Origin of the sequence: Cupriavidus sp. CuC1, from assembly GCF_044627735.1 — a bacterium.
GTDB classification, from domain to species: domain Bacteria; phylum Pseudomonadota; class Gammaproteobacteria; order Burkholderiales; family Burkholderiaceae; genus Cupriavidus; species Cupriavidus ulmosensis.
The window spans coordinates 1-56,299 of the sequence record NZ_JBIUHC010000051.1; the positions used below are offsets into that span (position 1 = coordinate 1).

A 56,299-nucleotide genomic window follows, 5' to 3' on the forward strand; every position below is an offset into this window, starting at 1 on the left:
GTGGGCGCGGTTTCGGCATGGTGCACCTCCTGTTTACTCAAGATAGGCACTGTCCGAAAAAGCGGGTCATCTCCAGTCGAGCCGCAGCAAGAGGTCAGCAGCGGTCGTAGTGTGCGCTGAGCAGCGCGTTGCTCCGGAGGGTTCAAGTCCCTCTGGCGCCCGGATGGGGGCGCCATATCCGAAAGCGGGGGGTAACGCCTCGCTGGCCAGAGAAAGAGGGGCGAGCGAGGCCCCCTGCCATGACCATAATGCATCCACTATAGGGCAGGTACGTTTCTTCGACGTCGGCTGTGCGCCGGACTTCGGTCATTCGCTAGCGACTTTGGGCGATAATGCCGACCCGCGTCGCAATACGGGCTCAAGAAACAACCCATGAAAAAAATGACAACGCTCTTTCTGGCGTTTACAGTCGCCGGCTGCGCAAGCTCGGCGGCGCCGAACTTCGTGAACGGACGATATTACATGGCAGGCGATTCGACATGCGAGCGATACAGGGTCCTTTCGCCAAGTCGAATCATGTGCTTGAACTCGGACGGTCAGGCAATCGGATACAGAGATGCAATGACCGATCAGCAGTTGCAGATGTATCAGTTCAATCAGCAGATGACGGTCCTGCAAATGCAACAGCTCAATGCGCAATTGCAGCAGCAAAACCTGCAGCAGCAGCAACAGCAGAACGCATGGCGTCAAATGCCGCAATACGTGGCGCCGCAAGCTGCGCCTCTGACACCACAAGACGGCAATCAGATCCGCTGCATCAACACTGGGCCGGTTACCAGGTGCCAATACTAATGAAGGCGGCAAAGGCATAGCGAGCCGAAGAGCGTCACCGCAGGCGTGGCTCCGAGACTTGGTGATGCCGCGTGATTAAACCCATCAGCGCGATGACGAAGAAATTCAGTCGAGCCGGCTAGTCAATTTGGACTTTCGCATGCTGAATGACTTCTGTCCAACGCTTGGTGTCGTCGTTGATTAGCTTTTGGAGGTCGGCAGCCGTACCTGGCAATGGGCGTGCGCCCTGAGCAGCCAATTGCTGCATCGTGGACTTTTCGTTCGCAATCGAGATCACGGTATCCTGGAGCTTCTTGATCACCTGCGGACTTGTATTAGCCGGAGCCATCAAGGCAGACCACGATTCTGTGTTCGCATCCTTGATACCCAACTCATCAAAAGTTGGAATTTCAGGAATCGCTGGGCTTCGCTCTTTGCTCGCAATGCCTAACACGCGAACTTTGCCCGGCTTTATATAGGGTTGCACCGTTGGAAGATTGACAAAGAGAACCTGTACCTGACCAGCCAGAAGATCTGCAGTAGCAGGGCCAGCACCTTTGTACGGAACATGGGTGAACGCTGTGCCGGTTCTGAGCATGAACAGTTCTCCGAGCATGTGGTTTGCCGACCCCATCCCGGCCGATCCCATGTTCAACTTTCCTGGATTTGCCTTGGCATACCGTAGCAATTCGGCCATATTCTTGGCCGGGGTGGTTTCTGACACCGCCAACACATTCGGGACAGTAGCAAATAGCGCGACAGGCTTGAAATCTCTTGACGGCGAGTAGGGCAGGTTCCTGGATAGTAATGGCTGAATCACTTGATTTGCCGGCGTTGCGTACAAGAGCGTATAGCCGTCAGATTTCGCTCTCGCAACATAGGCGGCTCCGATGTTCCCTCCGGCTCCGGCTCTATTGTCGACAACAACCGCTTGACCCAACACTTCTGACATCCGTGTGGCAAGAAGGCGCGCCGTGAGATTGACAGTACCGCCGGGTGCGAACGGGACGACAAGATTAATTGGTTTGTTCGGGTAAGTTTCAGCGTTTGCGGCCGAAAAGATACCCGTGGCAAAGGCGAGAACTACGACGAACCTGGACATCGCTCGATTCCTCGGTTTAATAGGCATTGATTTACGCTCGTTGGTTGGACCCGGACGAAACGAGCGCGCGTGTACGCTGTTCCAACAACGTCTGAGCTTCGGCGAGTCGGTGACCAACTGCATCGATTGCGTCTGCTCTCTTTTTGAGCGAGAGTCTTTGCTCGCCAATGCGCTGGAGGACGCCATCCGGCGCCGGCGCGCCAAACGACTGACGCGCAGCAACGTTGCGAATCGGATCCAGGCATTCGCCGATATCGTCTTCCGACAACGAGGCCCGTCGCCCCACCTGTTCGAGCGCTGCAGCATCGATCATTTGGGCAGTAATACCCGTAGCAGGGACCCCTTGATCAAGCGCTTGCCGAACGACAGCGCCAATGATGTGATGCGCGTCGCGGAACGAAAGATTAGCATTTCGGACGAGCAAGTCGGCCAGATCGGTGACAGCCGAGAAATCTTGCGCAGCACGGTCTGCCATGCGCAGGCGATTGGGCTCAACACGTTCCACAAGCAGTTTCATCAGTTCGAGCCCCTTTACTGCTTCTTCGCAGCTGTCCCAGCACGTCCTTGTGCTTTCCCGGCTGCTGTCACCCGAGTGCGTGAAATGGGTGGCCTTTACTGTCGTAAGTGCGGCTGACGTTAGTCCGATCAGATGGGAAGTCTTCCCCCGCAAATACTCCAAAACGACCGGATTCTTCTTTTGCGGCATGATGCTGGATGTGCCGGCAATGCTGTCGGGGAAGGACAGGAATCCGAACTCCGGCGTTGACCAGATGTAAAAATCCTGCACCATCCGGCTGCAAGTGATCATCATGATTGAGAGCACTGCACTCAGTTCCAATGCGAAGTCGCGAGATGCAACCGCGTCTAGCGAGTTCGGCATGGGTCGGGAGAAGCCCAACAGCAAACTGGTCGACCTTCGATCGATGGGAAACGAGGTGCCGGCCAAGGCACAAGCACCAAGTGGGCAACTGTCTGTCGTTTCCAGGACACGCAGGAGGCGATCAATATCTCGGGACCAGGCATCGACCAGTCCCGACAGGTAATACCCATAGGTGATGGGCTGCGCAGCCTGCATGTGCGTATATCCAGGCATCACATAGGTAACGAATCTCTCTGCTTGCGCCACCGCGGCGGCAGCGACATCAGTCAATGCCCTGCTGATGCGTAGAATGAACGCACGAGCGCGAATACGATCGTTGGTGGCGCCCATATCGTTGCGACTGCGGGCTGTATGCAAGCGGCCACCGACGTCCTGACCTACCAGCTTAATCAGATGGGCTTCGTAGTTGAAGTAAGCATCTTCTCGTGCTGCGTCGAGTTGAACCGCTTCGGGACCGTCCTCTTGCATCTTTATCAAAGCTCTAGCCAGGCGAATCGACGTCTCCCGGTCGAGAATGCCTTGCTCGTGAAGCATCAACAGGTGCGCAAAATTGATTTGAGTCAGTATTTCAAAGTTCTTCGCGAAGAATTCTCTCGTCGTGCGGGGCTGGAAAATGTAATCGATAACCTCTTTCGCGGGAGGTTGTTTGAGTCGACGGCTAACTTTTGATTCCATGATGGCAACACTCTATTAATGGGTACGACCAGTTTGGAATGAAGCCGCTCATGCGTCAAATCAGCGTCTCGCTGCTATCCATACAAAAGTGATATGGTAAGATTTGGTGCACAGGGTCAGAGAGGATCTGCCAAAATGTGCGCTTTTGGAGCCTCATATGAACTTTAAGCAAGTCGAGGCGTTCAGGGCTGTGATGAAGACGCGTTCGATGACCACGGCAGCCGGACTCCTCCACACCTCCCAGCCGAATGTCAGTAGATGGATCTCGCTCCTGGAGCAGACGGTTGGGTTCGCACTATTCCAACGAATCGGGACACGGTTGATTCCTACGGCGGAAGCGGAGGCATTTTATGCTGATGTGGAGCGCGCATTTCTCGGGCTGGAATCCCTTGGCGAAAGTGCGGATTCAATTCGCCGCCGAGGGACCGGCTTACTCCGCGTGGGCGCAGTAGGTTCGATTGCGCATTGTGTGTTGCCAGACGCTATTCTGATTTTCAGGGGTATGTTTCCGGACATACCGATTGTGGTTAATATGGGGCGGTCTGAGGTCGTCGCAAAATGGACGGCGACTGGTTTTTGCGATGTCGGATTTTGCTCTATTATCACTGATCTGGCGAGCCTGGATTTTGAACTAATCAATACTGCTCGCGGTGTGGCAATCGTCAATAGTTCGCATAGGCTGGCCACGCATGATGTTGTATACCCAAGCGATTTTGAAAATGAGCACTTCATATCGCTGCCTATGGGTAGCCCCAACAGAAGCCAAATAGATCGTCACTTTCCCAATGACCTTAGGCATCTTTCAATCGAGACGCCATACGCCTCAACAATTTGCACGATGGTTAGCAAGGGCCTCGGCACGTCTATCGTAAGTCCGATAGATTCCCGAGCGCTTCGGATACAAAATGTTTCCGAGATACCTTTTTCTGAAGAGGTTCAGTTCAATAGCTACGCCGTGACATCGGACCATTTTCCAGTGGGATTCCTGGCTAATCGGCTGACAGACTGTGTGCGCCGTAGCTTCGAGGCCCTAAGGCATCCAAAAGGCTGATCTGGACCCTTGATTTTCCCAAAGACCCCAACTGCCAAGGGAAGGCGCTATGCAACGGCCCACGCGCCCGCGCGGCAGCCGCCGTTGCCACGCCCTTCCGCGTTGCCAGGTAGGCGTGAATCGGGTCCGACGATGGCCGCGCCGCCGCGGGCGCCTTACCTCCGGCACCCCCTAAGGGAACATCGCATTACCGTTGACGGCTTGCTGTGCCGGCACTTCCTCCTGCAGTACGTCCCAGTGCTCGACCAGCTTGCCATTCTCTAGCCGGAAGATATCGACGGCGACCATCGGCTTGGCCGTCCAGCGGACGTAGCGGCCGTGGATCATGACCAGCTCACCGTCGGCAACAAGCATGCCGGGCTGATAACTGAAGTCCTCGGGCAGACCCGCGATCATGGCCGGTATGGCCTCCCTGCCGTTGGGAATGAGGGGATTGTGCTGGACATAATGCTCCGAGAAGTAATGCATCACGCGAAGCGGTTCGCGCTCCACGAAAACAGCCTTCATCACCTCGGACACGATTTCCCTGTTGCGCGCCTGCACATCGGCTTCGATCATCGACAAACTCCGTTTCAAGATTCAGGAATGATCAACCAACGTTTCATAGTGATCGCTATGCAAGTAGAGTAGGGGATTGCCGTCAAGGTGTCAAATACTTTAGTATCGATCACTATGAAAGTTACTCCTGCAAGCCGCCCCCCCAAGACGGGGCGCCCTTTGTCCTTTGATCGTGATGCCGCCCTGGAGGCCGCGATGTTGCTGTTCTGGCGCAATGGCTATGAAGCGACGTCGATCAGCGATCTCACCGCCGCAATGGGGATCACCCCACCGAGCCTCTACACCGCCTTCGGCGACAAGAAGCGGCTGTTCCTGGAGGCGGTATCGCGTTACCTGACCCGGCCTGGGCTCGACGTGCAGCAGTTCCTGCCTGCCGCCCCATCGGCGCGGGAAGCGATTCGACGCCTGCTCGATAGCGCGACAGTCGAGCAGACCCGCAAGGGCCTGCCGCGCGGCTGCATGCTGATGAGCGCGGCGGTCGGCTCACCCGCCGAAGGCGAAGTGCAGGAAGCCGTGATCGCCTTGCGCGGCTTGGTGGAAAATACCCTGCGCGAGCGGATCGAGCGCGGCATCGGTGACGGCGAACTCCCTGTGCACACGGACGCCGCCGCGCTGGCGAGCTTTTATCTTGCCATCCTTCAGGGCATGTCCACCCAGGCACGCGACGGAGCCAGCCGCAAGAAGCTGGGCGCTCTCGCTGACGCCGCAATGGCGGCGTGGCCCGGGCGGGCGTAAGCGCTAACCGGTGCGAGGCCCAACTGCCAGAGACATTCCGGGGTTCCTTTTGTGGCTGCTTGATCGAGAAACGGACGCAAGCAGCCGCAAACACGTGAGCGTGCATCGGCATCAGCTGGCTGACTTCGGCCGACCAAGGGCAGGGGACGGTCGACGTTTGCCGACCCTAACCGGATGTCCAGAGGTACGAGCGAGTGAGCGTATGCGTCCGAAAGGTGCTTTCGCTTCGATGAGGTAGGCCTCGGAACCTCAAATCCCATTTTTCACCTACACTTTTTCCGCGCTGACGCTGTATTCTGTTACCGTTGCCAGGTGAAGCAGCCCGCACATTCGCGGGGGCACCTTTGATTGGTTTTCCGAGGCTGTGTACGTGGTCCTCCATGTCCAAGAACTTCAAACGCGCCTATCGGGCTGAGATTTTTTCACCCCTGCTGAAGATCGACTTTTTCAACAGTATCGTCGGCTTACTGGCGGCCGCTTGGGCGGTTCTCGCGAAGCCGTCAAGCTACGAAAATGCTGGCCGAATCTGGTCGTAATGGTTCCGAGGGCAGCGACCGAACCCTGCTGTATTTCGGTTGGCTGACCCTGTTCATCTATCTGGCAACGCCGGCCGGTTTCCTGATTGATATACAGACGTCGTACATACTCAAGAACCAGTTGCATGCGACGGCGACGCAGATCTCGACATTCCGGCTGGTGACGGGCATACCAGTTTACATTGCGTTCGCTTTTGGCCTCGCGCGCGACCAATGGAACCCGCTGGGAATGCGGGATCGCGGCTTCTTCCTGATTTTCGCTCCGGCGACCGCGGCGGCATACATCTGGATGGCATTTTCAGGTTTCTCATACGCGAGACTGGTCATCGGGATGCTGCTGGCAATGCTGTCGTCCCGATTTATCGCCGCAGCCTATCAGGGGTTGATCGCTCTGGTGGGCCAGGAGAAGCTCATGTCCGGGCGCCTGAGCGCTCTGTGGAACGTGGTCGGCTCCGTCCCGGTCGTTGCGGGAGCGTTCGCTTCCGGGTACATCTCCGATCATCTTGCCGCGAAAGAAGCCTTCTTCCTGGTGGCGATGGTCACTTTATTGATTGCCGTGTTCGGGCTCTGGAAGCCCATTTCCGTCTTCGGCGATGCCTACGAGAAGCCGCAAGCCAGGGGCGCAGATCTCGTTGGGAATGTCAGGCGGCTGGTCAAGCATAGGGCCGTTTATCCAGCGGTTCTCATCTGCTTTCTGTGGAACTTTGCGCCAGGATCGGCCACTCCGCTGCAGTTCTACCTGACCAATGAGCTGCATGCATCGGATTCCGTTTACTCGTACTACAACGGGATCTTTGCCGCCGCGTTCATCCCGACATTTTTGCTGTATGGCTTTCTGTGCAAGAAAGTATCGCTGAACAAGCTGCTGTGGTGGGGAACGATTGTCGCAGTGCCGCAGATGATTCCGCTGGCATTTATTCACTCAGCCAATCTCGCGCTTGTATTGGCGGCACCGATAGGGCTGATGGGCGGTGTAGCCACGGCAGCCTACTTCGATCTCGCGATGCGGTCCTGTCCGCCAGGCTTGCAAGGAACCTTGATGATGCTGGTGGATGGCGTCTTCGCGCTCTCGGCGCGTGCCGGCGATCTTTTGGGCTCATGGATCTATAACAGCAGCCCAACGCACGGATTCACATATTGTGTGATCGCGACGACCGTGGTGTACGCACTGATCCTGCCCTTGATCCCGCTGACGCCGAAGGAATTGATTGCTACCAAGGATGGCGAACCGAACCCGGAGGTCGAGGCCGAGGTGTTGAGAGATCCAGAAAACTGAGCGTATATAGACTCCCCGCGACTCCATTGGTAGCATTTAGTTGGGACTGGCAGCTCTTGGCTGCCGGACAAAGGAGACACATTGACGCTCACCAGCAAAATTTCCCGCTATGACAGCGAATGGCCTGCTCTTTTCGTCACCGAGAAGGAACGCATAGCGAAGGGCCTTGGCGCTGAACTTGTCGATATTTATCACGTCGGAAGCACCGCTGTTCCAGGACTCGCGGCCAAGCCAGAGATCGACCTCTTGGTTGAGGTCTCAGAGCATCGAAACGAGGCAGCCCGAAACAGTTTCATGGGCGTACTGGGTTACGTTCGGGGAAGCGATCTTTCAGCAGGGCACCATTTCTATCGTCGCGATGTTGATGGGGTGCGAACGCACAAGGTGCATGTATGTATTAGTCGCCACTGGCAAATTGATAGAATGCTCCGATTTCGCGATCTTCTTAGGAGCGATGCCGTTATTCGACAGCAGTATCAGGATTTGAAATTTGAGCTCGAAGCAAGCAACCGTGGCGGCATCGCTGAGTACCTTGCGCTGAAGGCCCCCTTTATTGACGCCTTGATGGGATCGCGTCCGAGTTCAGCAAAGCAATAAAAACAGAGGCGCCATTCTGCCGACTCGGACAGCAAGCCGAGTCAATCGGAACACGCGCGGAAGTGCATGACGCCAGCGCCATCGGCGAAGTGATCCAGGTAGAGGCACTCGGCCTCTGCGAACCCGGCGAGGGCGGTCTGGCAGCGGAGCGGGGCGATACGAGTATCGGCGGGCGCATCCCCGTCAACACCTCCGGCGGCCTGCACGGCGTGGAAGAGGCAGTGGCCTGCCTGACCATTCTGGGCAGGTAAACGGGCAGCCGGCGGGGAGGCGGTGGTATGGCATCCGCTCAAGCACCCGTCACCGCCGCCGCCTCGGCTCCCCCATCGCGCAAGTCGCCAAAGAACAAAAAAGTACCGCCAGTGGCGGTAGTGAAAGCACCGGGAGCTATCCGCCCCAAGAGCGCGCTTTACGTCTGCACAGCCGGCGCGATGTCCAGATGCAGCGTTTGCACTTCGAGGAACTCTTCGATGCCGTGATGGGAGCCCTCGCGCCCGAGCCCGGACTCCTTGACGCCGCCAAAGGGTGCGACGGCCGAGGATATGACTCCGGTATTGATGCCCACCATCCCATATTCGAGCGCCTCACCCACGCGGAACACGCGGCTCAGGTCATTCGAGAACAGATAGGCCGCCAGCCCGTAAGGGGTATCGTTGGCACGGCGAATGACCTCCTCCTCGGTCTCGAAGCGGAACAGCGCCGCGACCGGGCCGAATGTTTCCTCGGTCGAAACCCCCATCTCGTCGGTGGCCCCCGAGAGCACCGTGGGCTGGAAGAACTGCTCGCCACGCGCCGAGGACGCGCCGCCGAGCAACAGTGTCGCTCCCTTGGCGAGCGCGTCATCGACGTGCGCGGCGACCTTGACCAGCGCAGCGCGATTGATGAGCGGACCGATGGTGATGCCATCCTCGGTACCGACGCCAACGCGCAGCTTGCCGGCCTCTTCGGTCAGGCGCTCGGCAAAGCGGTCGTAGATGCCCGCCTGGACGTAGATGCGATTGGCGCAGACGCATGTCTGGCCGCTATTGCGGAACTTGCTCGCCATGACGCCGGCAATGGCCGTATCAAGGTTGGCATCGTCAAACACGATGACCGGCGCATTGCCGCCAAGCTCCATGCTGACCCGCTTGACCGTATCCGCGCATTGGCGGAGCAGCAGCTTGCCAACGTGGGTGGATCCGGTAAACGTCAGCTTGCGTACCGTCGGATTGGCGGTGAGTTCGCCGCCTATGCCCTGCGGCTGTCCGGTGACGATGTTGAGCACGCCATCGGGAAAGCCCGCGCGCTTGCCAAGCTCGGCCAGCGCCAGCGCGGAGAATGGGGTCAATTCGGAGGGTTTGACCACCACCGTGCAGCCCGCGGCCAGCGCTGGGGCCAGCTTGCGTGTGATCATCGCGTTGGGGAAATTCCAGGGCGTAATGGCTGCACAGACGCCCACCGGGGTCTTGCGCACGATGATGCGGCGATTGGACTGCATGCCCGGAATGGTCTCGCCGTAGGCGCGGATGCCTTCTTCGGCGAACCACTGGACGAAGGCGGCGCCATACAGAATCTCGCCTTTCGCCTCCGCCAGCGGCTTGCCCTGCTCGAGGGTCATGATGAGGGCGAGATCGTCGGCATGCGCCACCATCAGCGCGTGCCATTTGCGCAGCAGCTCCGCGCGCGCGTGCGCGGTAAGCGCGCTCCAGGCCGGCAACGCCTTGCTGGCGGCCTCGATCGCATCGCGCGTGTCTTCGGCCGCGCAATCGGGGATCGTACCCAGGGTCTCGCCTGATGCCGGGTTTAGTACGGGGAGCGTGCGACCGGAGTGCGCCGGTGTCCAATTGCCGCCGATAAATGCTTGTTGGCACAGCAGTGCCCGATCGTTCAGATTCATGTCGTGACATCCAGGTGGGTGCTCGGCTGCGCCGTTGCACAGCGCGCCCGGAACCTCCGGGCGCGGTCTGGTAATTCTGGTCAGAGCCCTGTCAGAGCCCGCTTTCAGCCTCGTGTGCCTTGGCCATGTCGATCATGCTGTCAAAACGGAAGTCGTACTTCGGCGTGCCGGGAGGCGGCATGGTCGCGCCCCAGCCCTTGTCCGCATGCCGGCGATCGATCCAGGCGGAGGCTAGGCCAAAGGCGTTGGCCTGGGCGTGATCATGGAACAGGCTTTGTGCCGTATGCAGGATGTCGCCTTTCTCCAGCCCCAGGTCTTGCTTCAGGTGCTCAAGCAGATACTCGAAGTTGCGCGGGCTCGGCTTGTAGGATCCGATATCCTGCGCGGTGTAGATGGCGTCGAACTCCACCTGCAGGCGGGCGTTGCTGGCCCGGAAGGAAATCCGGTCGATATTGGACAGGATCACCAGCTTGTAGTGCTGCTTCAGGTATTGCAGCGCCTCCACCGAATCGGGGAAGGCGGGCCAGTCGGGCACCGAGGCGCCGAAGGTATTGGCTTCCTCAATGGTGACCGCGACCTTCCATTGCTCCGCCAGGCGCTTGTAAACCACGGCGAGCAGCAGGGAGTAGGCCAGCGCGGGCGTCTGGATTTCCTGTTCCGCTTCGTGGCGCGCGTAGATCTCGAGGATTTCGTCGCGGCTCTTTGCGCCCAGGCCGGCTTTCTCGATCAGGGGCTTGAGGCCGTTGTAGATGCCGGTTTCCCAGTCGATCAGCGTGCCGTAGCAGTCAAAGGTCAGTACCTTGAAGTCTTTCAGTTTCATGATGGCTCCTGGTTAGAAGGACTCTGCGAACGCCCGTTTGAGGGAGGTTTGCAGGATCTGGATCAGTGTGTCGATATCCGATTCGGTGTAATTCAAGGACGGCGCGAAACCGAGAATGTCGTCGGGGAAGGCGCGCAAGACCAGGCCATCCTCCATGGCGTGCCGAAACACGCGCTGCCCGAGACGAAGCGCCTGTGGCGGTTTCTGCCTGGTGCGTTTGTCGGCGACCAGTTCCACTGCCGCCAGCAAGCCTCGGCCGCGTACTTCGCCAACATAGGGCAGGTCTTCCAGCGACTTCAGGCGGGCCTGGAAGTAACTGCCGACTTGCTTGCCGTTTTCTATCAGGCCCCCATCCAGGTAGAGGTCGAGTGCGGCGTTGGCAACGGCGGCGCTGACCGGGTGCCCCGCATAGGTCTGGCCGTGGCCCAGCGCGGTGCCGTCGGCGCCGGCGTCGGCTATGCCGGCATACAGTGCCTCGGTCATCATGGTGGCGCTCATCGGGGCATAGCCGGAGGTGAGTCCTTTCGCGAGCGTGAGGATGTCCGGGCTCACGCCTTCGGCTTCACAGGCGAACATCGGACCGGTGCGGCCGAAGCCGGTAATCACCTCGTCGACGATCAGCAGGATGCCCAGGCGGTCGCACGTGGCGCGCATCGCGCGCAGGAACCCAGGCGGCGGAACAATGACGCCGCCCGAGCCCTGGATGGGCTCGCAGATGAACGCTGCCACGCGATCCGCCCCGATTTCGTCCACCTTGGCCTCGAGGGCCCGGACCGTGCTCGCCAGCACCGCTTCGGGATCCGGGCCATCGGGATGGCGGTACGGGTAGGGCGACGGGATATGGTGCTGCCGCGCCGTCGGCACGTCGAAATGGCGGTGGAACAGCGGCAGGGCGGTGAGCCCGCTGCCGGTGCTTGAACTGCCGTGGTAGCCGCGCTGCAAGCCGATGAAGTGCTTCTTGTCCGGCCGGCCGGTAGCGTTGAAGTAATAGTTTGTCAGCCGGATCGCACTATCGACCGCGTCGGACCCGCCCTGGCCGAACACCACGCGCGTCAGGCCGGCAGGAGCCAGCGCCGCAAGCCGGGCGGCCAGGCGGATAGCTGGTTCGCTGGCGAAATGGAAGTAGCCGGTGGCATAGGGGAGTTGCTGCATTTGCTCCTGCGCTGCCTTCACGAGCGACTGCTGGCCATATCCGGCATTGACGCACCACAGGCCGGAGAAGCCGTCCTGGACCCGTCGCCCTTCGGTGTCGACCAGGTGAATGCCCTGCGCCGATTTCCAGATGGTGGCGCCGCGCGCTTCATGCCCGCGCAACGGCACCACCGGATGCACCCAGTGACGGCGGTCCAGTTGAAGAAGATGTTCTGTTTCCGACATGCTGAAGACTCCTGGTGCTTGCTTTGCTTGCTTGGTTCGGATCTGGCCGCCTTTAGCGCCCACTGGCATCACGCCTCTGTTGGGTTTTGCGGGCTCAGTGCCGGCTTAGTGCCGGCAGCACCTTGCCCGGATTGAGCAACTGCCTGGGATCGAGCGCGGACTTGATGCGCCACGCCGTTTCCAGCTCCACCCGGCTGCGCACCGTCAAGAGCTCGTCGCGCTTGGCCACACCGACGCCGTGCTCCGCGGAAATGGATCCGCCGAGCGCCATGGCCGCGTCGTCGACGATGCGCGTGATCGCGGGCCCGAATTCGGCCAGATAGTCGGTGGCGTCCGCTTCCTCGGGGCGCAGCGGATTGAAGTGCACGTTGCCATCGCCCATATGTCCATAGATGATCATCCGTGTCCCGGGAGCGGTTTGCAGGACTTTCTCCGTGGTACTGGCAATGAACCCCGGGATGGCGGACAAGGGCACGGAGATATCGCAGCGAACGCTGCCGCGTGCGCGGGTCTGCGCGTCGGAGATCTCCTCGCGGATCCGCCAGAACTGCCCGGCATGGGCTTCGGTTGCGGCGATGGCGGCGTCTTCGATCCAGCCCTCTTCAATGCCGGTAGCCAGCGTGGCGTGGAATCCGGCCTCAACCTCGCTCTGATCGCCAGTGGACGACACCTCGACAAGCACATGCCAGGCGTGCCTGCGCGCCAGCGGCGAGGGTCGATTGTCCAGGTGGCGAAGGACGAGATCCATCGCGTCCGACGAGATCAGCTCGAACGCCGTGATGTCGTTGCCCAGCCATTCACGCAAACTGCCAAACAGCGACAGCGCAGCGGCAGGGCTGTGCACGCCAAGGAACGCCGCGCACGTAGCACGCGGCTTCGGGAAGAGCTTGAGCACGGCTGCGGTGATGATGCCCAGCGTGCCTTCCGAGCCGATGAAGAGATGCTTCAGGTCGTATCCCGCATTGTCCTTGCGCAGGGCACGCAGCCCGTCCCAGACGTCGCCGTTTGCAAGCACCACTTCCAGGCCAAGCACCAGGTCCCGCATGTTTCCGTAGCGGAGCACAGCGGTGCCGCCCGCGTTGGTCGACAGGTTGCCGCCGATCTGGCAGGTGCCCTCGGAGCCGATGCGCAACGGAAAGAGACTTCCCGCATCTTCCGCCACGGCGCGCGCCTGGCTGAGCGTCACCCCCGCCTCGACCACCATGGTCGCGTTGAGGGGGTCGACACCGCGCACCCGGTTCAGGCGGGCGAGGCTCAGGATCAGGGCACTGCCCGTCGCATCCGGCACGCTGCCGCCCAGCAGCGAGGTGTTCCCGCCCTGGGGCACCACTGGAATGCCGTGGCGATCGCAGTACCGCATGATCGCGCTGACCTCCAGGGTAGTCGCGGGCCGGGCGACGCCAAGCGTGCTGCCGACAAAGACCTGTCGATAGTCCGTGGCGTAGGCCTGCGCGTCCTGGCCGACGAGGACGTTGGCCGTTCCGACGATGGATCTGAGGTGGTCGATGTGCGCTTCGGACATGATGTGAGCGTTCTAGCGTTCTAGCGTTCTAGCGTTCTAGGGTTCGGAAAGGGCTCAGCACTGCCGGACGCGCGGCCCGGAGCACTGGTGCCGGACGGCGTCGCTGGTCACGAGCCGCCCTGGATTGATGGAAAGCTTACGAGCGCAGCGCCTGGGACGGTATGTATGAAACATAGGAATTGGACCCGCCCCATTCCACCTTTCCTGATCAGAACACCTGTCAGAACACCTTGCTTCCATTCGACACCTTGCCGTCCACCGTCAAGACGTTCACGACCGACGGCTCGGACTCCACGCCTAGCACCAGTACCTGCGACAGGAAGCCGGCGATGCGCCGTTCCCCGAGGTTGACCGCGCATACCACCGTCTTGCCGATCAGTTCCTCGGCCTGGTAGCGGTTGACATACTGGCCGCTCGAGGTCCTGGTCCCCATTTCGCCAAAATCGATCCACATCTTGTAGGCGGGTTTTCGGGCTTGCTCGTTAAGCTCGACCCGGACCACCGTGCCCACGCGAAAGTCGACGGAAGAAAAGGCTTCGTATGCACCCATGATGCAGACTCCTTGGAAAATAGTCGAAAGGAAGCCGTACGCCCGGAAAAGCAGCGCGGGCGCACGAGAAAAAAGCAGGGCGGTGAACGCCGGCCGCTATCGGTCTTACTCGATCGTGAGCCGGTGCAACGCGACGGCGACCTGAAGCTGGAAGCGGTTCGATTGATCCTCGAGGGTCGTGCCGAGCATCGCCTCGATGCGCTCGACCCGATAGCGGAGCGTGCTGATATGGATGCCAAGGCGGCGGGCCGTGTTGGCCAGCTGAAAGCCTTCCTCGCACAGGGCTTCCAGTGTTTCCAGCAGGGCCTCGCTCTTTTTTTCGGTCAGCAGTGGTCCGATCTTGGTCTGGATGAACAGCATGCGCGCATCGGCGTCTCCCAACAGTGCGCGTGGAAACATCACCTCAGTGAAATGATGGATCTTTCCCGGCTTGAGGAGGCCGCATAAGGAGTTCACGTCACTGCCTCCCACCGCGATGCCGGCTGCACCCGTTTGCACGCGGCTTACCGCCAACGCCGCGCCGCGGCTGCCCAGTACGCGCCACAGCGGCTCTGGCGGGGTTCCGGAGGACAGCAGGAAGGTGATCTGGTTGAGCGACACGAAGATCAACGGGGCCTGGCCCACGCTCTCCAGATACTTGCGCAAGCGATCGACCCAGCGCTCCCGGCGCAGGAAGCCTTCGCGAGACAACGGCAACGGTTCGTCCAGCAGGACCAGGCATACCCGGTACTCTCCGGCCGGGTCCCAGCCGCTGAGCCGGGCGCGCTCCAGTGCCGATGGGGTTTCCTCGAAGCGCCCCTCAAGCAAGGTGCCCACCAGCGCGTAGCCGAGGCGCTCCTCCTGCAGGTGCAACGCCCGCATATGGGCCAGATGCAGGGCGCCGATGATGGAGGCATGCTCGGTTGCGCGTATGTCGAGTTCGCCCAGCGGCGTATCGCCTTCGTCGACGAATACGATGGCTACCATCTCGCCCCGGATGCGGATCGGGCATCCTAGCCGGCGCGGCATGCCGGCCTCGGGTTGCGGATCGATCAGGATCGGGGTGACGCTGTCCTGGATCTTGCGCAGGATGACCTTGCGGTCGAGCAGGCGCATGTACGCCCGCTCCCTGCCTTGGCGATCCGAGGCGTCGGCATCGGCGCCAAGAACCAGTCCGTCAGGGTCGACGAAGTTGACCGCGCGCACCAGCAGGCCGCCCAGTGCCTTGGCAAGATCATCCAGGCTATTGGCCATCACCGCGGTGTTGGTCAGCGCGCGGTGAATTTCCTCGGAGCGCTCGATCAGTTCGCTCTGGTTCCGGATGATGTTGGCGTGAATCTCCTCCGTAATCGCGCTGAAGGGCACGTCCCAGGGCAACTCAAGCAGCGGCAGACCGATTTCCTGCGCCGTGGCGAGGGCGCTCATCGGGAAATGTTCCAGGAAATTGGGCACCGCCAGCACGATGCCGGCGAGTCCGCGGTCCTTGAGTGCACGAATCAGGCTCGCGCAGGCATCGTCGTCGCGCGGCCAGTTGTAGCCCGTGGAAAGCAGCAGATAGCCCGGCTTGACCCATGCCGCGATATCCGGGTGGTCAACCATGTGGACCCACCGGATCTCATTGGTGAGCGCCTCGTGCCCAGCGACGACACGCGCATCGCGAAGCACCGTTGACTGTAGCGCCGTTGCAAGGTCCATGATGGCTATTTGATGGCTACTTGCAACCGATGGCGGTGGCAAACGACGCCATGTCGGGAAACTGGGCATCCGGCGTGGCCTTGGCGTTCGACGTGGCCCCTAGTCCGGGCCGGCGGTCGCGGCGGTTGATCCAGATGGACTCCAGGCCCAGGATGCTCGCCGGTACAAGGTCATAGAAGAGGCTCTGCGCCACGTGAAGGATCTCGTGGCGCGGCACGCCGATGCGGCCGAAGGCAACGTGAAAGTTGTTCAGCGACGGCTTGTAGCTCCTGGCTTGCTGGGCCGTGATCACATAGTCGAAGTCCACCCCGAGCTTCCGGTTCGACACGGCAAAAAGCTCGTCGTCGCAGTTGGTGATGACGGCCAGCCGGAAGCGCTGCTTCAGGCGCTGCAGCGTCGCGGCCGAGTCGGCAAATGCCGGCCAGTCGCCCACCGTATGCGAGAAGGCTTCAAGCTCTGCCGGGTTCGGCTCGAAACCGAGATCTGCGCCGATGCGCCGCAGCGTTTCGGCCAGCACTTCGCGGTAGGTCAGGTAGGGGCCGGCCTCGAGATCCGCTTCGTGCCTGACGTAGAGTTCGAGCGCCGCGTCGGCGCTCAGGCTGCAGCCGTATGCCAGCAAAATGGGAGAGAGGGCGGAGAAGAGCCCGGCCTCCCAGTCGATCAGCGTCCCATAAACGTCGAACGTCAGCACCGTCTTGTCGATGAACCTGTCCGCAAGATTCCTATCCATGGTCTGCCCTTCCTCACCCTTTGCGCTCAAGGCGTGCGTGCCTCGCGGATCGCCTTGTCCAGTATATCAAGGGCAATCCGCGCGTCGTCCAGCGACGTGTTGACAGGGGCCAGCAGCCGCACGCTGTTGCGATGCACGCCGCACTTGATCACCAGCAGGCCGCCGTCCCGGCAACGATCGATCACCCGCTGGGCAAATGCCGCGTCGGGCTGCAGCGGATCGCCATCGACAACGAATTCCATGGCAAGCATGGGTCCGACACCGCGAACAGCGCCGATCTCGGCGTAGCGGCTGGCCAGTTCGTCAATGCCGGCCCGCAGCACTTCACCCAGGGTACGGGCGCGCTCCAGCAGGTCGCTGTGCTCGAAGAGATCGAGCACGGCCAGGGCTGCCGCACAGGCAAGGGGGCTGCCGGCATAGGTGCCGCCTAGCCCGCCGGGAGCCGGTGCATCCATGATCTCCGCCCGGCCGACCACGCCGGAGAGCGGCAGGCCGCCCGCAAGGCTCTTTGCGACCGTCACGAGGTCCGGCTGGATGCCGGCCTCCTGGAACGCAAAGAGATGGCCGGTTCGGCCAAAGCCGGTCTGGATCTCGTCGGCGATCAGCACGATGCCATGCTTCGCGGTGAGCGCACGGAGCTTGTGCAGGAACTCCCTGCCGGCCGGAAGGAAACCGCCGTCTCCCTGTACAAGTTCAAGGATGATCGCCGCGACACGGTCCGGCGCGATCTGGGTAGCAAACAGATCATCCAGCGCCCGCAGGGCGTCGTCCCTGCTGATGCCGTGATAGGGGTCGGGGTAGGGCGTGTGGTAGACATCGCCCGCGAACGGCCCGAAATTCTGTTTGTAAGGCGTGCTCATGCCGGTCAGCGTCATGCCCAGCAGCGTGCGGCCATGGAAGCCGCCGCGGAACGCGATGACACCCGGCGCATTGCGATAGGCACGCGCAATCTTGACAGCGTTCTCCACCGCTTCGGCGCCCGTGGTCAGGAATACGGTCTTGTAGGCAGCGCCTGCGCCGCCGACGAGTTTGTTCAGGCGGGCAGCCAGTTCAACATAGACGTCATAGCCGGCCACCTGAAAGGCTACGTGGCTCACGCGCTCGAGTTGGGCCTTGACGGCGGCGATGACGGCGGGGTGATTGTGTCCTACGTTGAGGACACCGATGCCACCCACAAAGTCGAGGTAGCGGCGCCCCTCGCTATCCCAGACGTGCGAGCCACTGGCGCGATCGATGAAGAGCGGGTGCGCGGTCAGCACGCCACGTGCAATGTGTTGCGTACGTGCAGCGGCTAGCGCCGGGGCTGGTCTGGTGATTGCGTCCATCTGTTCTGTCCTTGCAGGGCTGTGGGTGTTCCGTGGGTTCCGTATGGTCGGTACGGTCCGTATGGTCCGGTCCTCCGCCTTGGTCCGGAGGGTCGATACGATCTTAGGACCGGGCTTGCACCGGCACTACCTACGTCGCGTAGGAAAACGCTGCACGCATTTCGTACGCAAGCGAGGGTGGGGTTTTCACCAGTGCGTTTTCCCTCTCCTATGGGCCACGCAATGGCTTGCGCCAGCCTTCCTGCAAAAGGTAGGTAGGAATGCGCCGCGCGCTCCTATTGAATGCCAGGCAGAGCGACCCGTTCGCTCCCAGCGCCGGCCGGGATACTCAGTGGCCGGCACGCACACATGGCCAAAGGAAGGAGCAGGAAATGGATATAGCGGCAAGCATGGCGGCCTCGCCAGACGAGGCCAGAAGCCGGCGAAAGGCGATTACGGCGACCATACTCGGCAATGGCTTTGAATGGTTCGACTTCATGGTGTATGGGTTCTTCGCCATCACCATCGGTCAGCTGTTTTTCCCGACCGGAAACGAGCTGACCTCTTTGTTGTTGTCGGTCGCCACGTTCGGCGTCGGATTCGTGGTGAGGCCGATCGGCGGCGTCTTGATCGGGATGTACTCCGACCGGGTCGGCAGGAAGGCAGCACTGTCGCTGACGATTCTGCTGATGGCAGGCGGCACGGCGTTGATCGGACTCGCACCGACCTATGAACAGGTCGGGATCGCAGCGCCTGTCCTGATCATCCTTGCCCGCCTGATGCAGGGCTTCTCCGCCGGCGGCGAAATGGGCAGCGCCACTGCATTCCTGACCGAGCATGCCCCTGCTGCCCGCAAGGGCTACTACGCGAGCTGGATCCAGAGCAGCATCGGCTTTGCCGTCGTGCTGGGCGCGCTTGCCGGCACCGTGCTGACGCTCGTGCTCACCCCCGAGGAGGTCAAGGCATGGGGTTGGCGGATTCCCTTCCTGTTCGGCATCCTGATCGGCCCCATCGGCTTCTATATCCGCAACGGCGTGGACGAGACGCCTGCCTTCCTGGCCAACAAGGAGAAGGTCAAGCGGCCGTTCTCCGAGGTCATGCTCAACTATCCGCGCGAAACCTTCACCACGTTTTCCATGGTGATCCTGTGGACGGTCTGCATCTATGTGCTGCTGTTCTACATGCCGACCTATGCCGTCAAGACCCTGAAGATGCCGCAATCGATGTCCTTTATCGCTGGCGTGGTCGGCGGGCTGATCATTACCGTGCTGTCTCCGCTGGTGGGTGCCTGGTCGGATCGTATCGGACGCAAGAAGATCCTCGCCGCGAGCTCCGGTGGCATCCTGCTGCTCGCCTATCCGATGTTCGCCCTCATCGTCAGCGCGCCCACGCAGTTCAACCTGATCCTGTTCCAGGCCGCCTTCGGGGTGCTGATCGCCGGATACACGGGCCCGATCCTGGCGGCGTTCTCGGAGATCTTCCCCTCCAAAATCCTGTCCACCGGGCTTTCGGTAGCGTACAACGTCGCCGTCATGACTTTCGGCGGCTTTGCCTCGCTGATCCTGACCTGGCTGATCGCGACCACCGGAAGCGCCATGGCGCCAGCGCTCTATGTGATTGCCGCGGCGGCCGTGAGTTTTCTTGGTGTGGTCTTCGGCTTTCGCGATCGCAGTCAGTGCACACAACAACAGTGAGGAGAATCCTATGAAACGTTATGCAATGCCGGCGGCATGCGCCGTCGCGGCGATCTGCCTGGCAAACCAGTCCGTGCAGGCGCAGGTGCAGGAGGTGAAGCTGGGGTTTGCCGCGCCGATGACCGGCGGGCAGGCCCAGTATGGCAAGGACATGCAGAACGGCGTCGTGCTGGCGCTCGAAGACATGAACGCCACGCGGCCGCGCATCGGCGGCAAGGAGGTGCACTTCTCGCTAGCCTCGGAGGATGACCAGGCGGACCCGAGGACTGGCTCCGTGGTGGCGCAGAAGCTGGTGGACGGTGGCATCAAGGGCATGCTCGGACACTTCAACTCCGGCACCAGCATTCCCGCGTCGGCGGTCTACAGCAGGGCGGGGATTGCCCAGGTCGCCATGGCGACCGCTCCCGAGTACACGCGCCAGGGCTTCAAGACGGCGTTCCGCATGATGACCTCCGACACGCAGCAGGGTAGCGTGGTGGGTGCCTACGTTGTCAGGCAGCTCGGCGCGAAGGCCATTGCCATCGTCGATGACCGTACCGCTTATGGACAGGGCCTGGCCGATGAGTTCGAGAAGGCCGCGCGTGCCGCCGGCGGCACGATCGTGCGGCGCGAGTACACGAACGACAAGGCGGTCGACTTCAAAGCCGTGCTGACCAACCTGAAACGGCTCGCGCCGGATGTCGTGTTCTATGGCGGGGCGGAGATGCAGTCGGCGCCCCTGGCAAAACAGATGCGTGAACTCGGCATGAAATCCGTGCTGGTTTCGGGGGAAATGTCGAAGACCGACAACTTCATCAAGCTCGCCGGAACAGCGGCGGAGGGCGCGCTTTGCTCGCTCGCAGGCTTGCCGCTTGAGCAGATGCCAGGTGGCAAAGCCTACAGCCAGCGCTACGAAAAGCGGTTCGGCTCGCCGGTGCAGACCTACTCGCCGTATGCGTACGATGGCGCCATGTCCCTGATGAAGGCCATGCAGGCTGCGGGCTCGGCGGAGCCGGACAAGTATCTGCCGGCGCTCGCCGCCACCTCTACGCCCGGCGTGACGTCAAAGCGCATAGCGTATGACAGCCGCGGCGACCTGCAGGAGGGCGGCATCACCATCTACAAGGTGGTTGGCGGGAAATGGCAAGCGCTCGAAAGCCTGGCCGGACGCTGACGCGGTAGTGGAGCGGGGCCGGGCCACCAGGCCTGGTCCCGCGGGACATCCGCAAGACCTGCATGCCGCACGCGAATGCAGGTGAGACTCGGTTTCTTGAACCGCCGCAGCCTGGTAAGCGCGCGTGCATCGTCGCTACAGCGAAGGGTGTGCGTGAATTTTGGTGGGCTGGCGTCCCTCTTTGTTCTCCCCGGGGACGCCAGTACTTTTGGGTGTCGGCGCCGTGCAAGCCGATAGGACTTGTCAGACCGGCCGTGCGAGCCGGGCAGCCTCGGGGGCCGCGCCGGGAGCACGCAGCATGGTGATTCGCACAGACGGCAACGGTGGCGTGATTGCCTCGACCTCCTCGCGGCTGGTATCCCTGGCGATGACGATCAGACGGGAGGTGCGGGACCCGGTCGCAATCCTGCACGGGGTGTCGAAGTGCTGGCCGACGCCCTGGATCAGCAATTGCTCGCCGCATCCGGCCACCGTCAGCAAGCCTTTGACCCGCAACAGGCGCGCTTCGAGATAGCCTGCCAGGTTTTCCAGCCATGCCGAGAATCCGGCCCATTCAAGCGGCTGCTCGCAACCCAGCGCAAACACGTTGACGCGGGGATGGCCCGCCGTGGCTGCCATGGGCGTGTCATCCATGCCATTGGGCAGGCACGATACCGCAGTGGGCGCGGAAGGGCCCAGCGACAGCGCCGCTCGCGTTACACGTTGAGGCTCGACGATGACCGTGGCCATTGGCCCCAGCGCTCTCGCGGTGGCCGCCGCGCGTTCGATGGCCGCCGCGCCGGCGAGATCCAGGCGAGTCAGCACGATCGTATGGGCGGCACAAAGCTGGGCCGCCGCGAGTTCGAAATCGTCGCCCGCGGCGGCGGGCCGGTCAGCGGCGCAGGTCGCTACCACCCTGACGCGCATGGCAAGCTGCGACAGCGCGCCAAGGCTGCGCAGCACCGCGCCGGGGTGCGAGAGGCCGCTGCATTCCAGGATGATGCGGGCGAAGGGTGGTTTGCCGGCCAGTCGTCCCGTCTCTATCAACGCCTCTACGGTGTACAGCAGGTCGTTGGTCAGGCTGCAGCACACGCAGCCATTGCTGAGGGTCGCCATCGGCACACCGGAGCGTACGGCGATGATGGCGCCGTCGATATTGACTTCGCCAACGTCATTGACGATCACGGCGGTTTGCGTGTCGTCTCCACCTGCAAGGAAATCGCTTAGCAGCGTGGTCTTGCCGCTGCCAAGGAATCCGGTGAGCACGATGAAGTCAGTCGGCGCGCTCATGATTGGTGCGCCCACGGGTTGCGCGTGGCCGGCTCGTCAGCAGCGACGCGTTGGGCCACCATCGCCTCGACGTCGTCGAGCAGTTCCTGCGTGTCGAAGGCGACGCCATCCTTGATGGTGGTACGCAGGCAGCGCGTCCATTCGCCGCGCTGGTGCTGCTCGTTCAGGCGCAAGGCGCCCGTGCCATACAACAGCTTGAAATCGTCAAGCGGATTGCTGTCATGTATCAGGAGATCGGCGCGTTTGCCTACCTCCACCGAGCCGGTATCGTCTTCGATGCCCAGCAACTCCGCGCCGTGATAAGTGGCAGCGCGCAGGACCTCATGCGGATTGAAGCCGGCTTCTTGCAGCAGTTCCAGTTCGCGGATGAAGCCAAAGCCATAGACCTGGTACATAAAGCCGGAATCGCTGCCCGCGCAGACCCGCCCGCCCCGGTTCTTGTAGTCCCGCAGCCAGTGCATCCAGATCTGGAAGGACTCGCGCCACTCCACCTCGTTCTGCGTCGACCAGCGATACCAGTACGAGCCATGGCCCCCGCGATGGGGCTCGAAGTACTTCGACAGGTTGGGATCGGTGAAGCGTTCGTGCCAGTCCGCGCGCCGTGCGCGCATCAGGTCGCGATTGGCGTCATAGACATTCATGGTCGGCACGAAGGTATGGCCCGCTGCGAGAAAGGTATCCAGGACCTGGTCCCACTTTGCGCTGCCGGGCCTGGCCGCTTGCAGGAAGGTCGTGCCCGCGGTGGAGAAGCGCAGGTACTCATCGTTGTAGTGGTAGCCCTGCGGAAACGCCTGGACGGTCCGGTCTTCGAACAGTGCCTCGGGCAGGCCGTAGAAGTGCTCCGAACTGGTCAGGCCCCATTTCGCGGTGGTCAGCGCGTTCATGCGGCTCACCGCCAGCGTTGCATGATGGCAGCAGGTACGCAGGCCGAGCTGGCGCGCTTCGTCGAGCGCCGCCTCCATGATGGCGGGCGGCGCACCAAAGAACTTGACGCCGTCGGCGCCTTTCTTGCGCAGCTTCTGCATCCATTCGCGCGCGGCCGCTGGCGTATGGATCGTCTTCAGGTAGTCGTTGATCGCGGGGAAATAGGCATAGGCGAACAGGCGAGGCGCAGCGATCCGATGTGCGGCGGCTGCCTCCTTTTGTTGCAGTGTCCACGCCAGGCCATTGAACGCCCCGGTTTCCCGTACCGACGTTACGCCGTGGGCCAGCCAGAGCTTGTACACGTAGTCGGCGCCAGGCATGGTGCCGCTTGCCGCGTGGAAGGGCGCACCGATATGCGCATGGCTGTCGACGAAGCCGGGCGTGACGAAGCCGCCTTCGCAGTCGATCTCGAACTCGCCCGGTGCCGGGCGGCGCTCCGGCTTGATGGGAAGGTGCGGCGTGCCCACGCTGACGATGTCGGCGATACGGTTGCCCTCGACGACGATATCGACGATGCCCCAGGGTGGGGCGCCCGTGCCGTCAATCAGCGTGGCGCCGCGCAGCACCATGCGGCGAAAAGGCCCAACGCCCCGATCGCGGCCGGTTGCCGGCGCCACGCCCGGGAGGCGGTATTTCGCGAAACCGGCGACGATTTCCTCGCCGATCTCGATGGGATTGCCGGATGCATTGTCCATGGTCTGGTTGATCGTGCGGCGCAGCGCACTCGGGGGAGGATTTGGATACCTACTTTTTAGCCCTCCCGCGCGTTGGCGGACACCGACGGCACATAGCACCGGGCGCTACGGTTTTCCTCTCAAAGATAGGACGCCGCGCCGCCGAGGCTGGCCGGCGGCAGCTACGCTCGCCGCGCCGGCCGGTTGCCCAGGCCCACTGCAGCCGTGACCAGCAGGGCCCCCAGCAGGGTCGCCGGTTCGACGCGCCGGCCAAGGAAGACATGGACGAACAGGGTCGAGACCACCGGCACCGCGTAGGCGAACAAGGCGATGCGATGGGGATTTCCCTTCTTCATCGCGTAGTCCCACAGGTAAAACGCTCCCCCGAGCGGCCCAAGGCTGAGGTAGCCGAGAGTCAGCCATTGCTTGAGGTCCAGCGACAGTCCGGGCTGATCCGCCGTGGCCATGGCCGACGCCCATGTCGGGGCGGGCGCCGCGTAGATCGCCAGTGACACCACGCCGGCCGCGAGACAGTAGAGCGATACGGTGGACGTCGGCACTTCGGCGAAGCGCCTTGACCATACCGAGAAATACGCCCAGACCAGCGCCGAGACCAAGGCAAGCGTGTATCCGAGCCAGGCGCTTGCGTTGAACGCGGGCACCGCGCCAACACATGCCGCCGCGCCGGCAAAGCCCAGCAGCCCGGCCGCGACATGATGCCGGGCCAGCGCGTGTCCGCCCTGCCGCCTAAGCATCAGCGGCGTGAGGACGATGATGAATAGCGGCCACAGGTAGTGCAACAGGTTGGCCGCCACCGGATCTGCCGTCTGCAAGCTCAGGAAGTAGAGCGCATGATAGCCAAGCATGGCGGCACTTCCCACCAGCAAAGGTCTGGCGCGCAAATGGCGCCAGCGCACCCAGGGCAGGCCAAGTGCGCCGCCCCCGATCAGCGCCAGCCCGGTGGTCAACAACGGGGGAAGTGCGGACAGGCTCACCACGGAAACGGCAAGCGTGCTCCAGATCAGCAAGGCGCAGATGGCCAGCGTGGTCGGCATGATGCGGTCCGCAAATGGCGCGAAGGGGCGCGGTCAGCCGGCATCCGCCTGGCTCAGGACGAATAACGGGGCGGTATAGGGAGCGAGTGCCTCGATGCGGGCGAGGGCGGCCGGGTCGATGCGCTCCTGCTCGCAAAGCAATGCCAGCGCCCCGACAGTACGCTGGCAGACGACCAGCGGGATGTTGACAAGCGTCCTTGTTCCCAGCGAGCGCAGCAGGGCGTGATCGGGAAAATAGCGAACCAGTGCGCTGCTGCCCGAGGCGACCAGGACGCGTTGCGCCTGCAGGACATGGGCCGACCATTCGCTGCCAGACAGATGCTTCCAGCCTCCCACAGGATAGGCAGACGGTACGCTGGAGAAGATGCGACGGACGTCACCGGGGTCGTCGGCGCCTTCGCTCGCATGCTTCGTGACCAGTGCCGTCATATGGCGGAAAGGAAGGGCAATCGCTGCAGCGTGCCCCCATTGCGTGAATGCCTCGTCCATCGACCGCGCCGAACGCACCGCCGCCGCGGCTTGCCCGGGCAAGTTGCCGGCAGTCGATGCCTCCCTTGCCGGATATTCGGGCGCAGCCGAATACGACCGCGTTGTGGGCGCCAGCAAGGCGGCGCCGCAAATCGTTGCAAATCCACGTCTGTCCACAGTACTCTCCCGGTCGGCGTTGCTGGGAGACAGCTTAGACAAGGTGCACGCCCATCACTTCCTATCGATGCAAGGAATCTGCCCGCTGGCTTTCCTATCGCTCGCAGCACCGTGATGCGTCGCCTCCAATGCGCTCGTGGCGCAGCCGTGATGCCCGTGGCGCCTCGCATTGACTACCGTTATATACATCGCTATATTTCGGTCATTGGGCAATCGCCAGCCGCCACCCGGCCACCGCCGGGATCGGCAATGGCTTGCGAGCCCAGCTCCACAAGGCATTGCCGTGAACCAGTCGTTGCTGATTCTGGATGCGTTTTCGCTCTCGCCCGGCGAGCCGGCCTGCCGCGCGCTGGCCGGCGTGCTGGAAAGCGCCAACGCGGCCTGGCTGCCCAGGTTCGCGCAGTGGTTGGGGCTTGCCGAGCCCGAGTTCTGGCAGATGCTGGATCACTGCTTTCCTGGTGCAAGGGCGGCGGGGTGGGCGCCGGAGTCGGTGCCGGTCGATGCCGCCGCCTTGCCTTGCGAGTTTCCCGACCTGGTGCAGATGCTGATCGCATCTGGCAATCCCGCTCGCCCGGAAACGCGCTGGGCCGCGCACGCGCTGGCCAGCGGCTGCTTTGGCGGCTCCCATCTCTGGCACGACATGGGCTTGTCGGGCCGGCACGATGTTTCGCGCTTGCTGCAGGCGTACTTTCCTTCGCTCTATGCGGCCAACACCACGGACATGAAGTGGAAGAAGTTCTTCTACCACGAGCTATGCCGGCGGCTGGACCTGCACCCGTGTCCCGAACCGGCCTGCGCCGGATGCGACAACTACGCTAGCTGCCACGGCGCCGAGTCGGTGATCAACTGGCGCTAGACAGGCACGCGCCCGCGGCCTGGCTGGCGTAGAATCCGTCGCTTTGAAATCGCCATAAATAGCAAAATCGCTGAGCGTGGGCGATTTCAATCCGACACTGAAGGCAATGACCAGTCAATTCCCTTTCCTGAGCCGCGTAATCCTGCTGGCGGCATTAGCGCTGCCCGGCATTTCCCAGGCCCGCGACTACCGCGGGCCCGGAACGGTCGGCGAAGGCCCATACCGGCATCAGTTCGTGCTGCGCGATGCGGTGACCGGGGAGCCCATGCCGCAAGCGCGCTATCGGCTGGCGCTGCCGGAGCACCAGATCGCGGGCATACCGGTTGGCCCGGGGGAGAAGGCCAGCGTGGTCTTCGGCGTTACCGACCGGCAAGGCCGTACCGTGTCGGTGCGCCTGCCCAGCCGCCATGCGCAGGCGTACTGGATCTTCGACGCCATCGTGGGAGAGGGCGATTTCGGCAGGGGATTCTCCACGCGGGGTGGCGCCGATGGCAAGCCGGTTCCGAAGATGGCCTATGTGCTGGACGTCGAGGGCAGCTATCTGTTCTGCGGCATGACGAATAGCCGCGGCAACACATACTTTGCGCAGAGCCGTCGGGTGCGCACGCTGAGTCTGGCGATGACCGGTGCGGATCTTGGCGCAGCGGATCTTGCCTGGTGCAAGCGGGCGGCGGAGGTGATCGCAGCGCTGCCGGACGACGTCGCGCCGGCGTTGGTATTCCGGCAGATGCTCGGCCTTTATGAAGCCGGAAAGACGGGGCTCGATCCGGATTTCCAGGCTCGCATCCGGAGAAAGCTGCTGGACCTGGCAGTGGCGAGCGGGGATGGCCAGCAACTGGTGATCGCGCGCAGCCTTGCGCCGATGCCTGCCGAGCCGCTCTCGCCTCAACCTGGGCAGTGAAAGCGTCCGGGACTTGCGTCGCCAATTAGAAACGAAGCCGGCAAAAAGCCGGCAAGGCGAAGGCGCAATGGCCCGCTACAGCATCGCCGAGTGCAGATGGTGCGGATCGTCCAGCATATCCGCCACGATCTGCAGCGATTCCTCCATCTCGTCGCGCTCTCCCGGCCCGCCCAGGCAGAGACGGATCGCATCCGGCGGATTGCCATCGGTGGAAAACGCCGCGCTCGACACCGCGCCGATGCTGCGCGAGCGCAGATGCAGTGCCAGCTCCGAGGGGCGCCAGCCGCTGTCCGGGGGAATTGGCAGCCAGAGATGGAAGCCTTCCGGGTCAGCGTCGTAGGGCCGTCCCGCAAAGACCTCGCGCGCCACGAGCTGGCGGGCCACGCACTCGGCGCGAATGGCCTTGAGCATGTCTTCCGCCGTGCCGTCCTTGATCCACGACGTGGCCAGCAGTGTATTGAACGGGCTCGCCATGACGGTTGTGGCGCGCAGGGTGCCGGCCAGACGCTGGGTCTGGCGCGCGGTGGGGCCGTTGATAAAGGCAATGCGTAATCCGGCGCCAAAGCATTTCGACAGGCCGGTGACGTAGTAGGTGAGCTCCGGCGCGAGCGTGGCCAGCGCATCGGGCGTGCGCTGCGGCAGCATGCCGTAGGCATCGTCCTCGATGATCGGCACGCTGTAGCGCAGGGCGATATCCGCCAGGATTTCGCGCCGTCCCTGGGGCATCGTTTTGGTGCTGGGGTTCTGCAGCGTGGGATTGCAGTACAGCGCGCTGGGCTTTTGCGTCTTGCATAGCGTCTCAAACGCGGGGCCGAGGGGGCCTTCCTCATCGCTGGGCAGGGCCTGCAGTTGCACGCCGAGCTGCGTGGCGATGGCCTTGATGCCGGGGTAGGCCAGCGTATCCAGGCAGATCGTCTGCCCGGGCCGGGCCAGCAGCGACACCAGCGCCACCAGCGCGCTGTGAATGCCCGGGCAGATCAGCACGGTATCCGCGCGGCAGGCGGGCACATAGCGTTTCAGCCATTCGGTCGCCACGGCGCGATCCGCCGGCGTGCCGCCGAAATCCTGGTAGCGCAGCAGGTCGTAGGGATCCGTTGTGCTCATCAGGCGTGCTGCCGACTCGCGCAGCCTCACGGTCAGCGCCGGCGGCTCGGGCGGGTTGTTCATGGTCATTTCGGCACCCGTGCCCGCGCGCAGCGGCAGCGCCGGCGCACGCCCGCGCACAAAGGTGCCGCTGCCGGCCTTGGCGTCGATTAGCCCGCGCTTGCGGGCTTCCGCGTAGGCGCGTGCCACGGTGGTGTAGTTGAGCTGCAGCGCATCGGCCAGGTCGCGCAGCGCCGGGAGGCGGTCGCGCGCTTGCAGGCGGCCGCTTGCCAGGTCTTCCTCGATCAGGTCGGGGATCATCAGGTAAGCGGGTTTGGCGCTCTCGGAGAGGCGTTTGAGCCAATGGCTGGCAAGTCCGGACAAGGCGGGCTCCTGGCGTTCGGTGCGGGTTCATCAGACGTTTCAGGCTACCACAATGATCGTTTTTTGCCATCCAATTGATCGCATAATTAATTGCGCAATGATGGTGCGAAATCGCGGAATTGCACCGCTTGCGGGCGCGTTCGCCCTGCTGGCGTGTTCCGTCGCAGTGCATGGCCTCCAAACGCCTGTATCGGCAAACGCACAAGCGTTTCGCGCACATTTCGCCATCCGGAAAATCAGCGATGCGATCAATGAGCGATTCGCTGCTTGATCGGCAATTGATCGCATGGGCGGGCATGGCAGATGGCATGTCCCATGCTCAAGGAGTGGTGTCGGCCCAGCGCCGATCGATCGACTGATCCACCAACCCTATGGAGTGCAACATGCCCGCAGTCAACAAACCGGCCCACAAGAAAGGCGACTTCCTGGTCGACTACGAAGAGAAGGTATTCGAGGACGTCAAGGCAGAACCGGGCGAGAAGGCCCTGGTCACCTTCCACACCGTGGCCTTCGAAGGCTCGATCGGCTTCGTCAACCTGTTGCAGGCCACGCGCCTGCAACGCAAGGGCTTCGAGACCTCCATCCTGCTGTATGGCCCGGGCGTGACGCTTGGCCTGCAGCGCGGTTTTCCCACGCTGGGCGACGAAGCCTTCGCCGGCCACCTCAACTTCAACAAGCAGATCACCAAGTTCATGGAAGAGGGCGGCAAGGTCTACGCCTGCCGCTTCGCGCTGCAGGCGCTCTATGGCCATGGCGAAGCGTCGCTGATCGAAGGCATCCGCCCGATCAGCCCGCTCGACGTGCTGGACCTGAAGCTGATCCACCGCAAAGAGAACGCGCTGATCCTGGATACCTGGACGGTTTAACGTTTCGGTTTAACGCTTCAACGCTTAGAAAAAAGGCGGGCATCACCATGTCACAGAAACGCATTGTGCGCGCGGCCGCGGTCCAGATCTCACCGGACCTCGAGCACGGCGAAGGCACCCTCGCCAAAGTCTGCGAGGCCATCGACCGCGCGGCGCGGGAAGGCGTGCAGCTGATCGTCTTCCCGGAAACCTTCCTGCCGTACTACCCGTACTTCTCCTTCGTACGGCCGCCCGTGCAATCCGGCAGCGACCACATGCGCCTGTACGAGCAGGCGGTGGTGGTGCCCGGCCCCGTCACCCATGCCGTGTCCGAGCGCGCGCACCGGCACGCCATGGTGGTGGTGCTCGGCGTCAACGAGCGCGACCACGGCAGCCTCTACAACACGCAGCTCATCTTCGATACCGACGGCCGCCTGGTGCTCAAGCGCCGCAAGATCACGCCGACCTTCCATGAACGCATGATCTGGGGCCAGGGCGACGCGGCCGGCCTGAAGGTGGCCGATACCACCATCGGCCGCGTGGGCGCGCTGGCTTGCTGGGAGCACTACAACCCGCTGGCCCGCTACGCGCTGATGACCCAGCACGAGGAAATCCATTGCAGCCAGTTTCCCGGCTCGCTGGTGGGGCCCATTTTTGCCGACCAGATCGAAGTCACCATTCGGCATCACGCGCTGGAATCCGGCTGCTTCGTGGTGAACGCCACCGGCTGGCTGACCGACGAGCAGATCGCCTCGGTGACCACCGACCCCGCCTTGCAAAAGGCGCTGCGCGGCGGCTGCAACACCGCCATCGTGTCGCCGGAGGGCCAGCACTTGGCGCCGCCGCTGCGCGAGGGCGAGGGCATGGTGATAGCGGATCTGGACATGTCGCTCATCACCAAGCGCAAGCGAATGATGGATTCGGTGGGGCACTACGCCCGGCCCGAATTGCTCAGCCTTGCCATCAACGACCGGCCGGCGGCGACAGCATCGCCCATGGCCACCGCATTCTCCAACTACCACGGGAGCACCCACCATGAACTCCAGCGAGATGACTTCGGCCTCGAGCCGGTTGTCGGTAACTGAACTTCGGACCGAGCTGCAATCGGTGGGGCTGCGCCTGCTCGACCCGGCGGCGGGCGCCGCCAGCCGGCGCGGCGGCGCGGGTCCGTCGGACCACAAGGCGGTGACCGTGGACGGCGTGACCATCATGGTGCCGGTGCATACCAACACCGCCTGGCATTCGCCGTACGTGGCGTCGTCGCCGGATGGCAAGGGCACCAGCGCGCTGATGCGCGGCACGATCCCGATTGCGAACATCAGCTTTCCGAAGGCGCCGCGCTTCTATGCCCTGCAGACGATGGACGGCGTGCCGTATTCGCACATCGCCACGCTGCACAGCGCGGACGTGCTGGCTACCACGGTGCTGCAAACCTGCATCCGCTACGAGAGCCGGCGCAAGACCTGCAAGTTCTGCGCGATCGGGCAATCGCTCGCGGCGGGGCGCACCATTGCGCGCAAGACACCGGAGCAACTGGCTGAAGTGGCGCGCGCCGCGGTGCTGCTGGACGGCGTCAAGCATATGGTGCTGACCACCGGCACGCCGCCCACGCCCGACCGTGGCGCCCGCATCCTTTGCGAAAGCGCGTTCGCGATCAAGGCCGCGGTGGACCTGCCAATCCAGGCGCAGTGCGAGCCACCGGACGACGACCGCTGGTTCGACCGCATGAAGGCCTCGGGTATCGACACGCTGGGCATGCACCTGGAAGTGGTCACGCCGGCCCTGCGTGAGCGGATCATGCCGGGCAAGGCGGCGGTGCCGATCAGCCGTTATATGGAAGCCTTCAAGGCCGCGGTTGCGGTGTTCGGCCGGGGGCAGGTGAGCACGTATATCCTCGCCGGCCTTGGTGACAGCGCTGAGACCATCCTGTCGATCTCGAAGGAACTGGTCGAGCTTGGCGTCTACCCCTTCGTGGTGCCCTTCGTGCCCATTACCGGCACGCCGCTGGAAGACCATCCGGCGCCGCCGCCGGCGTTCATGAAGTCCATCCTCAAGCCGCTCGGCGCCATGATCAGCGCGGCGGGCATGCGCTCGGCGGATATCAAGGCGGGTTGCGGCAAGTGCGGCGCTTGCTCCTCGCTGTCTTCGTATGAAGAGGTGGCGGCATGAGCGACGATCTCTGTGTGGAAGTGCCCGTGGCCACCACGTTCCGCATCCGCTGGGCCGGGGTGCAGTGGGAGGAGGAGCAGGCCATGGCGCTGCGCCGGGCGGTGTTCTGCCATGAGCAAGGCATCTTTGTTGGGGACGACCGCGACGAGATCGATGAGATGGACGAGATGGACGGCAGGGCGCAGTTGCTGGTGGCGGTGAAGTGCCAGGCGGGCGAGCCCGAGATGGTGGTCGGCACCGTGCGCATCCACGAAACCGAGCCTGGCGTGTGGTTTGGCTCCCGGCTTGCCGTGCACGTCGCGTACCGCAGCCACGGCAAGATCGGCGCGACGCTGATCAAGCTGGCGGTGAGCAGCGCGAACGGGCTGGGCTGCACCCGCTTCCTCGCCCACGTGCAGAGCCAGAATGTGCCGCTGTTCCGCCGCTTGCATTGGCATGTGCTGGCCGAGGAAACGTTGCTCGGCCGCCCGCACCACCTGATGCAGGCGGACCTGGACTTCTACCCGGCGTGCCTGACGCCGCGCGTCGGCTTGTCGACGCTGGGCAGGAGCGGGACATGAGCGTCGCGCAGATTGTGCAAAGCCTGCGCGCCAGCCGCGGCTTTGGCCACAAGACCGACATCGCCGGCGTGCTGTCGTCGCTGGGCAATGCGCTGCCGGGCGGCATGCGCGATCTCGGGCAGGCGGTGGCGGTGGGCGACGATTGCGCCGCCATTGCCGACCATGATGGCTACCTGCTGTTTGCGATCGAAGGCATGGTCCGGGATTTCATCGATGCCAAGCCGTGGTTCGCGGGCTATAGCGCGGTGATGGTCAATGTCAGCGACATCTATGCCATGGGTGGCCGGCCGCTGGCCGTGGTGGACGCCATTTGGAGCCACGGCGTGGCCGACGGCGCCGAAGTCCTCAAGGGCATGGCGGCGGCCTCCGCGGCCTATGGCGTGCCCATCGTTGGGGGGCACAGCAATGCCCGCAGTGATCACGCCCAGCTTGCGGTGGCCATTGTCGGTCGGGCGCGCCGATTGCTATCGAGCTTCGCTGCGCGGCCGGGCGACCGGCTGCTCATGGCGGTCGATTTGCGCGGCGCCTTTGCCGAGCCGTATCCATACTGGAACGCCTCCACCGAGGCGCCGCCCGCGCGGCTGCGGGCCGATCTCGAACTACTGCCCGCGCTGGCCGAGGACGGCCTGTGCGCCGCGGCCAAGGACATCAGCATGGCCGGCACGCTGGGCACGGCGCTGATGCTGCTGGAATGCTCCGGCGTGGGCGCGCGGATCGACCTGGACCGTATCCCGGCGCCCGCGGGCGTGCCCATGGAGCGCTGGCTTTCCGCGTTTCCCAGCTATGGCTTTCTGCTCGCCGTGCGGGAGGAGGACGTGGAGCGCGTTACCGCGCGCTTTGGCGCGCGGGACATTGCTTGCGCGCAGATCGGCGTGATCGACGATTCGCGTCGGGTCATGGTCGGCGCGGGCGGGGAGAGCGCTTTGCTGTGGGATTTCGCGCACGACGCCTTCATCGTTCCGCGGGCTGAGTGTCCAGCGCGGGACGCCACCCACATCGATGCCTGAGGAGCCTTCATGCCAGTCACCCATTTCCGCATACGTTGGCCCGACCAGAGCGAGGCCACCTGTTACTCCCCGTCTTCGGTGATCACGGAGTTCTTTGTCCCGGGGCAGGACTACACGCTGGACGAGTTCCTGGAGATCGCCAGGCGCGCGCTGGGCAGCGCCTCGGAGCGCGTCAGGGCCAAGTATGGCTATGCCTGCTCTTCTGCCATGGACCAGCTTGAACAGATCGAGACAAGCGCCGCGCGTTTTTGCGCGCAGCCGGACGCCACGGTGCGCGTGCTTGGCTTTGGGCGGTAGGTACTTTCGCACCACTGGTTTGCTCCCCTCTCCCACGCAGTGGGAGAGGGGCCGGGGGAGAGGGTGGGCGCTAGCTCGGAGTGAGAGCCTTCGCCGCTGCCACCGCCCGCCCTCTCCCCCGCCCCTCTCCCGCAAACGGGAGAGGGGAGACAACATTTAGCACTTGGCCGACCCTCACACAGCATTCAAAGAAGGACCCAACATGTCTACCACCCTCAACGAAACCCAGGCCACCGGCACCGCTCCCAAGCACTACAGCGTCATCGTCGTCGGCGGCGGCCAGGCTGGCTTGTCCATGAGCTACTACCTCAAGCAGGCCGGCATCGATCATCTCGTGATCGAGAAGCACACCGTCACCCACACCTGGCGCAGCCAGCGCTGGGATGCCTTCTGCCTGGTCACGCCGAACTGGCAGTGCGCCTTGCCCGGCTATCCCTACCAGGGCAACGACCCGCACGGCTTCATGAAGAAGGATGAGATCACCGCGTACCTCGACGGCTTTATCCGCATGGTGAACGCCCCGGTGCTGGAGCACACCGAGGTCCGGCGCGTGAAACCGCTGGAGCAGGGCGGCTATCTTGTCGCTACCTCGCAGGGCGACTTCACAGCCGGGCAGGTGGTGGTGGCCTCCGGCGGCTATCACACGCCGATCGTGCCGCGCATGGCCGAGCGCCTGCCGGCCAGCATCCGGCAGATCCAGTCCTCCGAGTACCGTAGCGCGCAAGCCTTGCCCGAAGGCGGCGTGCTGGTGGTGGGCTCCGGCCAGTCCGGCGCGCAGATCGCGGAAGACCTGCACCTGGCGGGCCGCAAGGTGTTCCTGGCCGTTGGCCAGGCGCCGCGCTGCGCGCGCTTCTACCGTGGCCGGGATGTAGTGGACTGGCTGGCCGACATGCAGTACTACGACATGCCGGTGCAGGAGCATCCGCTGCGCGAAGGCGTGCGCGACAACACCAATCACTACGTGACCGGCCGCGATGGCGGGCGCGACATCGACCTGCGCAAGTTCGCCACCGAAGGCATGGAGCTGTTCGGCGCGCTGGAAGATTTCCATGACGGCAAGCTGCGCTTCACGCCGAACCTGAAAGCCAACCTCGACGATGCGGACGACACCTACAACCGCATCAACGCCAGCATCGACAAGTTCATCGACAAGCACGGCATTGCCGCGCCCACCGCCAGCACCTATGTGCCGGTATGGACGCCGGGCGAGGAGCGCTGGGCACTCGACGTGGAGCAGGCGGGCATCGGCGCCATCGTCTGGTGCATCGGGTTCCGCCCGGATTTCAGCTGGCTGGAGGCGCCGGTGTTCAACGGGCGCGGCTATCCCGGCCACGTGCGTGGCGTGACAGCGCAGGACGGCCTGTACTTCCTCGGCCTGCCGTGGCTGCACACCTGGGGCTCCGGGCGCTTTTCGGGCATTGCGCGCGATGCCGGGTACCTGGCGGCCGTAGTCAGCGAGAAGCTTGGCGCGCAAGCCCTGGCAGCCTGACATGTTTCGCGCTAGCACAAGCTATGTCGCCGGCATGCCGAACCTGTCCTATACCGGCCTGTCGGAGAACTGGCTGCTCAAGGCTTGCGGCGACCTGCACTGGCAGGGGCTGGCGGCGCTGTCCGGGCAGGCGCTGCCGGCGTTCCGCGACGCGCAGGGCAACAAGGCTTACGCCGCGTTCACCGCGATCCGGCTGCGGGAGGCCTCGCTGGAAGCGCTTGGCGAGAACGCCGGCTTCTCGGTGAACACGCAGTTGATGCGGGTGGCCGGCGCGCGCCACTTCAGCACGCATGCGCTGAGGCTCGATGGCGATGGGGGTGGCTCAGGTGCAAGACGTGCCGAGGTATCGATGATGTCCACCTTCATCCGCCGTGAGCGCGAACGCGACAATCGTTCGGTGGTCAGGGCTGCTTTCAACATGCCGGCGGACGGGCCGCCACCCGCTGCGGCGGCGGAGATGGGCGCGCTCGCCAAGCGCTTCCGGGCGGGCGACTGGACCACCCATCTTGGCCTGGAGCAGGCACGGCACCTTGGCCGCCACATGGCCGAATACCTGCCTTGCCCCTATACCGACTTCAACGGCGCGGACCTGCTCTACTTCGCCAACTTCCAGGCCATCGTCGACCGCGCCGAATGGCAATGGCAGCGTTTCGACGAGCCGCCGGTGATTGCGGGGCGCGACCTGTTCTTCCACGGCAACGTCAATCTTGGCGAAGCGCTGGAACTGTCGTTCTCCGCCGTGGAGATCGGGCAGGGCGGACTAGCCCATTGGTGCGAGGTCCGGCGCGGCAGCGACGGCGAGAAGATCGCCGATGTGGTGACACGCAAGCGGTGGAGAGTGCGATGAGCGCAGCTGATGGAAGGGGACTGGCGCTCAAGCCCGTCTATACCGCTGCTGACCTGGATGGGTTGCAGCACCTGGGCACGCTGCCCGGCGAGGCGCCGTTCGTGCGCGGGCCGCATCGCTCCATGTACGCGGGCAAGCCGTGGACCATCCGGCAGTACGCGGGCTTTGCCGACGCCACCGCCTCCAACCTGGCATTCCGGCAGGCGCTGGCGCAGGGGGCGCAGGGTTTGTCGGTCGCGTTCGACCTGCCGACCCATCGTGGCTACGACTCCGATCATCCGCTGGCGCAGGCGGACGTTGGCATGGCCGGCGTGGCGATCGATTCCGTCGAGGACATGAAGCGCTTGTTCGATGGCATCGCACTGGACCGCGTCTCCGTCTCCATGACCATGAGTGGGGCCGTCCTGCCGGTGCTGGCCGCGTTCCTGGTGACGGCCGAGGAAGCCGGCGTCCCGCTCGAGCAACTCAGCGGGACGATCCAGAACGACATCCTCAAGGAGTACATGGTCCGCAACACCTGGATCTTCGCGCCCGGGCCGTCGATGCGGATCTGCGCGGATGTGGTGGCTTACCTGTCGCGGCATGTGCCGAGATTCAACGGCATGTCGATTTCCGGCTACCACTTCCAGGAAGCCGGGGCGGACCCGGTGCTGGAACTGGCGCTGACGCTGGCCAACGGGCAAGAATACGTCAGGCACATCGGCGAGCGCGGGCTGGATGTGGACGCATTCTGCGCGCGCCTGAGCTTCTTCTTCGGCGTGGGCAAGGATTTCTTCATCGAGATCGCCAAGCTGCGCGCCGCCCGGCTGCTGTGGTGCGAGATCGTTCGCGGGCTCGGGGGCACCACGGATCGCGCCACCACGCTGCGCACGCACTGCCAGACTTCGGGATGGTCGCTGACGGCAAAGCAGCCGGACAACAACATCGTGCGGACCACGGTGGAAGCCATGGCCGCGGTGTTCGGCGGCACGCAGTCGCTGCACACCAACGCCTACGACGAAGCCCTGGCCCTGCCCAGTGTCCATTCCGCCAGGCTGGCGCGCGATACCCAGCTGATCCTGCAGCACGAGATGGGCCTGTGCGGCGTGGCCGACCCGTGGGCCGGCTCCTACATGATGGAGTCGCTGACCGCGCAGATGGCGCAAGAGGTGCGCGCGGTGATGGCCGAGATTGCCGCTGCTGGTGGCGTGCTGGCCGCAATCGAGTCGGGCTGGGTGCATGAGCGCATTCATCGCGCCGCCGTGGCCACGCAGGCGGACATCGACGAAGGCAGGCGCGTTATCGTCGGCGTCAACCGCTACCAGGCGGCGGCCGACGAGGCGCCATCCTGCCGGGAGATCGACGGGCGGCAGGTCCGGGCACAGCAGGGCGAGCGCCTGGCCAGCCTGCGGGCAAGCCGCGACCACGCAGCCGTATCCCGTGCGCTGCGCGCGCTGACTGACGCGGCGCGCAGCGGCGAGGAAAACCTGCTGGCCCTGACCATGAACGCCATCCGCTGCCGCGCGACCATTGGCGAGTGCACGCAGGCGCTGGAGCCAGTGTGGCCGCGCCATGCGATGGCGCCTCGCTACGCCCGCCAAGCCTACGGCGTGGCCCTGCACGACAGCCCGGCCTGGGAAGCGGCCCGCGAGCAGGTCCATGCGCTGGCGGCGCGCCTTGGCAGGCCGCCGCGCATCCTGATTGCCAAGCTCGGGCAGGACGGCCATGACCGCGGCGCCAGGGCCGTGGCCGCGGCGCTCTCCGATGCCGGGTTCGCGGTCACGCTGGGGCCGCTGTTCCAGTCGCCGGAAGACGCTGCGGCGATGGCCGTGCACGGGCGGGTTGACGCGGTGGGTGCATCGTCCCTGGCGGGCGCCCACCTGGCGTTGCTGCCTCGCCTCATCGATGGCCTGCGCGCTCGCCGGCTGGAAGCGTTGGTCTTCGCGGGCGGCGTGATTCCCGCCAGCCACGCCCGGCGGCTGCGCGGCCAGGGGGTGAGCGCGATCTTCGGGCCGGGTGTCACCATGGCGGCCATCGTCATGGAGATCGCAGGCGCGTTGCTGGGGGATGCGGGCAAGGCAATCGTGAACTCAAGGCGGCACGGTCAACCAATGGTTGGACAGAAATAGTCATGGCAAACGCCGATGGTTTTATATAATGAAACATCTTTCATTGAATGAAATCATCATATGCAGAATCTTGCGGAGACGAAACTGGCGGAGCACGTGGCCGCCATGCAACATCGACCCCTGGCGCAGCCCACCCGGGACCGCCTCGCCCAGGCCTTGCTCGACTGGTTCACGGCCGGCTGGTCGGCGAGCCCGATGCCGCAGGCGGCGACCATGCGCACGCTGGCGCGGGATTGCATGCCCGGCGAGGAGGGTCCCGCCGCGGTGTTTGGCGGGCGCGGCATGACGCCACTGGGTGCGGCGTTTGCCAACGCCGGCATTGCCCATCTACGCGAAATCGACGATGCGCATCGCGCGGCCATGCTGCATCCGGGCGTGATCGCCATCTCGCCGGTGCTGGCGCTGGCCGTCGCGCAGGGCCTGAGCCAGCGTCGCGTGGCCGATGCCATCGTGGCCGGCTATGAGGTTTCATTGCGCGTGGGGGAGGCGCTCGGCACCCGGCACGCGGCCAACTTCCATGCGACGGCGACGGCCGGCGCCGTGGGGGCTGCGGCGGCGGCCGGTGTGGCGTTGGGGCTGACGCCCGTTCAGTTGCATCACGCCATGGGGATCGGCGCCACGCAGGCGGCCGGTCTCTGGCAACTGGTCGACGACGACGCGCACGAATCCAAGTCGCTCCATCCGGCCTTTGCGGTGCGCAACGGCATTTACGCGGCGTTCGCCGCGCGCGCCGGGTTGCCCGGCGCCCGAGCCTTCATGACGGGCAAGCGCGGCCTCTATGCGCTGATGGCCGGCGACGGGCCGCTGCAGGCGCTGGACGGCGAGCTGGACGCGCCGGAGCGCATCAACACGGCCACCATCAAGGCCTGGCCTTGCTGCGCGCAACTCTTCACGCCGCTGGACGCGACCCGCGCGCTGATGGCCGCGCATGCCTTCACCCCCGAGGAGATCGTGTCGGTCGACGTGACGATCTTTCCCCACGCGCTCAAGATCGCCGGGGTGATATGGCCCGCCAAGCCCGCCGAAACCTGTTTCAGCCTGCGCTACGTTGTTGCCACGCTCTTGCTCAAAGGCAGCTTGGGCATCGAGGACATGGAAGCGCCCGAGCTGGACTCACCGGCGCTGCTCGCGCTTGCTGAGAAGATCAAGGTCGCGACCGACGACGAGTTCCAGCTTGCCTTCCCGCGCAAGCGGCCGGCCAGGGTCACCATTGCGCTACGCGACGGCCGGCGCGTCAGCGCGCTGCGTGAATTGCGGCGCGGCGATCCGGAAGACCCGTTCGACTGGGCCGCCCTGCAGGCCCGGATGCGCGCCTTCGCACCTGCCATGGACGACCCCACAGCCGCCGGCATTGCCGGCTGGTGCGCAGGCTTCGCCGATGCGGATGGGGACCAGGCGGCTTGCACCGTGCCGCCGGCGTTGTTCGGCGCGGCCGCACCGGGCTAAGCTGCGCGCACTCGCCCCTGGCGCGTGCAGTATGGCGCGCAGAGCCGTTCAGTGGGTGGCGGAAGGTTTGGTGTTGAAGCCCTGCTGCGCCAACTCGCGGCGCACCACGTCGACAGCCCTCAACTGGGCTTGCTCGTTGTGGCGCGAAGCGAGCCCGATGACTACCAGCGCGCCCAGGAAGGTGCCGTCGCTTTCGAACACCGGTAGCGCCACCGAGGCCATTTCGGCCACGCGCTCGGAACGCGTCATCGCGTAGCCCCTTTCATGGATGTCCTTCGCCTGCGGCGTGTCGTCGCCGGTGAAGGCCTTCAACACGTGCGCCGAGGAGCCGCCGTCGGCCAGCCGGATGCGCGTGCCGACCTCCACATGATGGCGCACCTCCTTCGATGTGTTCTCGCGGAACAGACAGACGCGCTCGTTGCCGCTGCGCACATAGAAGGCCACCGTTTCGCCGGTTTCCCGCATGGTGTTGTGCAACACCGGCTGCATGCGCGTGCCGAGATCGAAGGTGCTGCGGTAGAGCATGCCCATATGCAGCAGGGCCGGTCCAGGCGCATAGCTGCCGCTGTCGAAGCGGTGAACCATGCGCGCACGCATCAGCACGCCGAGCAGGCGCAGCAGCGTGGCCTTGTCCAGCCCGGTGCATTCGGCAAGCTCGCGCAGCGACAGGCGCAAGCGCTCTTCGCTGAAGCATTCGAGGATCGCGATGCCGCGCTCCAGCACGCCAGCCGGCGGCTTGGGCCCGGTTGAAACGGCGTCGTCGTGTCCGCTATCGGCGTCGCCACCTGGCTCGGCCGTGGCAGTGGCCGCGGCCTTGGCGCCCGCGGACGTCTTGGTGCGTGAGGTCTTCATCTTTTCGGCGTGTGTCGTCCACGAAATCCACGCTTGACACGGGTTTCGTGACTCTCTATAGTTTTATTCATTAAAACACATTTCATTCAATGAAACAACAAGGCGCGGTGAGGCAAGGCGCTGGCCCGAGCGGTTTGGCCATGCCGGAAGGCAATCGACCTTGCCCCCGCCGGAGACTATTGTCGCTGATCGCAAGCCGAGCCCCCCAAGGCAGGCGCAGCGGCACTTACCTGAGGCTTCAAGTCCATGCAATCCGGAAGTGATCCTTTTATCGCTGTGCTGTCCAGCATCGTCGGCGCTGCCAACGTCCTCACGCGGGAGGAAGACGTGGCGCGCTACGTCTCGGACTGGCGGCGCAACTATCCGGGTGCCGCGCGCGCCGTGGTGCGCCCGGCCAGCACCGGCGAGGTCGCTCGTGTGGTGGCGGCGTGCGGCGCGCACGGCGTGCCGCTGGTGCCGCAGGGCGGCAATACCGGGCTGGTCGGCGGATCCACCCCCGATGCCTCGCGCACGGAAGTGGTCTTGAGCCTGGGCCGCATGACCGCAGTGCGCGGCGTCGATCCGCTCAACAACACCATGACGCTGGAAGCCGGCTGCACCGTGCTGGCGGCGCAGGAAGCCGCCGCCGCGCAGGGCCGGCTGTTCCCGCTGTCGCTGGCCTCTGAAGGCAGCGCCACCGTGGGCGGCGTCTTGTCGACCAATGCCGGCGGCGAGCAGGTGCTGCGCTATGGCAATACGCGCGAGCTGACCCTTGGCGTTGAAGTGGTGCTGGCAGACGGCCAGGTGCTCGACAGCCTGGCGGGCCTGCGCAAGGACAATACCGGCTACGACCTCAAGCAGCTCTTCATCGGCAGCGAGGGCACGCTGGGCGTGGTGACGGCCGTCACCTTCAAGCTGTTCCCGCCGCCCCGTACTGTCATCACCACCTGGATGGCGGTGCGCGATCCGCAAGCCGCAGTGGAGATGCTAAGCCGCCTGACCGGCGCCGTGGGCGAGCGGGTCACCGCCTTCGAGCTGATCGGCCGCGAGGCGCTGTCCCAGGTGCTCGCGCACCCGCTGGCGGGCATGCGCGACCCGCTGCCGGACAACTATGCCTGGGCGGTGCTCTTCGATGTGTCCGAGACCTCGCCGCGGCTCGATCCGCGCCCGGCGGTGGAAGACATACTGGGCGAGGCCATGGAAGACGGCCTGGTTGCCGACGCCGTGATCGCCGCGTCCGAGCGCCAGGCCCACGAACTGTGGGCACTGCGCGACCACGTGCCCGAAGCCCAACGCCTGTGCGGGCCGTCGATCAAGCACGACATCTGCGTGGCAACCTCGCTGATTCCCGTCTTTATTGCCGAAGCCGGGGCCGCGCTGGAGCAGGCGATGCCCGGCATCCGCCTGGTGTGCTTCGGCCATGTGGGCGACGGCAACCTCCACTACAACCAGAGCAAGCCCGCCGAATTGGCCGACGATGCCTTCCGTGCGCGCGAGGACGATGTGCACGAGGTGGTCCACGCCGTGGTCGCGCGCTTGCGTGGCTCGATTTCTGCCGAGCACGGCATTGGTCGCCTCAAGCAAGCCGCGCTGCTGCAGTACAAGTCGCCGGTGGCGCTCGACCTGATGGCGCGCGTCAAGACCGCGCTGGATCCTCTGAACACCTTCAACCCCGGGCGCGTGCTGCCGCGCGAGCGCGTGTCCCCGGCCACGTCTTCCTCTCACCGCTAGGACTTCCCATGCCCGTTTCCGTATTCGATATGCAATCGCTCCAGCATCTGTGGGGCACCGACGAACTGCGCGCCATCTTCTCCGAGGACAACCGCGTGCAGAAGTGGCTGGACTTCGAGGCCGCGCTGGCCGCCGCGCAGGCGGAGCTTGGCATCATTCCGGAGGCAGCCGCCAGGGATATCGCCGCGCAGGCAAGGATCGAGAACATCGACCTGGCGCAGATGTCCGCCGAGATCCGCCGCATCAAGCATTCGCTGGTGCCCGCGCTCAAGCAGCTGCAGGCGCGCTGCTCGCGCGAGAATGGCGAGTGGGTACATTTCGGCGCTACCACGCAGGACGTGGTCGACACCGGCGTGGCGCTGCAGCTCAAGGAGTTCCATGCGGTGGTGATGCGTGACATGAAGGCAGTCGGCACCGAACTGTCGCGGCTGGCCGGCGCCCACCGCGATACGCCCATGGCGGGCCGCACGCATGGCGTGCAGGCGCTGCCGATCACCTTTGGCCACAAGTGCGCGATCTGGCTCGACGAACTCGGCCGCCATCACCAGCGCCTGAAGGAATGCGAAGCGCGCGTGCTGGTGGGCATGGTGGCTGGCGCGGTTGGCAGCCAGGCGTCGCTCGGCGAGCAGGCGGCGGAAGTCGAACGCCGCACGCTGGCCAAGCTCGGCCTCGGCACACCGGCGATCAGCTGGGCCCCGGCGCGCGACCGTTTCACCGAATACGCGCTGCTGCTGGCCATGATCGGCTCCACGCTGTCGAAGATCGGTAACGAGCTGTTCAATATGCAGCGCAACGAATTCTCCGAAGTGGAAGAGGCCTTCTCCGAGGGCAAGCTGGGTTCCTCCACCATGCCGCACAAGCGCAACCCCACCTCGGCCGAGAACCTGGCGGGCCTGTCGCGGCCACTGCGCTACAGCGCCGCCATGATGCTCGAAGGCATGGTGCAGGAAGGCGAGCGCGACGGCATCGCCTGGAAGATGGAATGGAAGGCGCTGCCGGAGTGCTGCATGATCGCCGGCGCCATGCTGTTCCAGGCCAGGAACCTGCTGGCCGGCCTGCGCGTGGATGCCGCCAGCATGGCCACCAACCTCGATCGCATGCGCGGCTACCTGCTATCCGAGCACGTCATGATCGAGCTTGGCGCCCGCGTGGGCAAGCAGACCGCGCACGAGTGGATCTACGAAGCGTCGATGCACGGCATCAGCCACAAGCTCGACTTTGCCGAGGCCATGCGCGGCCACAAGCACCTGGCCGAAGTGCTCGGCGAAGCCGAAATCGTGCGCCTCACCGACCCGGCCGGCTACCTGGGGCAGTGCGCGGCCTCGGTCGACCGCGTGATCGCACAGCAGCAAAACGGCTGGCTCGGCCACTGAGCCGGCACGGCACGCATCCCATAACAGATGGAGGCGACAGACACCATGGCAAGTTCTTTTCCTGGCGCGCTCGGGCTGCGCCGCGCGGCGCTGGCCCTGCTGCTCGGCGCCGCGGCCTTCGCGCAAACCGTGCAAACGGCGCAGGCTGCCTATCCCGACCAGCCCATCAAGCTGGTGGTCGGCTTTCCGCCGGGCGGTGGCGGCGATCTCTACGGCCGCCTGATCGCCAACGCCATGAGCAAGTCGCTGGGGCAGACCGTGGTAGTGGAGAACCGGGCCGGCGCGGGCGGCAATATCGCCGCCGACGTGGTCGCCAAGTCCAGGCCGGACGGCTACACCATCCTGCTGGCGATGAGCGGCAACCTGGCCGTATCTCCCGCGCTGAAGCCGTCCACGCTGCCTTACAAGGTGCCGGACGACTTCACGCCGATCGGGCTGATCCTCGAGGCGCCGCACGGCCTGTTCGTGGCCAGCAATTCGAAGTTTCCCGATGCCAGGACGGTACTGGCCACCGCGAGGAAGCGCACGCTCAGCTTTGCCTCCACTGGCACCGGCGCCGCCGCGCATATCGGCATGGAGATGGTCAAGCAGCGCGCCGGCGTCGACATGCTGCACGTGCCCTACAAGGGCTCCGGCCCCGCCATCACGGACCTGATCGGCGGCCAGGTCGACATGTTCTTCGCCACGGCGTCGCCGCTGATGGGACAGGTCAGGCAGGGCCAGTTGCGCGTGCTCGCGCTGACCGGCGCGCAGCGCAGCCCCGCGCTGCCCGAGGTGCCCACCTTCAAGGAGCTCGGCGTCGACGTGGTGGTGACGCAGTGGTACGGCCTGGCCGCGCCGGCGGGCACGCCGCAGGCCGTGGTGAAGACGCTGTCCGATCATCTTTCCCGCGCGCTGGAGCAGCCGGACGTGCAGCAGGCCATCCGCAAGGACGCGGCCATGGAGCGCAACCTGCCGCTGGATGCTTTTCGCCGCTACATCGTCGAAGACATCGCGCGCTACAAGAGCGCCGCCACGCCCGAACTGCTCACGCAGATCGCTCAATAACGCATTGCCGATCCCCTGCTTGTCTCGAAAATGGATGTCGATAAAGGATGCCACCATGCTGCAGAACTGGACTGAAACGCTCTCCAACAACCGCAAGGCCGCCGGCCAGCTGGCGGCGCACAACCCGCAGGTGCTGACAGCCTTCCGCGCACTGAACGAAGCGCAGGGCGCCACCGGCACGCTGGACGCCAAGACCCGCGAACTGATCGCGCTGGCGGTCGCCGTCACCACCCGCTGCGACGGCTGCATAGCCGCTCACGCGGCGGCAGCGCGCAAGGCCGGCGTCACGGAGGCGGAACTGGCCGAGGCGCTGGGCACCGCCATCGCGCTGAACGCGGGCGCCGCCTACGTCTACTCCCTGCGCGCGATGGACGCGCTGGATACTTTCAAGGAATAAGCAGACCGCATGCCCATGACCTACCAGACCCTGATTTCCGCCGATGCCCTGGCGCGCGACCTCGACGGCGCGCAGCCAGGCTCCCTGCTGGTGCTCGACTGCAGCTTCGAGTTGACCGATGCGCAGGCCGGCCGGCGCGCCTACGACGCCGGTCATATTCCAGGGGCCCGCTACGTGCACCTGGAAGACACGCTGAGCGCGCCAAAGAACGGCCGCAACGGCCGCCATCCGCTTCCCGCGCCAGAAGCCTTCGTGCGTGTGCTGGGGGCCCTCGGTGCCGGCGACCAGACGCAGGTGGTGGCCTACGACAACGCCGGCGGCATGTACGCTGCGCGCCTGTGGTGGATGCTGCGCTGGATCGGCCACAGCGCCGTGGCCGTCCTGGACGGTGGCCTGGCCGCGTGGAACGCGGCGGGCCTGTCCCTCACCGGCGAAGCGCCGCCGCCGCCAGTGGCCGGCACCCTGAGCCTGCGTGCGCCGCTGGCCGGCACTGTCTCCTACGAGACGCTGTGCGCCAACCTGGACAGCGGCGAACGGCTGGTGCTCGACGCGCGCGCGCCGGACCGCTTCCGCGGCGAGAACGAGACCATGGATCCCGTCGGCGGCCATATTCCCGGCGCGCGCAACCGGCTGTTCCGCGACAACCTCGACGCCAACGGCAACTTCAAGCCCGCCGCCAGGCTGCGCGAGGAATTCCTGGCGCTGGTGGACGGACGCCAGCCCGCCGAACTCGTCAGCCAGTGCGGTTCGGGCGTGACCGCTTGCCACAACCTGCTGGCGCTGGAGATCGCGGGCTTGCCCGGCGCCGTGCTTTACCCCGGCTCGTGGAGTGAATGGTGCGCCCAGCCCGGCGCGCGTATCGCCACAGGCGCGGCCGCTTGAGGCGATTGGCCCCCTCGCGCGGCAGGCATGGCGCTGCCGATAGCCGGGCCGGCCGCGCGCCGCCAAATCCCGCATCCGGACCCGCTTACCGACGATAGATCGCACCGGCCGGATGCTGCCAGACAAGACCGACATCGTGAGGAGGCAACCCAAGATGCATCGCCCTGATTCCCTGTTTCGCCGCGTCAGCCGCCATGCCGCGAGCGTGGCAGCGTGCTGCGCCGTGGCCGCCGTGCTGGGCACCCTTGGCACCGGCAGCGCCCTGGCCGCGTATCCCGACCAGCCGATCCGCCTGGTGATCGGCTTTCCGCCCGGCGGGGGCGGCGACCTATACGGCCGCACGCTGGCCAACGAACTGTCCCGCCAGATCGGCCAGACGGTAGTGGTGGACAACAAGCCCGGCGCCGGCGGCAATATCGCCGCCGAAAGCGTGGCGCGTGCCAAGCCCGACGGCTACACGCTGCTGCTGGCGATGAGCGGCAACCTGGGCAGCGCGCCGGCCATCCGCGCCAACCTGCCTTACCGTGCGCCAGAGGATTTCGTGCTGATCAGCCAACTGGTGGAAACGCCGTTCGGCCTGCTGGTGAGCGCCAATTCCAGGTTCAAGACGATCCAGGACTATGTGGCGCAGGCGCGCAAGGGCAAGACCACCTATGCGTCCACCGGTACCGGTGGCGCGGCGCAGATCACCATGGAAATGGTCAAGCAGCAGGCCAATCTCGACATCCTGCATATCCCGTACAAAGGCTCGGGGCCAGCCGTGACCGATCTGATCGGTGGCCAGGTTGACAGCCTGTTCGCGCCCTATACCCCGCTGATGGGCCAGATCTCCGCCGGCAAGCTGCGCCTGTTGGCGATCAGCGCGGCCAAGCGCATTCCCGCGATGCCGGATGTGCCGACGCTCAAGGAGTCCGGCATCGACGTGACGATGACGCAGTGGTACGGCCTGGCCGCGCCTGCGGGCACGCCCAAGGAGGTGGTCGACACGCTGGCGCGGCATGTCAAGGCCGCGCTCCAGCAGCCGGACTTGCTGCGCGTCTACCGCGCCGACGGCGCGCAGGAGTCCACGCTCAGCGGCGACGCGTTCCGCAAGTTCGTCGTGGGCGACATCGCCAGGTATCGCCGCGCGGTCGAACGCGGCCACCTGACGGCGGAGTAGGGCGCCCATGGACCGGGTTCTCGCCGGCGCCTGCCGCTTCGGCCCCGACCATGCGTGGATCGACAGCAAGGACTACCTCGTCGCTCGCGATCGGCGAGTATGTGGCTTCGCTGGTTGCCTGAGCAAGCCGTACGCTGAATCCTGTCATCCCGCCACCGCATGAGCCCAAAAACGATGTTCGAGCCTCTTTCCGCTTCCAGCACCGCGCCTGGTTCCGATCCTCGCCCCGCCATGCGCCCGCACAGCGCGCATTGGGGCGTCTTCTCCGCGGGCTGGCAGGATGGCGCCCTGGTGGTACGGCCGCATCCGGACGACCCCGATCCCAATCCGCTGATCGGCAACTTCACCAATGCGTTGCGCCATCCCGCGCGGGTGACCACGCCGATGGTAAGGCGTGGCTGGCTGGAGCGTGGTCCCGGGCCCGATCCCCTGCGCGGCCTCGACACCTTCGTGCCGATGCCGTGGGACGAAGTGCTGGACCGGCTCGCTGCCGAACTGCAGCGCGTCAAGCAGCGGCATGGCGCCCAGGCGGTGTTCGGCGGCTCTTACGGCTGGTCCAGCGCCGGCCGCTTTCATCATGCACAGAGCCAGGTGCACCGTTTCCTCAATACCTCGCTGGGCGGCTACGTGCGCTCGGTGAACAGCTACAGCGCGGGCGCCTCCGCGGTGATCCTGCCGCATATCCTCGGCAGCATGGACGACGTGGCCCGGCGCAACGTGACCTGGGAACAGATCGTCGAGCATACCGACGTGGTGCTGGCCTTCGGCGGCATGGCACTGAAGAATTCGCGCGTGGCGAGCGGCGGCATCAGCCGGCATATCGAGCGGGACTCGATGCGCGAGGCCGCGGCGCGCGGCTGCCGCTTCGTCTCGGTCAGCCCGCTGCGCACCGACTTTCCGCCCGAAGCCAAGGCCGATTGGCTCGCGGCCAGGCCCGGCACCGATACGGCCCTGATGCTGGGCCTGCTGCACGAACTGGTGAGCAGCGGCCTGCACGACCGCGACTTTCTCGCCCGCTATTGCGAAGGCTGGCCGGAATTCGAGGACTACCTGATGGGCCGCGCCGACGGCACGCCGAAAACCGCCGCCTGGGCCGCCAGCATTTGCGGCCTGCCCGAGGGCGCCATCGCCGAACTGGCGGCGGCTTTGCCCGGCAAGCGCGTGCTGGTGGTGGTGGCCCACTCGCTGCAGCGCGCCGAGCACGGCGAGCAACCGGTATGGATGGCCGCCGTACTGGCCGCGGCACTCGGCCAGCTTGGCCTGCCTGGCGGTGGCTACAACTACGCGCTGGGTACGCTGGCGCACTACGGCAAGCGGACCAATGCCGTGCCGGTGGCCGCGCTGCCCCAGGGCACCAACGGCGTGAAGGATTTCATCCCGGTCGCTCGCATTGCCGACATGCTGCTGCATCCCGGCGAAGCGTTCGACTACAACGGCCAGCGCCGCACCTACCCGCATATCCGGCTGGCCTACTGGGCCGGCGGCAATCCCTTCCACCATCATCAGGACCTGAACCGCCTGCGCGAGGCGTTCCGCGGGCTCGACACTTTCATCGTCCATGAGATTGCCTGGACCGCCACCGCGCGGCATGCTGACATCGTGCTGCCCTGCACACTGACCTTGGAGCGCGAAGATATCGGCGCGGCGCCGACCGATCCGCTGATGGTTGCCATGCACCGCATCGCCGAGCCGCACGGCCTCGCGCGCGACGACTACGACATCTTCGCCGACCTCGCCGGGCGCCTGGGCACGCGCGAAGCCTTCACCGAAGGCCGCACCAGCGCCCAATGGCTGCGCCACCTCTATGAGCGGACCCGTGTCGCTTTGGCCGACAAGGGGCTCGAAGCACCGGATTTCGATACGTTCTGGGAGCGCGGCGAGTTGCTGCTGCCGCAGCAGGCTGACGACGGCGGCATTCTGCGCGCTTTCCGCGACGACCCGTTGGCTCATCCGTTGCCCACGCCAAGTGGTAAGGTCCAGCTCACCTCTCGCACGATTGCCGGCTTTGGCTACGCCGACTGTCCCGGTCATCCAGCATGGCTGCCCGCCACCGACGGCCCGACCGCGGCGCATCCACTCACGCTGATTGCCAACCAGCCGGCCACCAGGCTGCACAGCCAGCTCGACTTCGGCGCGCACAGCGCCAGCCAGAAGCGCGGGGCGCGCGAAGTGTGCTGTCTCAACCCGCAAGATGCCGCCGCGCGCGGCATCGCGGACGGTGATCTGGTGCGGCTCTACAACGCACGCGGCGCCTGCCTGGCCAGCGCGGCGCTGTCCGATGCCGTGATGGCCGGTGTCATCCAGTTGCCGACTGGTGCCTGGTACGATCCGGCCATCGATGCGCAAGGCCGCTCAATGTGCGCGCACGGCAACCCCAACGTACTGACGCGCGACAAGGGCACCTCGTCGCTGGCGCAAGGCTGTTCCGGCCAGCTTACTGCCGTGCAGGTGGAACGTTTCGACGAAACGCCGCCACCGATGCGCGCTTTCGAGCCGCCGGAGGGCGGGGTGGCAATGGTTGAGCCGCGGAACATGAGAGGTGTGGCGCTTGCGGGCATCGCTACCACCGTCGAACGCTACGCCGATCGAAACGGAACGTCATTGCCATAGCCCAAACCATGTGCTATGCGACGTCAACACCTCAAATTAACCCCTACCGCGAACCCCCTTCATTTCGTCGGGATTGATTGCCCATGGCCGGCGCCTGGGCTATCGTTCGTCTTGGCTCGAAGCGGCGGCGGGAACGCATGCGGCAGGGCTGTCCCCACAAAAGGAAAACGGAGAGACCGTATCGTCCTCCCGTGCTACAGCGCGCCACAGCGCACTACAGCGCACAACTGCGAAAATCAGCGCAGGTCACGCCCTGGCCGCCACCAGCGCAGGTGGTCCATGGACAAGATAGCGCTGGCGTTTTATTCCGGCTCGGTGATGGGTGCCTCCAGATTGCCCCGCACCGGGCAATCCTTGACGTAGTTTGTTTGGAGAGTGTCTTCCATGCCCGCATTCCGTTCCGAAACCGATTCGATGGGCGCCATCGATGTGCCCGCAGATCGCTACTGGGGCGCGCAGACGCAGCGTTCCACCATCAATTTCCCGATCGGGGTCAGCCGCTTCCGCTGGCAGCGGCCGGTGATTCGCGCGCTGGGCATCCTCAAGCGCGCGGCGGCCGAGGCCAATGCGGAGCTTGGCGAATTGCCGCCCGACATCGGCCGGCTGATCGTGCAGGCGGCCGACGAGGTCATTTCCGGCAAGCTGGACGACCACTTCCCGCTGGTGGTGTTCCAGACCGGGTCCGGCACGCAATCGAACATGAACGCCAACGAGGTGATCTCCAACCGGGCCATCGAGATTGCCGGCGGGGAGCTCGGCAGCAAGAAGCCGGTGCATTCGAACGATCACGTGAACCGCGGCCAAAGCTCCAACGACACGTTCCCCACCGCCATGCACATCGCCGTGGTCGAGCAGATCCATACCAAGCTGCTGCCGGCGGTGGGCGCCTTGCGCGACACGCTGGCCGCCAAGGCACAGGCGTACCAGGGCATCGTCAAGACGGGCCGCACCCACCTGCAGGACGCCACGCCCATCACCCTTGGCCAGGAAATCAGTGCCTGGGTGGCGCAGATCGATTTCGGGCTGAATGCCGTCAAGACGGCTGAGCCGGGCTTGCTGGAACTGGCCATCGGCGGCACGGCGGTCGGCACCGGGCTGAATGCGCATCCGCAGTTCGGCGCGCGCGCGGCGGCCTATATTGCCGCGCTGACCGGCCATCCGTTTGTCGATGCGCCGAACAAATTCTTCGCGCTCTCCGCGCACGATGCGCTGGTGCAAACCTCCGCCGCGCTGCGCACGCTCTCCGGCGGCCTGATGAAGATGGCCAACGACGTGCGCTGGCTGGCCTCCGGCCCGCGCTGCGGCATCGGCGAGCTCAACATCCCGGAGAACGAGCCGGGCTCGTCGATCATGCCGGGCAAGGTCAACCCGACCCAGTGCGAGGCCATGACCATGGTGTGCGCGCAGGTGTTCGGCAACGATGCCACGGTGGCCTTTGCCGGCAGCCAGGGCAATTTCCAGCTCAACGTGTACAAGCCGGTGATGGTCCACAACGTGCTGGAAAGCATCGAGCTGATCGCGGACGCCTGCCTGGCCTTCAACGACCACTGCGCGCTTGGCATCGAGCCGAACCTGCCGAAGATCGCGGAGAACCTCGACAAGAACCTGATGCTGGTGACCGCGCTGAACCGCCATATCGGCTACGACAAGGCGGCGGCGATTGCCAAGAAGGCGCACAAGGAAGGGCTGACGCTGAAGGCCGCTGCGCTGGCGCTGGGTTATCTCACCGAGGACGAGTACGCGCGCTGGATCGTGCCCATCGAGATGACGCATCCGAATAAGGATTGAGCCGCTGGTTTGGCTTTTGGTTTGGTTTTTGGTTTGGCTTTTGGTTTGGCTGTAGTGGCCCCGCTGACGCGGGAGGGTCTCTTGTGGGCGGGGTTTTATTGCTTCTAGCTGCAGATGCAGAATAGGGTGAGTGGGCGGTGTTTTAGCGCTTCTAGCTGCTGTCGCGGCTGTACGGTGTTGGCCGTTTTGGAACGTGTGAGATGTCACTTTTCTTTACTCGCCCGTAAAGAAAAGTAACCAAAAGAAAGCGATCCTTGCAGGAGGCTGGCTTGTCGGGGTTGCGCAGCCCGGCGGTTTCGTCGTCAGGCCCTGGGTTTTAATGGACTCATGCCGTTACCGGTTCAAAGGGTCGCGATCCTGTGAATGACACTGGTTTCGTGGTGAGGCCCCCGGTAGTGGCATCCCTGCTCATTCACCCATCTGCCGGTACCGGTGCGAAGCACCACGATATATCACGCCGTGATGGTTTCGTGGTGGGGTAGGCGCGGTGGTGAGTCCCTCAAAACTATTCCGGCGGTGCCACCGCGCCCACGACGAAAACGGGACGCATGCAACTTCGTGGCCGCCCGCGCCGCGAGCGACAGACGGCTTGAAATTCGTGGTGGTGGCTACCGGTGGGGGCCACCACGAAACCCTGGGCATTGGCCGCGTCGTGATGATCTAAACTGGTAACGGCACGAGGTCATTAAAACCCGGGGGCTGACGACGAAACCATTGGGCTGCGCAACCCCGACAAGCCAGCCTCCTGCAAGGATCGCTTTCTTTTGGTTACTTTTCTTTACGAGTAAAGAAAAGTGACATCTCACACGTTCTAAAACGGCAACACCGCCCAGCCGCGACAGCAGCTAGAAGCAATAAAACCCCGCCCACAAGAGACACCCCCGCGTCAGCGGGCCACAAGCAATACACATCGCACACTTCCCCCCAACCTACAATTCCCGCTCCAAGCTCAACAGACTTTGCGAACGAATCAGCGGAACGGGACACTAGCTCCCGGCGCGCACAGTGCCGCGCCGGAGCTGGAACGCCACCGGCAGCAGGGAAACGGCAATGATGGCCACGGTCAGCCAGCTCATATGCCCGCGCACCCACTCGATCCCGCCCAGCCAGAACCCGGCCAGCAGCAGGCCGGAGCACCACAGGGCCGCACCCAGCAGGTTGTAGAGCGTAAAGCGCCGCGGGCACATGCCGCCAAGGCCTGCCAGGAAGGGCGCCACGCTTCGCACGATGGGCACAAAGCGCGCCACCGTGATCGTGGAGCCGCCATAGCGGTCGAAATACGCCCGTGTCTTTTCGAGGTGGCGCGGCTTGATCCAGGCTTTGCGGATGAGGAACTGGCCCACCGCGGAACGCCCGATCATGTAGTTGACGCCGTCGCCCAGCACCGCCGCAAGCCCGATCAGGGCAATGGCCGGCAGCGGCGGGATGCCGTTGATGCCAAGGAACGCGCCCGTCGCGAACAGCAGGGAGTCCCCGGGCAGGAAGGGCAGCACGACCATGCCCGTTTCCAGGGATACGATGGCGGCGACGATCAGCAAGCCATAGACCCAGTTATGCGCCATCGTCGACATGATCTGCTGGTCGCTGGTGATCCAGCTCAGTAGTCCCGTTGACAACATAGATGAGATCCTCCTCAATCCAGCATGCGTGCCACCGGTGGCACCTTACTGCTTGCCACTCACCTGGTCGATCGTCCTGATCAGGTCCGCCAGCGATTTCTTGCAATCCGCTGCATTCGGCGTGCCGGCCCTGAGCGCCTCCAGCGCGCGATCGATCGCCTTGTCGACCACGTGCCAGTCGGCTGCCGCACGCGGCTTCAGGCCCGCTTCGGCGGAGTCCCAGGAAACCTCCAGGTCCTTGATGCGCTTCTTCGCGCCGGCAAGGTCGCCCTTGTCGACGATCGATGCCGTATCCGCCGCGATCGCGCGGAACGCGCTCAAGTCGCCCAGCTTTGACGGGGTTGCGGCTTCGGCCGCAGGGATCAGGCTCGTGGAAGAAAAGACGGCATAGCCCGGCAAGCATGCCGCGAGCGCCAGCAGTCCAATGGAGAAGGGACGGGTGATAAAGGTTCTGCGCATGGTGGTCTCCTGCTGTACGGAAGGGGTGGATGCGGTGAAGAGGGCAACGGCGCTGCCATCGGTGCCGTTCATGGCGCCGTTGCCGTTCCCAAAACCTGGTTTGCATTGCGCTGGGCAACCGCGACCAGTGCGACGATGACAGCCAGGAAGATGCCGCTGGTCAGCGCCGCGCCAAAGCCAAGGCCGCCATAGGTCCGCGCCTGGGACAACAGGTCGCCAAGCGATGCGCCCAGCGGGCGCGTCAGGATATAGGCGATCCAGAAGGTCAGCACGGCGTTGACGCCGAAGTAGAACGCCGCCACGGCGAGGGCAATGAGGGCGCCGAACACAAGGGTGCCTAGCTGGAATCCCAGGCCCAGGGCTTCGGTGGCCAGGTCGCCCGCAGCGGTGCCGAGGGCAAAGGTGCAAAGAATCGCGGCCCAGTATAAGAGCTCGCGGCGGCGTGAGCAGATCGTGCGGATGGAGAGCGTGCCTTCGCTCCGGTACCAGAACGCGAAAATCCCCGCCAGCATGACGGCGAAGACGGCCGTGCTCAGATACAGGCTCACGCCCAGGCCATCGGTGAGCGCATCGGTGATCTGCGTGCCGACGATGCTGACCAGCACCACGGTCAGCCAGTACATCCAGGGAACATAGCGATGCACCCGGACCTGCGCGAACAGTGCGATGGCCAGCAAGGCGCCCATGGCGCAGCCGGTGACGGCCTGGCCCAGCCCCGCGTTGACCGCGAGAAAATCGGCGCCGGTTTCGCCGACCGTGGTCGACAGGATCTTGATGATCCAGAAGCCCACGGTGACTTCGGGCACTTTGTTGAGCCAGGCTGGCATCGCCTGGTGGGACAGCGTGTTCATGGCGTGCTCCAGGTGTGCTATGCGCTGGGGGGGGGGGCGGTTTGGCCCTGTTGGTTGTTGGGGGGCTGGCGTGGGATAGGTCGCTCTACGCAGTCCGTGGCGCAAGGTTATTTCACCGTGGCTTAAGGCTGCATTAAGACCGCATGGAAAGCAGGCGCTGAACCGCCATATCGGCTACGACAAGGCGGCGTTTGCCAAGAATGCGCACAAGGGAGGGCTGGCGCTGGGTTACCTCATCGAGGGCGAACAGGAATAAGCGCGCTGGATCGCGCCCCTCGAGATGAGGCATCCGGACAAGGATTGAGCGCGGCGGGGCGCGCTCATTGGCTCATTGCCCCGTGAAGACCGTCAGCACCCCGGTGTAGCCGTATAGGCGGTCTCGTGCGATCTCGCCGCCAGCGAAGAATCCCGCCAGCGGCAGGTCGCCCAGCGCATTGCGCACCATCTGCAACTCCGCATGCGGCGCCCCGAAATGGGGCCCACCCCGTCCGGAACAACTGATGTACAGCGCGCCCAGCGCCCGGCCGCTGTGGCCGCTCTCAAGCTCAGACCGGATCTCTGTGGCAACGCGCATCAGGTCCGCCCGCGCGGCGGCGGGGTTGCGCGTGCAGAAGGCCAGGCGCATGCCGTCCTCCACAACATCCGCCAGTGCCAGTACGCCATGCTGCGCGTCTACGCCAAGCACGTGCCGCACTAGCGTGTCCGTGCCGAACCTGCCAGGCACGCTGAGCGCATCGTCGTCACCCTTGCTCAGGCCCACCAGGGTGGCGGACAGCACGCTTGCCAAGGTCTCCTCCGGCACATCGCGCCCGAGCCCCAGGTCTTGCAGGACGCAGTCGAGGGCTGGCTCGCCATCAAGCTCGAACAGCAGGTTATGCGCGGCACGGGTGACGGTGCGCATCGGCCCGATCGGCTTGCAGCCCTGCGTCACCCGCGAGATCAGGCCGATTTCAGGGCCGAACAGCACCCCCGACAGCCCGCCGGAGAAGACCCCATCGGCCATGTGCAAGGTGCGATTGCGCGCCGAAGACAGGCCGCCGAAGAGATAGCCGGTGGCAGTGCGCGTGCTCAGCTCGTGCAGCAGGTCCTGGACATCCGGCGTGCTGCCCTCGGCATGGACCAGCGCGGTATGGGGCGCGAAGTGGGAGGTGGAGGGGGTGGACGCCGAAGGTAGTGGCTGCTGCCCGGAGAACAGCCGGAACGTGCTGGGCGGCAATGCCGCCGCCATCAGCACCATGGCCGGCTCGTCGAAGTATTCGACGCCGCTGGCGCAGACGCCCACGCCAGCCGCACCCACCCAGGCCACGCCCGGCCAGGTTTCCTGCAGCGCGGCGAGGATGGCCTCTGCGGCCGGCGCGTAATAGTCGCTCAGGTAGCACCAGCCGAGCGTAAGCGGGGCCGCTCCGCCCGGCTCTGCCTGACGCGCCGCAACCTGCGCGTCAAATTGCTGCCGGCACTCGGCCAGGGCTGCATGCCAGTCGCCATGGGCTGCGTGAGCGTGCACAAAAGTAGTAATGTCAGACATGGTCGCTCCGCCTTCCGGGCAATGAAGTTGTTGGACCGCCGCCGGCAAGGTGTGTTCAGGCCAGCAGGGGGCAGGATTTGCATTGGTCCCGTACCATGCAAGCATCCAGCTTCCCGTCGGGAAGCTCGCCTAGTAAAAACCCTTAGAAAATCGAGCTTGCAAGGGCCGGAAGTCGAGGCCTAGAATATTTCATATTGCGAATATAAATTCGCTATCCGAATAAATTGAAGGGCGTCTCAGGGCGCGAGGCAGGATGAAGAGGTGCTTTTGGTTGGCACCTTTTCTCAGCCCTAGATTGCGAATAAAAATTCGCAATCCGAATTTTAAGCGGCAAGCAGCAGTGCCGATGCGTACCCACCCAACTTGAGCGAGGGCTTTCCTCTGTCAGTTCATCAAACTAAAATTCGGAATCCGAACTCGATTCCGGGTTTGCATCAAGAACTGACAGTGGAGATAGACATGGCTACCGAGAACTCCGTCCCGACCGCATCGAAGGCGAGCAGCGCGGGCGACGCATCCAAGAACACGGTGCAGTCGCTGGCGAAGGGCTTCCGCATCCTCGAAGCGTTCACGGCGCAGGAGCCCGA

General features: G+C 64.4%; 51 protein-coding genes and 1 pseudogene (1 of these 52 cut by a window edge). 31 read left to right on the forward strand and 21 right to left on the reverse strand.

Annotation, left to right across the window (positions count from 1 at the left end):
- Positions 1–372 precede the first annotated feature (372 nt).
- On the forward strand, positions 373–792 hold the full coding sequence (locus ACGLHR_RS21770) for a hypothetical protein (RefSeq protein WP_400096310.1): 420 nt from the start codon (positions 373–375) through the stop codon (positions 790–792).
- A gap of 118 nt (positions 793–910) precedes the next feature.
- Here the strand turns inward: ACGLHR_RS21770 and ACGLHR_RS21775 are convergent, their stop codons facing one another.
- Both ACGLHR_RS21775 and argH read right to left on the reverse strand, forming a co-directional pair.
- Positions 911–1,873, reverse strand: coding sequence for a Bug family tripartite tricarboxylate transporter substrate binding protein (locus ACGLHR_RS21775; RefSeq protein WP_400096311.1), 963 nt, complete (start codon positions 1,871–1,873; stop codon positions 911–913).
- Positions 1,874–1,904: 31 nt separating this feature from the next.
- Entirely contained in the window at positions 1,905–3,428 is a 1,524-nt protein-coding gene (gene argH, locus ACGLHR_RS21780; protein ID WP_400096312.1) for an argininosuccinate lyase, read from the reverse strand.
- 157 nt (positions 3,429–3,585) lie between these two features.
- Between argH and ACGLHR_RS21785 the strand changes: the two genes are divergently transcribed.
- Complete coding sequence (locus ACGLHR_RS21785; RefSeq protein ID WP_400096313.1) at positions 3,586–4,479, forward strand: LysR substrate-binding domain-containing protein; 894 nt, start codon at positions 3,586–3,588, stop codon at positions 4,477–4,479.
- A gap of 171 nt (positions 4,480–4,650) precedes the next feature.
- Here the strand turns inward: ACGLHR_RS21785 and ACGLHR_RS21790 are convergent, their stop codons facing one another.
- Entirely contained in the window at positions 4,651–5,037 is a 387-nt protein-coding gene (locus ACGLHR_RS21790) for a nuclear transport factor 2 family protein (RefSeq protein WP_400096314.1), read from the reverse strand.
- Positions 5,038–5,196: 159 nt separating this feature from the next.
- Here ACGLHR_RS21790 and ACGLHR_RS21795 point away from each other — a divergent pair, with 159 nt between their 5' ends.
- From ACGLHR_RS21795 to ACGLHR_RS21815, 5 genes and pseudogenes are all read left to right on the forward strand, one after another.
- Positions 5,197–5,772, forward strand: a complete 576-nt coding sequence (locus ACGLHR_RS21795) for a TetR/AcrR family transcriptional regulator (protein WP_400096315.1) — start codon at positions 5,197–5,199, stop codon at positions 5,770–5,772.
- A 380-nt stretch (positions 5,773–6,152) separates the two neighbouring features.
- Positions 6,153–6,308, forward strand: coding sequence for a hypothetical protein (locus ACGLHR_RS21800; RefSeq protein WP_400096316.1), 156 nt, complete (start codon positions 6,153–6,155; stop codon positions 6,306–6,308).
- On the forward strand, positions 6,286–7,584 hold the full coding sequence (locus ACGLHR_RS21805) for an MFS transporter (RefSeq protein ID WP_400096317.1): 1,299 nt from the start codon (positions 6,286–6,288) through the stop codon (positions 7,582–7,584). Before ACGLHR_RS21800 ends, ACGLHR_RS21805 begins: the two co-directional genes overlap by 23 nt.
- An 81-nt stretch (positions 7,585–7,665) precedes the next feature.
- Positions 7,666–8,181, forward strand: a complete 516-nt coding sequence (locus tag ACGLHR_RS21810) for a GrpB family protein (protein ID WP_400096318.1) — start codon at positions 7,666–7,668, stop codon at positions 8,179–8,181.
- A gap of 56 nt (positions 8,182–8,237) precedes the next feature.
- Positions 8,238–8,432, forward strand: a pseudogene (locus ACGLHR_RS21815) (thiolase C-terminal domain-containing protein); the annotation flags it as partial.
- A 158-nt stretch (positions 8,433–8,590) separates the two neighbouring features.
- Here ACGLHR_RS21815 and ACGLHR_RS21820 read toward each other — a convergent pair.
- The 8 genes from ACGLHR_RS21820 to ACGLHR_RS21855 all read right to left on the reverse strand — a co-directional run bounded on the left by ACGLHR_RS21820 (position 8,591) and on the right by ACGLHR_RS21855 (position 18,055).
- A complete protein-coding gene (locus tag ACGLHR_RS21820; RefSeq protein WP_400096319.1) occupies positions 8,591–10,057 on the reverse strand; it encodes an NAD-dependent succinate-semialdehyde dehydrogenase in 1,467 nt (488 codons plus the stop codon).
- A gap of 91 nt (positions 10,058–10,148) precedes the next feature.
- Complete coding sequence (locus ACGLHR_RS21825; protein WP_400096320.1) at positions 10,149–10,877, reverse strand: haloacid dehalogenase type II; 729 nt, start codon at positions 10,875–10,877, stop codon at positions 10,149–10,151.
- Between the two features lie 12 nt (positions 10,878–10,889).
- Positions 10,890–12,254, reverse strand: a complete 1,365-nt coding sequence (locus tag ACGLHR_RS21830) for an aminotransferase class III-fold pyridoxal phosphate-dependent enzyme (RefSeq protein WP_400096321.1) — start codon at positions 12,252–12,254, stop codon at positions 10,890–10,892.
- Positions 12,255–12,348: 94 nt separating this feature from the next.
- Entirely contained in the window at positions 12,349–13,776 is a 1,428-nt protein-coding gene (locus tag ACGLHR_RS21835) for an FAD-binding oxidoreductase (protein WP_400096322.1), read from the reverse strand.
- Positions 13,777–13,996: 220 nt separating this feature from the next.
- Positions 13,997–14,326, reverse strand: a complete 330-nt coding sequence (locus ACGLHR_RS21840) for a tRNA-binding protein (RefSeq protein WP_400096323.1) — start codon at positions 14,324–14,326, stop codon at positions 13,997–13,999.
- A gap of 105 nt (positions 14,327–14,431) precedes the next feature.
- Positions 14,432–16,000 (reverse strand): PucR family transcriptional regulator, encoded by a 1,569-nt coding sequence (locus ACGLHR_RS21845; protein ID WP_400096324.1) that lies wholly within the window; start codon positions 15,998–16,000, stop codon positions 14,432–14,434.
- Between the two features lie 16 nt (positions 16,001–16,016).
- Positions 16,017–16,730 carry a haloacid dehalogenase type II gene (locus ACGLHR_RS21850; RefSeq protein WP_400096325.1) on the reverse strand — a complete coding sequence of 238 codons (714 nt, stop codon included), beginning with the start codon at positions 16,728–16,730 and terminating at the stop codon, positions 16,017–16,019.
- 26 nt (positions 16,731–16,756) lie between these two features.
- Positions 16,757–18,055 (reverse strand): aspartate aminotransferase family protein, encoded by a 1,299-nt coding sequence (locus ACGLHR_RS21855; protein WP_400096326.1) that lies wholly within the window; start codon positions 18,053–18,055, stop codon positions 16,757–16,759.
- Between the two features lie 371 nt (positions 18,056–18,426).
- On the opposite strand from ACGLHR_RS21855, the gene ACGLHR_RS21860 reads away from it, so the two are divergent.
- Both ACGLHR_RS21860 and ACGLHR_RS21865 read left to right on the forward strand, forming a co-directional pair.
- A complete protein-coding gene (locus tag ACGLHR_RS21860) occupies positions 18,427–19,728 on the forward strand; it encodes an MFS transporter (RefSeq protein ID WP_400096327.1) in 1,302 nt (433 codons plus the stop codon).
- A gap of 25 nt (positions 19,729–19,753) precedes the next feature.
- Positions 19,754–20,881 carry a branched-chain amino acid ABC transporter substrate-binding protein gene (locus ACGLHR_RS21865; RefSeq protein ID WP_400096357.1) on the forward strand — a complete coding sequence of 376 codons (1,128 nt, stop codon included), beginning with the start codon at positions 19,754–19,756 and terminating at the stop codon, positions 20,879–20,881.
- A gap of 243 nt (positions 20,882–21,124) precedes the next feature.
- Here ACGLHR_RS21865 and ACGLHR_RS21870 read toward each other — a convergent pair whose 3' ends face one another.
- The 4 genes from ACGLHR_RS21870 to ACGLHR_RS21885 all read right to left on the reverse strand — a co-directional run bounded on the left by ACGLHR_RS21870 (position 21,125) and on the right by ACGLHR_RS21885 (position 25,292).
- On the reverse strand, positions 21,125–22,150 hold the full coding sequence (locus ACGLHR_RS21870) for a CobW family GTP-binding protein (protein ID WP_400096328.1): 1,026 nt from the start codon (positions 22,148–22,150) through the stop codon (positions 21,125–21,127).
- The gene (locus ACGLHR_RS21875; RefSeq protein ID WP_400096329.1) at positions 22,147–23,769 is read right to left on the reverse strand and encodes an amidohydrolase family protein; all 1,623 of its coding nucleotides are present in this window, start codon (positions 23,767–23,769) and stop codon (positions 22,147–22,149) included. The genes ACGLHR_RS21870 and ACGLHR_RS21875 overlap by 4 nt, the downstream gene beginning before the upstream one ends.
- A gap of 161 nt (positions 23,770–23,930) precedes the next feature.
- On the reverse strand, positions 23,931–24,803 hold the full coding sequence (locus ACGLHR_RS21880; RefSeq protein WP_400096330.1) for a DMT family transporter: 873 nt from the start codon (positions 24,801–24,803) through the stop codon (positions 23,931–23,933).
- A 33-nt stretch (positions 24,804–24,836) separates the two neighbouring features.
- The gene (locus tag ACGLHR_RS21885; protein ID WP_400096331.1) at positions 24,837–25,292 is read right to left on the reverse strand and encodes a GAF domain-containing protein; all 456 of its coding nucleotides are present in this window, start codon (positions 25,290–25,292) and stop codon (positions 24,837–24,839) included.
- A gap of 439 nt (positions 25,293–25,731) precedes the next feature.
- On the opposite strand from ACGLHR_RS21885, the gene ACGLHR_RS21890 reads away from it, so the two are divergent.
- Together ACGLHR_RS21890 and ACGLHR_RS21895 are read left to right on the forward strand one after the other, a co-directional pair.
- A complete protein-coding gene (locus tag ACGLHR_RS21890; RefSeq protein ID WP_400096332.1) occupies positions 25,732–26,304 on the forward strand; it encodes a nitrogen fixation protein NifQ in 573 nt (190 codons plus the stop codon).
- 106 nt (positions 26,305–26,410) lie between these two features.
- Positions 26,411–27,205, forward strand: a complete 795-nt coding sequence (locus ACGLHR_RS21895) for a hypothetical protein (RefSeq protein WP_400096333.1) — start codon at positions 26,411–26,413, stop codon at positions 27,203–27,205.
- Positions 27,206–27,280: 75 nt separating this feature from the next.
- Here ACGLHR_RS21895 and ACGLHR_RS21900 read toward each other — a convergent pair whose 3' ends face one another.
- Positions 27,281–28,672: a PLP-dependent aminotransferase family protein gene (locus ACGLHR_RS21900; RefSeq protein ID WP_400096334.1), complete on the reverse strand. Its 1,392-nt coding sequence runs from the start codon at positions 28,670–28,672 to the stop codon at positions 27,281–27,283.
- Here ACGLHR_RS21900 and ACGLHR_RS21905 point away from each other — a divergent pair.
- The 11 genes from ACGLHR_RS21905 to ACGLHR_RS21955 all read left to right on the forward strand — a co-directional run bounded on the left by ACGLHR_RS21905 (position 28,644) and on the right by ACGLHR_RS21955 (position 39,440).
- On the forward strand, positions 28,644–28,943 hold the full coding sequence (locus ACGLHR_RS21905) for a hypothetical protein (protein WP_400096335.1): 300 nt from the start codon (positions 28,644–28,646) through the stop codon (positions 28,941–28,943). The genes ACGLHR_RS21900 and ACGLHR_RS21905 overlap by 29 nt on opposite strands.
- Before the next feature lie 112 nt (positions 28,944–29,055).
- The gene (locus tag ACGLHR_RS21910; RefSeq protein WP_035811662.1) at positions 29,056–29,538 is read left to right on the forward strand and encodes an MSMEG_0572/Sll0783 family nitrogen starvation response protein; all 483 of its coding nucleotides are present in this window, start codon (positions 29,056–29,058) and stop codon (positions 29,536–29,538) included.
- A gap of 47 nt (positions 29,539–29,585) precedes the next feature.
- Entirely contained in the window at positions 29,586–30,602 is a 1,017-nt protein-coding gene (locus ACGLHR_RS21915) for a Nit6803 family nitrilase (RefSeq protein WP_400096336.1), read from the forward strand.
- Positions 30,553–31,686: an MSMEG_0568 family radical SAM protein gene (locus tag ACGLHR_RS21920; protein WP_400096337.1), complete on the forward strand. Its 1,134-nt coding sequence runs from the start codon at positions 30,553–30,555 to the stop codon at positions 31,684–31,686. Before ACGLHR_RS21915 ends, ACGLHR_RS21920 begins: the two co-directional genes overlap by 50 nt.
- Positions 31,683–32,246 (forward strand): MSMEG_0567/Sll0786 family nitrogen starvation N-acetyltransferase, encoded by a 564-nt coding sequence (locus ACGLHR_RS21925; RefSeq protein ID WP_400096338.1) that lies wholly within the window; start codon positions 31,683–31,685, stop codon positions 32,244–32,246. The genes ACGLHR_RS21920 and ACGLHR_RS21925 overlap by 4 nt, the downstream gene beginning before the upstream one ends.
- Positions 32,243–33,253, forward strand: coding sequence for a sll0787 family AIR synthase-like protein (locus tag ACGLHR_RS21930; RefSeq protein WP_400096339.1), 1,011 nt, complete (start codon positions 32,243–32,245; stop codon positions 33,251–33,253). Before ACGLHR_RS21925 ends, ACGLHR_RS21930 begins: the two co-directional genes overlap by 4 nt.
- A gap of 9 nt (positions 33,254–33,262) precedes the next feature.
- A complete protein-coding gene (locus tag ACGLHR_RS21935; protein WP_318235083.1) occupies positions 33,263–33,550 on the forward strand; it encodes an MSMEG_0570 family nitrogen starvation response protein in 288 nt (95 codons plus the stop codon).
- Between the two features lie 202 nt (positions 33,551–33,752).
- Positions 33,753–35,039 carry an MSMEG_0569 family flavin-dependent oxidoreductase gene (locus ACGLHR_RS21940; RefSeq protein WP_400096340.1) on the forward strand — a complete coding sequence of 429 codons (1,287 nt, stop codon included), beginning with the start codon at positions 33,753–33,755 and terminating at the stop codon, positions 35,037–35,039.
- 1 nt (position 35,040) lies between these two features.
- Complete coding sequence (locus ACGLHR_RS21945; protein ID WP_400096341.1) at positions 35,041–35,886, forward strand: Pnap_2097 family protein; 846 nt, start codon at positions 35,041–35,043, stop codon at positions 35,884–35,886.
- Complete coding sequence (gene scpA / locus ACGLHR_RS21950; RefSeq protein ID WP_400096342.1) at positions 35,883–37,994, forward strand: methylmalonyl-CoA mutase; 2,112 nt, start codon at positions 35,883–35,885, stop codon at positions 37,992–37,994. Before ACGLHR_RS21945 ends, scpA begins: the two co-directional genes overlap by 4 nt.
- A gap of 60 nt (positions 37,995–38,054) precedes the next feature.
- On the forward strand, positions 38,055–39,440 hold the full coding sequence (locus ACGLHR_RS21955; RefSeq protein WP_400096343.1) for an MmgE/PrpD family protein: 1,386 nt from the start codon (positions 38,055–38,057) through the stop codon (positions 39,438–39,440).
- Positions 39,441–39,488: 48 nt separating this feature from the next.
- Here the strand turns inward: ACGLHR_RS21955 and ACGLHR_RS21960 are convergent, their stop codons facing one another.
- On the reverse strand, positions 39,489–40,292 hold the full coding sequence (locus ACGLHR_RS21960) for an IclR family transcriptional regulator (protein ID WP_400096344.1): 804 nt from the start codon (positions 40,290–40,292) through the stop codon (positions 39,489–39,491).
- Between the two features lie 246 nt (positions 40,293–40,538).
- Here ACGLHR_RS21960 and ACGLHR_RS21965 point away from each other — a divergent pair, with 246 nt between their 5' ends.
- The 8 genes from ACGLHR_RS21965 (at position 40,539) to fumC (ending at position 51,258) form a co-directional block, all read left to right on the forward strand.
- Positions 40,539–42,002, forward strand: a complete 1,464-nt coding sequence (locus ACGLHR_RS21965; RefSeq protein WP_400096345.1) for an FAD-binding oxidoreductase — start codon at positions 40,539–40,541, stop codon at positions 42,000–42,002.
- An 8-nt stretch (positions 42,003–42,010) separates the two neighbouring features.
- On the forward strand, positions 42,011–43,375 hold the full coding sequence (gene purB, locus ACGLHR_RS21970; RefSeq protein ID WP_400096346.1) for an adenylosuccinate lyase: 1,365 nt from the start codon (positions 42,011–42,013) through the stop codon (positions 43,373–43,375).
- A gap of 45 nt (positions 43,376–43,420) precedes the next feature.
- On the forward strand, positions 43,421–44,422 hold the full coding sequence (locus tag ACGLHR_RS21975) for a Bug family tripartite tricarboxylate transporter substrate binding protein (protein ID WP_400096347.1): 1,002 nt from the start codon (positions 43,421–43,423) through the stop codon (positions 44,420–44,422).
- 55 nt (positions 44,423–44,477) lie between these two features.
- Positions 44,478–44,819, forward strand: a complete 342-nt coding sequence (locus ACGLHR_RS21980) for a carboxymuconolactone decarboxylase family protein (protein ID WP_400096358.1) — start codon at positions 44,478–44,480, stop codon at positions 44,817–44,819.
- 9 nt (positions 44,820–44,828) lie between these two features.
- Positions 44,829–45,701: a sulfurtransferase gene (locus tag ACGLHR_RS21985; protein WP_400096348.1), complete on the forward strand. Its 873-nt coding sequence runs from the start codon at positions 44,829–44,831 to the stop codon at positions 45,699–45,701.
- 154 nt (positions 45,702–45,855) lie between these two features.
- On the forward strand, positions 45,856–46,860 hold the full coding sequence (locus ACGLHR_RS21990) for a Bug family tripartite tricarboxylate transporter substrate binding protein (RefSeq protein WP_400096349.1): 1,005 nt from the start codon (positions 45,856–45,858) through the stop codon (positions 46,858–46,860).
- 174 nt (positions 46,861–47,034) lie between these two features.
- Positions 47,035–49,470, forward strand: a complete 2,436-nt coding sequence (locus ACGLHR_RS21995; RefSeq protein ID WP_400096350.1) for a molybdopterin guanine dinucleotide-containing S/N-oxide reductase — start codon at positions 47,035–47,037, stop codon at positions 49,468–49,470.
- A gap of 384 nt (positions 49,471–49,854) precedes the next feature.
- On the forward strand, positions 49,855–51,258 hold the full coding sequence (fumC, locus tag ACGLHR_RS22000; RefSeq protein ID WP_318235079.1) for a class II fumarate hydratase: 1,404 nt from the start codon (positions 49,855–49,857) through the stop codon (positions 51,256–51,258).
- Positions 51,259–52,244: 986 nt separating this feature from the next.
- On the opposite strand, the gene ACGLHR_RS22005 is transcribed toward fumC, so the two are convergent.
- The 4 genes from ACGLHR_RS22005 to ACGLHR_RS22020 all read right to left on the reverse strand — a co-directional run bounded on the left by ACGLHR_RS22005 (position 52,245) and on the right by ACGLHR_RS22020 (position 55,712).
- On the reverse strand, positions 52,245–52,877 hold the full coding sequence (locus tag ACGLHR_RS22005) for a VTT domain-containing protein (RefSeq protein WP_400096351.1): 633 nt from the start codon (positions 52,875–52,877) through the stop codon (positions 52,245–52,247).
- A gap of 45 nt (positions 52,878–52,922) precedes the next feature.
- Positions 52,923–53,336, reverse strand: a complete 414-nt coding sequence (locus ACGLHR_RS22010) for a hypothetical protein (RefSeq protein WP_400096359.1) — start codon at positions 53,334–53,336, stop codon at positions 52,923–52,925.
- Between the two features lie 68 nt (positions 53,337–53,404).
- Positions 53,405–54,187 carry a hypothetical protein gene (locus ACGLHR_RS22015; protein ID WP_400096352.1) on the reverse strand — a complete coding sequence of 261 codons (783 nt, stop codon included), beginning with the start codon at positions 54,185–54,187 and terminating at the stop codon, positions 53,405–53,407.
- 328 nt (positions 54,188–54,515) lie between these two features.
- Positions 54,516–55,712 (reverse strand): FIST N-terminal domain-containing protein, encoded by a 1,197-nt coding sequence (locus tag ACGLHR_RS22020; protein ID WP_400096353.1) that lies wholly within the window; start codon positions 55,710–55,712, stop codon positions 54,516–54,518.
- A gap of 459 nt (positions 55,713–56,171) precedes the next feature.
- On the opposite strand from ACGLHR_RS22020, the gene ACGLHR_RS22025 reads away from it, so the two are divergent.
- A protein-coding gene (locus ACGLHR_RS22025; protein ID WP_318235073.1) for an IclR family transcriptional regulator C-terminal domain-containing protein crosses the window boundary here: on the forward strand, positions 56,172–56,299 show its start. Its footprint extends 739 nt past the window's final position; only the first 128 of its 867 coding nucleotides appear in the window; it begins with the start codon at positions 56,172–56,174; its stop codon lies beyond the right edge, outside the window.

Excerpts from the sequence above, each read along its gene's own strand:
- ACGLHR_RS21770 (WP_400096310.1), top strand. The coding sequence starts at position 373 with ATGAAAAAAATGACAACGCTCTTTCTGGCGTTTACAGTCGCCGGCTGC.
- ACGLHR_RS21775 (WP_400096311.1), bottom strand. The coding sequence starts at position 1,873 with ATGTCCAGGTTCGTCGTAGTTCTCGCCTTTGCCACGGGTATCTTTTCG.
- argH (WP_400096312.1), bottom strand. The coding sequence starts at position 3,428 with ATGGAATCAAAAGTTAGCCGTCGACTCAAACAACCTCCCGCGAAAGAG.
- ACGLHR_RS21785 (WP_400096313.1), top strand. The coding sequence starts at position 3,586 with ATGAACTTTAAGCAAGTCGAGGCGTTCAGGGCTGTGATGAAGACGCGT.
- ACGLHR_RS21790 (WP_400096314.1), bottom strand. The coding sequence starts at position 5,037 with ATGATCGAAGCCGATGTGCAGGCGCGCAACAGGGAAATCGTGTCCGAG.
- ACGLHR_RS21800 (WP_400096316.1), top strand. The coding sequence starts at position 6,153 with ATGTCCAAGAACTTCAAACGCGCCTATCGGGCTGAGATTTTTTCACCC.
- ACGLHR_RS21805 (WP_400096317.1), top strand. The coding sequence starts at position 6,286 with ATGCTGGCCGAATCTGGTCGTAATGGTTCCGAGGGCAGCGACCGAACC.
- ACGLHR_RS21820 (WP_400096319.1), bottom strand. The coding sequence starts at position 10,057 with ATGAATCTGAACGATCGGGCACTGCTGTGCCAACAAGCATTTATCGGC.
- ACGLHR_RS21825 (WP_400096320.1), bottom strand. The coding sequence starts at position 10,877 with ATGAAACTGAAAGACTTCAAGGTACTGACCTTTGACTGCTACGGCACG.
- ACGLHR_RS21830 (WP_400096321.1), bottom strand. The coding sequence starts at position 12,254 with ATGTCGGAAACAGAACATCTTCTTCAACTGGACCGCCGTCACTGGGTG.
- ACGLHR_RS21835 (WP_400096322.1), bottom strand. The coding sequence starts at position 13,776 with ATGTCCGAAGCGCACATCGACCACCTCAGATCCATCGTCGGAACGGCC.
- ACGLHR_RS21840 (WP_400096323.1), bottom strand. The coding sequence starts at position 14,326 with ATGGGTGCATACGAAGCCTTTTCTTCCGTCGACTTTCGCGTGGGCACG.
- ACGLHR_RS21845 (WP_400096324.1), bottom strand. The coding sequence starts at position 16,000 with ATGGACCTTGCAACGGCGCTACAGTCAACGGTGCTTCGCGATGCGCGT.
- ACGLHR_RS21850 (WP_400096325.1), bottom strand. The coding sequence starts at position 16,730 with ATGGATAGGAATCTTGCGGACAGGTTCATCGACAAGACGGTGCTGACG.
- ACGLHR_RS21855 (WP_400096326.1), bottom strand. The coding sequence starts at position 18,055 with ATGGACGCAATCACCAGACCAGCCCCGGCGCTAGCCGCTGCACGTACG.
- ACGLHR_RS21860 (WP_400096327.1), top strand. The coding sequence starts at position 18,427 with ATGGATATAGCGGCAAGCATGGCGGCCTCGCCAGACGAGGCCAGAAGC.
- ACGLHR_RS21865 (WP_400096357.1), top strand. The coding sequence starts at position 19,754 with ATGCCGGCGGCATGCGCCGTCGCGGCGATCTGCCTGGCAAACCAGTCC.
- ACGLHR_RS21870 (WP_400096328.1), bottom strand. The coding sequence starts at position 22,150 with ATGAGCGCGCCGACTGACTTCATCGTGCTCACCGGATTCCTTGGCAGC.
- ACGLHR_RS21875 (WP_400096329.1), bottom strand. The coding sequence starts at position 23,769 with ATGGACAATGCATCCGGCAATCCCATCGAGATCGGCGAGGAAATCGTC.
- ACGLHR_RS21880 (WP_400096330.1), bottom strand. The coding sequence starts at position 24,803 with ATGCCGACCACGCTGGCCATCTGCGCCTTGCTGATCTGGAGCACGCTT.
- ACGLHR_RS21885 (WP_400096331.1), bottom strand. The coding sequence starts at position 25,292 with ATGGACGAGGCATTCACGCAATGGGGGCACGCTGCAGCGATTGCCCTT.
- ACGLHR_RS21895 (WP_400096333.1), top strand. The coding sequence starts at position 26,411 with ATGACCAGTCAATTCCCTTTCCTGAGCCGCGTAATCCTGCTGGCGGCA.
- ACGLHR_RS21910 (WP_035811662.1), top strand. The coding sequence starts at position 29,056 with ATGCCCGCAGTCAACAAACCGGCCCACAAGAAAGGCGACTTCCTGGTC.
- ACGLHR_RS21915 (WP_400096336.1), top strand. The coding sequence starts at position 29,586 with ATGTCACAGAAACGCATTGTGCGCGCGGCCGCGGTCCAGATCTCACCG.
- ACGLHR_RS21920 (WP_400096337.1), top strand. The coding sequence starts at position 30,553 with ATGAACTCCAGCGAGATGACTTCGGCCTCGAGCCGGTTGTCGGTAACT.
- ACGLHR_RS21925 (WP_400096338.1), top strand. The coding sequence starts at position 31,683 with ATGAGCGACGATCTCTGTGTGGAAGTGCCCGTGGCCACCACGTTCCGC.
- ACGLHR_RS21930 (WP_400096339.1), top strand. The coding sequence starts at position 32,243 with ATGAGCGTCGCGCAGATTGTGCAAAGCCTGCGCGCCAGCCGCGGCTTT.
- ACGLHR_RS21935 (WP_318235083.1), top strand. The coding sequence starts at position 33,263 with ATGCCAGTCACCCATTTCCGCATACGTTGGCCCGACCAGAGCGAGGCC.
- ACGLHR_RS21940 (WP_400096340.1), top strand. The coding sequence starts at position 33,753 with ATGTCTACCACCCTCAACGAAACCCAGGCCACCGGCACCGCTCCCAAG.
- ACGLHR_RS21945 (WP_400096341.1), top strand. The coding sequence starts at position 35,041 with ATGTTTCGCGCTAGCACAAGCTATGTCGCCGGCATGCCGAACCTGTCC.
- scpA (WP_400096342.1), top strand. The coding sequence starts at position 35,883 with ATGAGCGCAGCTGATGGAAGGGGACTGGCGCTCAAGCCCGTCTATACC.
- ACGLHR_RS21955 (WP_400096343.1), top strand. The coding sequence starts at position 38,055 with ATGCAGAATCTTGCGGAGACGAAACTGGCGGAGCACGTGGCCGCCATG.
- ACGLHR_RS21960 (WP_400096344.1), bottom strand. The coding sequence starts at position 40,292 with ATGAAGACCTCACGCACCAAGACGTCCGCGGGCGCCAAGGCCGCGGCC.
- ACGLHR_RS21965 (WP_400096345.1), top strand. The coding sequence starts at position 40,539 with ATGCAATCCGGAAGTGATCCTTTTATCGCTGTGCTGTCCAGCATCGTC.
- purB (WP_400096346.1), top strand. The coding sequence starts at position 42,011 with ATGCCCGTTTCCGTATTCGATATGCAATCGCTCCAGCATCTGTGGGGC.
- ACGLHR_RS21975 (WP_400096347.1), top strand. The coding sequence starts at position 43,421 with ATGGCAAGTTCTTTTCCTGGCGCGCTCGGGCTGCGCCGCGCGGCGCTG.
- ACGLHR_RS21980 (WP_400096358.1), top strand. The coding sequence starts at position 44,478 with ATGCTGCAGAACTGGACTGAAACGCTCTCCAACAACCGCAAGGCCGCC.
- ACGLHR_RS21985 (WP_400096348.1), top strand. The coding sequence starts at position 44,829 with ATGCCCATGACCTACCAGACCCTGATTTCCGCCGATGCCCTGGCGCGC.
- ACGLHR_RS21990 (WP_400096349.1), top strand. The coding sequence starts at position 45,856 with ATGCATCGCCCTGATTCCCTGTTTCGCCGCGTCAGCCGCCATGCCGCG.
- ACGLHR_RS21995 (WP_400096350.1), top strand. The coding sequence starts at position 47,035 with ATGTTCGAGCCTCTTTCCGCTTCCAGCACCGCGCCTGGTTCCGATCCT.
- fumC (WP_318235079.1), top strand. The coding sequence starts at position 49,855 with ATGCCCGCATTCCGTTCCGAAACCGATTCGATGGGCGCCATCGATGTG.
- ACGLHR_RS22005 (WP_400096351.1), bottom strand. The coding sequence starts at position 52,877 with ATGTTGTCAACGGGACTACTGAGCTGGATCACCAGCGACCAGCAGATC.
- ACGLHR_RS22010 (WP_400096359.1), bottom strand. The coding sequence starts at position 53,336 with ATGCGCAGAACCTTTATCACCCGTCCCTTCTCCATTGGACTGCTGGCG.
- ACGLHR_RS22015 (WP_400096352.1), bottom strand. The coding sequence starts at position 54,187 with ATGAACACGCTGTCCCACCAGGCGATGCCAGCCTGGCTCAACAAAGTG.
- ACGLHR_RS22020 (WP_400096353.1), bottom strand. The coding sequence starts at position 55,712 with ATGTCTGACATTACTACTTTTGTGCACGCTCACGCAGCCCATGGCGAC.